This is a genomic window from Saccharopolyspora gloriosae, from assembly GCF_014203325.1.
GTDB lineage: Bacteria > Actinomycetota > Actinomycetes > Mycobacteriales > Pseudonocardiaceae > Saccharopolyspora_C > Saccharopolyspora_C gloriosae.
On the sequence record NZ_JACHIV010000001.1, the window covers coordinates 2,978,581 to 3,033,792 of the forward strand.

The 55,212-nt window shown below is 72.4% G+C and carries 58 protein-coding genes (2 of these 58 cut by a window edge); 23 read left to right on the forward strand and 35 right to left on the reverse strand.

The features are described from left to right. Window positions 1–156, forward strand: partial view of a YkvA family protein gene (locus BJ969_RS13175; protein WP_184479227.1) — the end only. It extends 321 nt beyond the left edge of the window; 156 of the gene's 477 nt are visible here — the last part of the coding sequence; its start codon lies off the left edge, out of view; its stop codon occupies window positions 154–156. Window positions 157–163: 7 nt separating this feature from the next. Here BJ969_RS13175 and BJ969_RS13180 read toward each other — a convergent pair whose 3' ends face one another. Together BJ969_RS13180 and BJ969_RS13185 are read right to left on the reverse strand one after the other, a co-directional pair. After that, complete coding sequence (locus tag BJ969_RS13180; protein ID WP_184479228.1) at window positions 164–598, reverse strand: DoxX family protein; 435 nt, start codon at window positions 596–598, stop codon at window positions 164–166. 164 nt (window positions 599–762) lie between these two features. After that, on the reverse strand, window positions 763–1,920 hold the full coding sequence (locus tag BJ969_RS13185) for an acyl-CoA dehydrogenase family protein (RefSeq protein WP_184479229.1): 1,158 nt from the start codon (window positions 1,918–1,920) through the stop codon (window positions 763–765). Between the two features lie 146 nt (window positions 1,921–2,066). Between BJ969_RS13185 and BJ969_RS13190 the strand changes: the two genes are divergently transcribed. Further along, entirely contained in the window at window positions 2,067–2,792 is a 726-nt protein-coding gene (locus tag BJ969_RS13190) for a TetR family transcriptional regulator (RefSeq protein ID WP_184479230.1), read from the forward strand. A gap of 154 nt (window positions 2,793–2,946) precedes the next feature. Here the strand turns inward: BJ969_RS13190 and BJ969_RS13195 are convergent, their stop codons facing one another. The 6 genes from BJ969_RS13195 to BJ969_RS13220 form a co-directional block, all read right to left on the reverse strand. Beyond that, window positions 2,947–3,108, reverse strand: a complete 162-nt coding sequence (locus tag BJ969_RS13195) for a hypothetical protein (RefSeq protein WP_184479231.1) — start codon at window positions 3,106–3,108, stop codon at window positions 2,947–2,949. Window positions 3,109–3,340: 232 nt separating this feature from the next. Further along, a complete protein-coding gene (locus BJ969_RS13200) occupies window positions 3,341–4,849 on the reverse strand; it encodes an FAD-dependent monooxygenase (RefSeq protein WP_184479232.1) in 1,509 nt (502 codons plus the stop codon). A 69-nt stretch (window positions 4,850–4,918) separates the two neighbouring features. Further along, on the reverse strand, window positions 4,919–5,533 hold the full coding sequence (locus BJ969_RS13205; RefSeq protein ID WP_184485214.1) for an acyl-CoA-like ligand-binding transcription factor: 615 nt from the start codon (window positions 5,531–5,533) through the stop codon (window positions 4,919–4,921). A 307-nt stretch (window positions 5,534–5,840) separates the two neighbouring features. Beyond that, entirely contained in the window at window positions 5,841–7,433 is a 1,593-nt protein-coding gene (locus tag BJ969_RS13210; protein ID WP_343071377.1) for an N-acyl-D-amino-acid deacylase family protein, read from the reverse strand. Between the two features lie 58 nt (window positions 7,434–7,491). Then, window positions 7,492–7,764, reverse strand: a complete 273-nt coding sequence (locus BJ969_RS13215) for a DUF5703 family protein (RefSeq protein ID WP_246456790.1) — start codon at window positions 7,762–7,764, stop codon at window positions 7,492–7,494. Then, on the reverse strand, window positions 7,761–8,729 hold the full coding sequence (locus BJ969_RS13220; protein ID WP_184479233.1) for a YncE family protein: 969 nt from the start codon (window positions 8,727–8,729) through the stop codon (window positions 7,761–7,763). The genes BJ969_RS13215 and BJ969_RS13220 overlap by 4 nt, the downstream gene beginning before the upstream one ends. A gap of 356 nt (window positions 8,730–9,085) precedes the next feature. On the opposite strand from BJ969_RS13220, the gene BJ969_RS13225 reads away from it, so the two are divergent. The 4 genes from BJ969_RS13225 to BJ969_RS13240 all read left to right on the forward strand — a co-directional run bounded on the left by BJ969_RS13225 (window position 9,086) and on the right by BJ969_RS13240 (window position 12,621). Further along, complete coding sequence (locus BJ969_RS13225; RefSeq protein WP_343071378.1) at window positions 9,086–9,931, forward strand: undecaprenyl-diphosphate phosphatase; 846 nt, start codon at window positions 9,086–9,088, stop codon at window positions 9,929–9,931. A gap of 122 nt (window positions 9,932–10,053) precedes the next feature. After that, window positions 10,054–10,752, forward strand: coding sequence for an MSMEG_4193 family putative phosphomutase (locus BJ969_RS13230; RefSeq protein WP_184479234.1), 699 nt, complete (start codon window positions 10,054–10,056; stop codon window positions 10,750–10,752). Beyond that, the gene (locus BJ969_RS13235; RefSeq protein ID WP_184479235.1) at window positions 10,749–11,192 is read left to right on the forward strand and encodes a DUF6314 family protein; all 444 of its coding nucleotides are present in this window, start codon (window positions 10,749–10,751) and stop codon (window positions 11,190–11,192) included. The genes BJ969_RS13230 and BJ969_RS13235 overlap by 4 nt, the downstream gene beginning before the upstream one ends. Before the next feature lie 238 nt (window positions 11,193–11,430). Beyond that, window positions 11,431–12,621: an RtcB family protein gene (locus tag BJ969_RS13240; protein WP_343071379.1), complete on the forward strand. Its 1,191-nt coding sequence runs from the start codon at window positions 11,431–11,433 to the stop codon at window positions 12,619–12,621. Between the two features lie 275 nt (window positions 12,622–12,896). Here BJ969_RS13240 and BJ969_RS13245 read toward each other — a convergent pair whose 3' ends face one another. From BJ969_RS13245 to BJ969_RS13260, 4 genes are all read right to left on the reverse strand, one after another. Continuing rightward, on the reverse strand, window positions 12,897–13,154 hold the full coding sequence (locus tag BJ969_RS13245; protein WP_184479236.1) for a helix-turn-helix domain-containing protein: 258 nt from the start codon (window positions 13,152–13,154) through the stop codon (window positions 12,897–12,899). Between the two features lie 39 nt (window positions 13,155–13,193). Further along, window positions 13,194–14,012, reverse strand: a complete 819-nt coding sequence (locus tag BJ969_RS13250; protein WP_184479237.1) for a CPBP family glutamic-type intramembrane protease — start codon at window positions 14,010–14,012, stop codon at window positions 13,194–13,196. Continuing rightward, entirely contained in the window at window positions 14,005–14,580 is a 576-nt protein-coding gene (locus BJ969_RS13255) for a TetR/AcrR family transcriptional regulator (protein WP_184479238.1), read from the reverse strand. Before BJ969_RS13255 ends, BJ969_RS13250 begins: the two co-directional genes overlap by 8 nt. An 80-nt stretch (window positions 14,581–14,660) precedes the next feature. Beyond that, window positions 14,661–15,509, reverse strand: coding sequence for an alpha/beta fold hydrolase (locus BJ969_RS13260; RefSeq protein WP_184479239.1), 849 nt, complete (start codon window positions 15,507–15,509; stop codon window positions 14,661–14,663). 226 nt (window positions 15,510–15,735) lie between these two features. Here BJ969_RS13260 and BJ969_RS13265 point away from each other — a divergent pair, with 226 nt between their 5' ends. Next, entirely contained in the window at window positions 15,736–16,914 is a 1,179-nt protein-coding gene (locus BJ969_RS13265; protein ID WP_184479240.1) for a macrolide family glycosyltransferase, read from the forward strand. A gap of 310 nt (window positions 16,915–17,224) precedes the next feature. Here BJ969_RS13265 and BJ969_RS13270 read toward each other — a convergent pair whose 3' ends face one another. The 8 genes from BJ969_RS13270 to BJ969_RS13305 all read right to left on the reverse strand — a co-directional run bounded on the left by BJ969_RS13270 (window position 17,225) and on the right by BJ969_RS13305 (window position 25,095). Next, window positions 17,225–17,800, reverse strand: coding sequence for a 1,2-dihydroxy-3-keto-5-methylthiopentene dioxygenase (locus BJ969_RS13270; RefSeq protein ID WP_184479241.1), 576 nt, complete (start codon window positions 17,798–17,800; stop codon window positions 17,225–17,227). 13 nt (window positions 17,801–17,813) lie between these two features. Continuing rightward, the gene (gene mtnB, locus BJ969_RS13275; RefSeq protein ID WP_184479242.1) at window positions 17,814–18,452 is read right to left on the reverse strand and encodes a methylthioribulose 1-phosphate dehydratase; all 639 of its coding nucleotides are present in this window, start codon (window positions 18,450–18,452) and stop codon (window positions 17,814–17,816) included. Next, window positions 18,449–19,168 carry an acireductone synthase gene (mtnC, locus tag BJ969_RS13280; protein ID WP_184479243.1) on the reverse strand — a complete coding sequence of 240 codons (720 nt, stop codon included), beginning with the start codon at window positions 19,166–19,168 and terminating at the stop codon, window positions 18,449–18,451. Before mtnC ends, mtnB begins: the two co-directional genes overlap by 4 nt. Continuing rightward, a complete protein-coding gene (locus tag BJ969_RS13285) occupies window positions 19,165–20,229 on the reverse strand; it encodes a s-methyl-5-thioribose-1-phosphate isomerase (RefSeq protein ID WP_184479244.1) in 1,065 nt (354 codons plus the stop codon). The genes mtnC and BJ969_RS13285 overlap by 4 nt, the downstream gene beginning before the upstream one ends. A 118-nt stretch (window positions 20,230–20,347) precedes the next feature. After that, window positions 20,348–21,136: a putative protein N(5)-glutamine methyltransferase gene (locus BJ969_RS13290; protein ID WP_343071380.1), complete on the reverse strand. Its 789-nt coding sequence runs from the start codon at window positions 21,134–21,136 to the stop codon at window positions 20,348–20,350. 183 nt (window positions 21,137–21,319) lie between these two features. Further along, window positions 21,320–21,790 (reverse strand): hypothetical protein, encoded by a 471-nt coding sequence (locus BJ969_RS13295; protein WP_343071381.1) that lies wholly within the window; start codon window positions 21,788–21,790, stop codon window positions 21,320–21,322. A 514-nt stretch (window positions 21,791–22,304) separates the two neighbouring features. After that, window positions 22,305–24,095 carry a glycosyl hydrolase family 28-related protein gene (locus BJ969_RS13300; protein WP_221315810.1) on the reverse strand — a complete coding sequence of 597 codons (1,791 nt, stop codon included), beginning with the start codon at window positions 24,093–24,095 and terminating at the stop codon, window positions 22,305–22,307. Between the two features lie 217 nt (window positions 24,096–24,312). Beyond that, a complete protein-coding gene (locus BJ969_RS13305; RefSeq protein WP_184479247.1) occupies window positions 24,313–25,095 on the reverse strand; it encodes an exonuclease domain-containing protein in 783 nt (260 codons plus the stop codon). 131 nt (window positions 25,096–25,226) lie between these two features. Here BJ969_RS13305 and BJ969_RS13310 point away from each other — a divergent pair, with 131 nt between their 5' ends. Next, window positions 25,227–26,660: a carboxylesterase family protein gene (locus BJ969_RS13310; protein WP_184479248.1), complete on the forward strand. Its 1,434-nt coding sequence runs from the start codon at window positions 25,227–25,229 to the stop codon at window positions 26,658–26,660. 46 nt (window positions 26,661–26,706) lie between these two features. Here the strand turns inward: BJ969_RS13310 and BJ969_RS13315 are convergent, their stop codons facing one another. Both BJ969_RS13315 and BJ969_RS13320 read right to left on the reverse strand, forming a co-directional pair. Further along, complete coding sequence (locus tag BJ969_RS13315) at window positions 26,707–27,441, reverse strand: SDR family oxidoreductase (RefSeq protein ID WP_184479249.1); 735 nt, start codon at window positions 27,439–27,441, stop codon at window positions 26,707–26,709. Beyond that, entirely contained in the window at window positions 27,438–27,701 is a 264-nt protein-coding gene (locus tag BJ969_RS13320; RefSeq protein ID WP_184479250.1) for an Atu4866 domain-containing protein, read from the reverse strand. The genes BJ969_RS13315 and BJ969_RS13320 overlap by 4 nt, the downstream gene beginning before the upstream one ends. 132 nt (window positions 27,702–27,833) lie before the next feature. Between BJ969_RS13320 and BJ969_RS13325 the strand changes: the two genes are divergently transcribed. Next, window positions 27,834–28,661, forward strand: a complete 828-nt coding sequence (locus BJ969_RS13325; protein WP_184479251.1) for a helix-turn-helix transcriptional regulator — start codon at window positions 27,834–27,836, stop codon at window positions 28,659–28,661. Between the two features lie 7 nt (window positions 28,662–28,668). Here the strand turns inward: BJ969_RS13325 and BJ969_RS13330 are convergent, their stop codons facing one another. Continuing rightward, on the reverse strand, window positions 28,669–28,992 hold the full coding sequence (locus BJ969_RS13330) for a GNAT family N-acetyltransferase (protein WP_184479252.1): 324 nt from the start codon (window positions 28,990–28,992) through the stop codon (window positions 28,669–28,671). Between the two features lie 134 nt (window positions 28,993–29,126). Between BJ969_RS13330 and BJ969_RS13335 the strand changes: the two genes are divergently transcribed. Further along, window positions 29,127–29,600, forward strand: coding sequence for a GNAT family N-acetyltransferase (locus BJ969_RS13335; RefSeq protein ID WP_221315811.1), 474 nt, complete (start codon window positions 29,127–29,129; stop codon window positions 29,598–29,600). Between the two features lie 135 nt (window positions 29,601–29,735). Continuing rightward, window positions 29,736–30,317: an isochorismatase family protein gene (locus tag BJ969_RS13340; protein WP_184479253.1), complete on the forward strand. Its 582-nt coding sequence runs from the start codon at window positions 29,736–29,738 to the stop codon at window positions 30,315–30,317. A gap of 17 nt (window positions 30,318–30,334) precedes the next feature. Here BJ969_RS13340 and BJ969_RS13345 read toward each other — a convergent pair whose 3' ends face one another. Further along, entirely contained in the window at window positions 30,335–31,015 is a 681-nt protein-coding gene (locus BJ969_RS13345) for a GntR family transcriptional regulator (protein WP_184479254.1), read from the reverse strand. A gap of 65 nt (window positions 31,016–31,080) precedes the next feature. Between BJ969_RS13345 and BJ969_RS13350 the strand changes: the two genes are divergently transcribed. The 3 genes from BJ969_RS13350 (at window position 31,081) to BJ969_RS13360 (ending at window position 32,909) form a co-directional block, all read left to right on the forward strand. Beyond that, entirely contained in the window at window positions 31,081–31,506 is a 426-nt protein-coding gene (locus BJ969_RS13350; RefSeq protein ID WP_184479255.1) for a VOC family protein, read from the forward strand. Further along, complete coding sequence (locus BJ969_RS13355) at window positions 31,503–32,255, forward strand: SDR family oxidoreductase (RefSeq protein WP_184479256.1); 753 nt, start codon at window positions 31,503–31,505, stop codon at window positions 32,253–32,255. Before BJ969_RS13350 ends, BJ969_RS13355 begins: the two co-directional genes overlap by 4 nt. Before the next feature lie 129 nt (window positions 32,256–32,384). Further along, complete coding sequence (locus BJ969_RS13360) at window positions 32,385–32,909, forward strand: DnaJ family domain-containing protein (RefSeq protein ID WP_184479257.1); 525 nt, start codon at window positions 32,385–32,387, stop codon at window positions 32,907–32,909. Between the two features lie 9 nt (window positions 32,910–32,918). Here the strand turns inward: BJ969_RS13360 and BJ969_RS13365 are convergent, their stop codons facing one another. The 4 genes from BJ969_RS13365 to BJ969_RS13380 all read right to left on the reverse strand — a co-directional run bounded on the left by BJ969_RS13365 (window position 32,919) and on the right by BJ969_RS13380 (window position 38,488). Further along, window positions 32,919–34,115, reverse strand: a complete 1,197-nt coding sequence (locus tag BJ969_RS13365) for an amidohydrolase family protein (RefSeq protein WP_184479258.1) — start codon at window positions 34,113–34,115, stop codon at window positions 32,919–32,921. Window positions 34,116–34,292: 177 nt separating this feature from the next. After that, a complete protein-coding gene (locus BJ969_RS13370) occupies window positions 34,293–35,267 on the reverse strand; it encodes a phosphotransferase (protein ID WP_184479259.1) in 975 nt (324 codons plus the stop codon). A gap of 70 nt (window positions 35,268–35,337) precedes the next feature. Beyond that, window positions 35,338–36,786, reverse strand: a complete 1,449-nt coding sequence (locus BJ969_RS13375) for an amidase (protein ID WP_184479260.1) — start codon at window positions 36,784–36,786, stop codon at window positions 35,338–35,340. Window positions 36,787–37,018: 232 nt separating this feature from the next. Then, entirely contained in the window at window positions 37,019–38,488 is a 1,470-nt protein-coding gene (locus tag BJ969_RS13380; RefSeq protein WP_184479261.1) for an aldehyde dehydrogenase family protein, read from the reverse strand. Between the two features lie 132 nt (window positions 38,489–38,620). Between BJ969_RS13380 and BJ969_RS13385 the strand changes: the two genes are divergently transcribed. Further along, a complete protein-coding gene (locus BJ969_RS13385; RefSeq protein ID WP_184479262.1) occupies window positions 38,621–39,502 on the forward strand; it encodes a helix-turn-helix transcriptional regulator in 882 nt (293 codons plus the stop codon). A gap of 4 nt (window positions 39,503–39,506) precedes the next feature. On the opposite strand, the gene BJ969_RS13390 is transcribed toward BJ969_RS13385, so the two are convergent. The 3 genes from BJ969_RS13390 to BJ969_RS13400 form a co-directional block, all read right to left on the reverse strand. Beyond that, entirely contained in the window at window positions 39,507–40,724 is a 1,218-nt protein-coding gene (locus tag BJ969_RS13390; RefSeq protein WP_184479263.1) for a coiled-coil domain-containing protein, read from the reverse strand. Window positions 40,725–41,170: 446 nt separating this feature from the next. Further along, window positions 41,171–42,427, reverse strand: coding sequence for an epoxide hydrolase family protein (locus tag BJ969_RS13395; protein ID WP_343071383.1), 1,257 nt, complete (start codon window positions 42,425–42,427; stop codon window positions 41,171–41,173). A gap of 39 nt (window positions 42,428–42,466) precedes the next feature. Beyond that, window positions 42,467–43,315: an NmrA family NAD(P)-binding protein gene (locus BJ969_RS13400; RefSeq protein WP_184479264.1), complete on the reverse strand. Its 849-nt coding sequence runs from the start codon at window positions 43,313–43,315 to the stop codon at window positions 42,467–42,469. A gap of 144 nt (window positions 43,316–43,459) precedes the next feature. Here BJ969_RS13400 and BJ969_RS13405 point away from each other — a divergent pair, with 144 nt between their 5' ends. Both BJ969_RS13405 and BJ969_RS13410 read left to right on the forward strand, forming a co-directional pair. Next, window positions 43,460–44,050: a TetR/AcrR family transcriptional regulator gene (locus tag BJ969_RS13405; RefSeq protein ID WP_184479265.1), complete on the forward strand. Its 591-nt coding sequence runs from the start codon at window positions 43,460–43,462 to the stop codon at window positions 44,048–44,050. 47 nt (window positions 44,051–44,097) lie between these two features. Beyond that, window positions 44,098–45,279, forward strand: a complete 1,182-nt coding sequence (locus tag BJ969_RS13410) for a tyrosine-type recombinase/integrase (protein ID WP_184479266.1) — start codon at window positions 44,098–44,100, stop codon at window positions 45,277–45,279. A 55-nt stretch (window positions 45,280–45,334) separates the two neighbouring features. On the opposite strand, the gene BJ969_RS13415 is transcribed toward BJ969_RS13410, so the two are convergent. After that, complete coding sequence (locus BJ969_RS13415; protein WP_184479267.1) at window positions 45,335–46,099, reverse strand: TSUP family transporter; 765 nt, start codon at window positions 46,097–46,099, stop codon at window positions 45,335–45,337. Window positions 46,100–46,526: 427 nt separating this feature from the next. On the opposite strand from BJ969_RS13415, the gene rox reads away from it, so the two are divergent. Continuing rightward, on the forward strand, window positions 46,527–47,951 hold the full coding sequence (gene rox / locus BJ969_RS13420; protein ID WP_184479268.1) for a rifampin monooxygenase: 1,425 nt from the start codon (window positions 46,527–46,529) through the stop codon (window positions 47,949–47,951). A 24-nt stretch (window positions 47,952–47,975) separates the two neighbouring features. Here rox and BJ969_RS13425 read toward each other — a convergent pair whose 3' ends face one another. Next, window positions 47,976–48,554 (reverse strand): pyridoxamine 5'-phosphate oxidase family protein, encoded by a 579-nt coding sequence (locus BJ969_RS13425; protein WP_184479269.1) that lies wholly within the window; start codon window positions 48,552–48,554, stop codon window positions 47,976–47,978. Window positions 48,555–48,880: 326 nt separating this feature from the next. Here BJ969_RS13425 and BJ969_RS13430 point away from each other — a divergent pair, with 326 nt between their 5' ends. Beyond that, window positions 48,881–49,924 carry a zinc-binding dehydrogenase gene (locus BJ969_RS13430; protein ID WP_184479270.1) on the forward strand — a complete coding sequence of 348 codons (1,044 nt, stop codon included), beginning with the start codon at window positions 48,881–48,883 and terminating at the stop codon, window positions 49,922–49,924. Between the two features lie 12 nt (window positions 49,925–49,936). Here the strand turns inward: BJ969_RS13430 and BJ969_RS13435 are convergent, their stop codons facing one another. Beyond that, the gene (locus BJ969_RS13435; RefSeq protein ID WP_184479271.1) at window positions 49,937–50,335 is read right to left on the reverse strand and encodes a VOC family protein; all 399 of its coding nucleotides are present in this window, start codon (window positions 50,333–50,335) and stop codon (window positions 49,937–49,939) included. Window positions 50,336–50,426: 91 nt separating this feature from the next. Here BJ969_RS13435 and BJ969_RS13440 point away from each other — a divergent pair, with 91 nt between their 5' ends. The 4 genes from BJ969_RS13440 to BJ969_RS13455 all read left to right on the forward strand — a co-directional run bounded on the left by BJ969_RS13440 (window position 50,427) and on the right by BJ969_RS13455 (window position 54,895). Next, entirely contained in the window at window positions 50,427–51,419 is a 993-nt protein-coding gene (locus BJ969_RS13440; RefSeq protein ID WP_184479272.1) for a helix-turn-helix transcriptional regulator, read from the forward strand. A 107-nt stretch (window positions 51,420–51,526) separates the two neighbouring features. Continuing rightward, entirely contained in the window at window positions 51,527–51,856 is a 330-nt protein-coding gene (locus BJ969_RS13445) for a hypothetical protein (RefSeq protein WP_184479273.1), read from the forward strand. Between the two features lie 88 nt (window positions 51,857–51,944). Continuing rightward, window positions 51,945–53,087, forward strand: coding sequence for an acyl-CoA dehydrogenase family protein (locus BJ969_RS13450; protein WP_246458101.1), 1,143 nt, complete (start codon window positions 51,945–51,947; stop codon window positions 53,085–53,087). 131 nt (window positions 53,088–53,218) lie between these two features. Continuing rightward, complete coding sequence (locus BJ969_RS13455) at window positions 53,219–54,895, forward strand: hypothetical protein (protein ID WP_184479275.1); 1,677 nt, start codon at window positions 53,219–53,221, stop codon at window positions 54,893–54,895. Between the two features lie 3 nt (window positions 54,896–54,898). On the opposite strand, the gene BJ969_RS13460 is transcribed toward BJ969_RS13455, so the two are convergent. After that, window positions 54,899–55,212, reverse strand: partial view of a UvrD-helicase domain-containing protein gene (locus tag BJ969_RS13460; RefSeq protein WP_184479276.1) — the end only. 2,770 nt of this gene lie beyond the right edge of the window; the window shows 314 of its 3,084 coding nt (coding positions 2,771–3,084); its start codon lies beyond the right edge, outside the window — the gene reads right to left on this strand; the stop codon is at window positions 54,899–54,901.

Below are 55,212 nucleotides of genomic sequence, written 5' to 3' on the forward strand. Positions count from 1 at the left end.
TTGATCTGGCCGCTCGACGTGATCCCGGACCTGTTGCCGCTGGTGGGGATCACCGATGACATCGGGGTCGGTGCCTGGCTGGTCACGAGCCTCTACGCGGAGGCGGGCAACCAGATCGCCCGGCAGCGCGCGATCGGTGCCGCGGAGCAGGACTGACTCCTGGTCAGCGTCGGTCGCCCGCCGGGCTCGGTTCGCGGCGGGCGAAGCGGCTGAGCAGCCCGTGGTCGATCGACCAGCGCCCGCCGTTGAACCCGAGGGCGAGCGCGGCGACTCCGATGACCAGCACGAGTTCGTAGCCGTTGGGGCTGAACAGCCCGTAGGGCAGGTGCACGAACCAGGCCGCGCCGGCCATGAGCAGTGCGATGAGCACTCCGACGATCGGCAGCAGCAGGCCGAGGATGAGCAGCGCGCCGCCGACGATCTCGACGAGCACGGTGAACCAGGCGGCGATCGCGGGCAGCGGGATGCCCAGCCGCCCGAAGGCGTCGCTGATCATCGGCATGCCGAGCCCGAGGAACTTCTGCAGGCCGTGGGCGATGAGCACGATGCCGATGGCGAGCCGGGCGATGAAGGCGAACAGGTCTCGCGCGATGTCCATGAGCTCTCCCGGATGTCGCGGCGCTGGTGCGGCGTCGGAGAGGTGTCTGGGGGTTCCAGTGTGCGGGCGGGTTCGGCGGCGGGCATTCCAGGTCGGGCCACGCCTGTGGCCCCCGGCAATGCCGGGGGCCACAGGTTCGGGAGTGCTCGGATCGTCTCGCGGGGTCAGCCCTTGAGCAGCGCGCGGGCCATCACCATGCGCTGGATCTGGTTGGTGCCCTCGTAGATCTGGGTGATCTTGGCGTCGCGCATCATCCGCTCGACCGGGAAGTCGCGGGTGTAGCCGGCGCCGCCGAACAGCTGCACGGCGTCGGTGGTGACCTCCATGGCCACGTCGGAGGCGAAGCACTTCGCGGCGGCGGAGATGAACCCGAGGTTGCCCTCACCGCGCTCGGCGCGTGCCGCGGAGATGTAGACCATGTGCCGGGCGGCCTCGATCTTCATCGCCATGTCGGCGAGCATGAACTGCACGCCCTGGAAGTCGCTGATGGACTTGCCGAACTGCTTGCGCTCCTTGACGTAGTCGATCGCCGCGTCCAGCGCGCCCTGGGCGATGCCGATGGCCTGGGCGCCGATGGTGGGGCGGGTGTGGTCGAGGGTGCGCAGCGCGGTCTTGAAGCCGGTGCCGGGCTCGCCGATGATGCGGTCGCCGGGGATGGTGCAGTCCTCGAAGTAGAGCTCCACGGTGGGCGAGCCCTTGATGCCGAGCTTCTTCTCCTTCGGGCCGACCACGAAGCCCGGGTCGTCCTTGTGCACGACGAACGCGCTGATGCCGTTGGCGCCCTTGTCGGGGTCGGTCACGGCCATGACGGTGTACCAGCTGGACACGCCGCCGTTGGTGATCCAGCACTTGCTGCCGTTGAGGACCCAGTTGTCGCCGTCGCGGTGGGCGCGGGTCTTCATGGAGCCCGCGTCGGAACCGGCTTCGCGCTCCGACAGCGCGTAGGAGGCGGTGGCGTTGCCCGCGGCGAGGTCGCCGAGGACCTTCTTCTTGAGGTCCTCGGAGCCGGACAGGATGATCGGCATGGTGCCGAGCTTGTTCACCGCGGGGATCAGCGAGGACGAGGCGCAGACGCGGGCGACTTCCTCGATGACGATGCAGGTGGCGATGGAGTCGGCGCCTTCGCCGCCGTAGACCTCGGGCACGTGCACGGCGGCGAAACCGGCCTTGACCAGGGCGTCGAGCGCTTCCTGGGGGTAGCGCTCCTGCTCGTCGACGTCGGCGGCGTGCGGCGCGATCTCCTTCTCGGCGAGTGCGCGCACCGCTTCGCGCAGGGCGTCGTGCTCGTCGGCCAGCCGGTAGGTCTCGAAGTTCGGGTTCACCGCTTGCCTCCCGTCTCCAGCGTGCCGCTGGGGTCGTGGTGATCGCCGGATCCGGGTGCGCGGGCTGCTGCCGCGCCGCATCCTCGTTCGCCGGAATCCTAACGGCACGCAGTGCCACCTACAATCAGGGTGGGTATATTTCGGCCATGCCCGAGCAGCCCCGACCGCGAGCCGGTCGCACTCCGCAGGGACGTCGCCGGATCCGCGGCACGGTGTCGCTGGCGGCGCTGGACCTGTTCGCGGCCAACGGGTTCGAGGCGACCACGGTGGACCAGATCGCCGAGGCGGCGGGCGTCGGCAGGCGCACCTTCTTCCGGTACTTCCGGTCCAAGGAGGACGCCGTGTTCGGTGATCACGAGGAGCGGCTCGCCGACGTCGCGGAGTTCCTGGAGGGCGCCACCGGTGCCGAGGAGCCGCTGCTGGTGGTGAGCCGGGCCGCCGAGGAGGTGCTGGACACCTACCTCGCCGAACCCGAGGTGTCGCTGCAGCGCTTCGCGCTGACCCGGCAGGTGTCGTCGTTGCGGGACAAGGAGATCGCCAGCACCGACGGCTACCAGCGGGCGTTCGCCCGCTACCTGCGGGGCCGCTACGCCCACGAGCAGGACGGGGCGCTGCGGGCGGCGGTGGCCGCGGCGGCGATCGTGGCCGCGCACAACCAGGTGCTGCGGGAATGGCTCAAGAGCGGCGCGGAGCTCGACGCGCGCACCCGGCTGCGCGGAGCTCTGGCGGTCGTGCGCACCGGCCTGGCCTCGGCCTGGGAGGGCGCCGGTGAGGACGTCGTCGTCGGTGTCGTGCGCACCGGGGCACCCGCCGCGGCGGTGCTCAAACAGCTGGAGGAAGCGCTCCGGGGTCTGCCCGAGGCCGGCCGGTAACGGCACTTGGTGTCAACGCTCGCCGCGCGCTTCGGCACACCGCTGGAATCGCTGGAGCGGAACCGCGTGACGCAGTGCTGAGGAGAACGGACCGCCGAGCGGTGCGGGCTCGGCGGTCGTGAACCGATGCGTGCGGCCGGTGCGGCGCCGACGTTCAGTCGTAGCCGCGGATCAGGTGGCTCTCGTCGGTTTCTTCGAGGTCGTAGGGCCACGGCTGCCGGTGCTGTGCTGGGATGGCGGCTTCCGGCATGAGGGTGTGCACGCTCCCACTGGGGGAGTCGAGGGCGTCGGCCCGGTCTCGCTCGGCGGGTTCCACTGTCTGCTCCTAGTCCTTCGGGTCTCGGGAGGGTACGGCCGATGGTCCTGGGGAGTGGTGTAGATCGCACTCCCGCCACGCCGTCGATACCTTCAGTGCACCGGAATGGACCTCGATGGCTCGGATGTCCGTGGACGAGGAGCTGGAGCGCCCGCAGCGCTGGCCGGGACCGTCCCGGTTCGTCGCCCGCCACGGCCGACGTCGCCTTCGCGGAGCCCGGAGAGGGCCCGTTCTAGGCGTCGGCCGGGACGCCGAACCACCGCTCGACGGCGATGCGCAGCTCCTCCTGGTCGGGGCGAGCCTCCGATGACGCCCACACGACGTAGGAGTCCGGGCGGAGCAGCAGCGCGCTGACGTCGGTGTCCGCCGTGGCGCGCACGACCTCGATGCCGTCGGCGCGCAGGTCGCCGCGCTCGGAGAGGTCGATCAGCAGAGGCGTCCCGCCGCGGACCAGCTCGGCCAGGCGGACCGCCCCGCCGGCGGTGCGAAGGGTCAGATCGGGAGCGGGCCAGCCGGCGAGCGGATGGGCGCCGTCACCGACCGGGTGGCGCACGTCCGCGCCGGCGACGAGGTCGGCGAGGACCCGCACGACGTCCGATCGGGTGAGCAGCTCGCCGAACAGCCGACGCAGGCCGGTGATGTCGTCGCCGGGGGAGAGCAGCGCGGCCTGGGCCTGGGAGTACGTGATGGCGCGGTCGGCGATCGGGCGCCGCTCGGCAGCGTAGGTGTCGAGGACGTCGGCGCCGCCCCTGATCGCGGCCGCGAGCTTCCAGCCCAGGTTGATCGCGTCCTGCAAGCCGAGGTTGAGGCCGGTGCCACCGGCGGCGAACACGTGCGCCGCGTCGCCGACGAGGAAGACCCGGCCGTCCCGGTACCGGTCGGCGACCCGGGTGCTGCCGCCGTTGATCCGCCGCAGCACGTGCGGACCCTCGCCGGGCGGCGGCTCGATCGGCACCTCGACGCCGAGCACCCGGGTGATGCTGTCCCGCATCTCGTCGAAGGTCAGGGGCTCGCCGGAGGCGGGCTGGTCCCACTCGACGGTGGCGACCAGTGGCGGGAGGCCGGGCAGCGGCGCGTAGGAGAAGCCGCCGCGTGCGGTGCGGACGGGCAGGAACGGCAGCACCGGCCCGTGACCGGGCACCTCCAGCGCGCCCGTGGTCGGGTCGAGCCGATCGTGCGGCACGACGGCGTGCGCGGTGCGGCTCGTCGTGCGGTCGTAGGTGACACCGGGGAAGCCGATGCCCGCGGCCTTGCGGACGGGGCTGTGCGCGCCGTCCGCGCCGACGACGTAGCGCGTGCGCAGCTCGTAGTCCCGCCCGGCGGGGCCGCGGACGGTGAGCGCGACGCCGTCGTCGTCCTGGGCGAGACCGGTGAGCTCGTGGCCGCGGCGGATCTCGGCACCGAGTGCCGCGGCGCGTTCCGCCAAGACCCGCACGAGCGTCGACTCCGGTACCGGGAGGTTGTAGAGGGGGCTGTCGTCGAGCAGCCCGAGATCGAGCGGCATCGCGGCGAACATGAAGTAGCCGCTGTTGGGCTGCGGCGGGCCGGGCCGGTCGCTGAGCCGCTCGAAAAGCCCGCGGCGGTCGACCATCCGCACGACCTGCCCGACGAGACCGTTGGACCGGGGTTCCTCACTGGGCTCGGTCGAGCGTTCGAGCACGATCGGGCGGACACCGCCGAGCGCGAGCTCGCACGCGAGCATCATGCCGTTGGGTCCGCCACCGACGATGACCACGTCCATGATCGTCACTCCCTCGTTCCGGGCATGCTGGAGAGCCCGTCGAGCGGGCTCTTGTCGGCGGGTCGGGCGCTATCGGGGTTCGGGCAGCCCGGTTCGGATCTGGGCGAAGACCTCGCGCAGCAGGGACACCAGCGACCGGGTCGGGTCACGCGTCCAGTGCGCCATCGCCGTGGCGAGGCCGGTGCCGGTCACCGCGGCGACGACCTGCGGGTACAGGTCGGTGGTGTCGGCGCCGGTGCGGTCGGCGATGGCGGCGACCAGTTCGTCCTGCGATGTGAGCTGCGCGCGCTGCACCTCGTGCCGGATCGCGGGCTCGGCCAGCAGCCTCTGGAGCGCCGAGGTGTACCGCTGCTCGGCCGGGGAGGCGGTTCTGCCTTCCGGCGGCTCGAACTGCGCGAGGACCGCGTGGGTGACCGCGTCCCAGAGCGGTTCGTCAGCCGGGCGTTCCCGCAGCACCTCGACGATGCGGTGCCCGCGCTCGACGTGCGCTGCGACGACGGCTTCGGCCTTGCTCGTGAAGTAGTTGCGGAAGGTGCGCGCGGAGACGTTCGCCGCGGCGGCGATGTCGTCCACCGAAACGTCGTCGAACCCGCGCTCCAGGGCGAGCCGGATGGTGGCCTGGCTCAACGCGAGGCGGGTCTCGCGCTTCTTGCGCTCGCGCAGCCCGCCGTCCTCCATCACCATGACGCTCACGCTAGCCGAACTTTCCATAATTGCAAAGTTTCCATCGTGGAAAGTTTGGTGATGCACTGCGCTTCATCACTGCAGCGCGAGCGGCGACGGGTCCGCACCTGCGGGGCCATCGCAGGTGAGCTCTCCGTCCGCGCATCCCCGCCCTGAACAGCATCGCCGCAGACGGGCGATCCCTGGCGCCGCTGAGTTCCGACAGCGGCGATGCAACATGCTCATGCAATACTCGCAACAAGATCAGTGTCAGATGAAATCAACGCTCCAAGCGCAACACCTCACAACACAAGGCCAGGACGACGAGTCAGTGGCTCGGGGTGAGCCGTCGGCCGTTCCTGCCGCCCAGGTAGCGGCCGCGGTCGACCACGAGACGACCGCCCAGCCACACCCGCCGGATTCCGGCCGGCGGGTGGACGGGGTCGCGGTAGCCGCCGACGTCGCGCACGGTCGCGGAGTCGAAGGCGACGAGGTCGGCAACCTGACCGGGAGCGACGAGACCCCGGTTCGGGATGCGGAACGCCCGCGCGGGCAACGAGGTCATCTTGCGCACGGCCTCCGGCAGCGAGAGCAGGCCGAGGTCGCGGCAGTAGCGCCCGAGCACGCGCGGGAAGGTCCCGTGCAACCGCGGGTGCGGCTTGCCGCCGTTGCCGGGCGGCAGGCCGTCCGATCCGATCATGGTGTGCTCGTCGGCCAGCGCCTGGCGCAGATCGGTGTCCTGCATCGAGAAGTGGATCATCGCCACCCGGAGCCGTTCCCGCACGAGCAGGTCGGCGAGCACGTCGACCGGCCCGGTCGCCCGCTCGGCCGCGAGTTCGGCGAGCGTGCGGCCTTCGTCCTGGTGACCGGCGGTGGTGGCGACGAGGATGTCGTCCCAGTCGTCGCGCCCGCCGAGTTCCGCGCGCAGCTCGGCCCGCCCCGCCTTGCCGGACAGCCGGGCGATGAGGGTGTCGGGATCGGTGCCGAGGAAGTCGGCGGGCAGCAGTGCGGTGAGCATCGTCGAGGAGGCGGTGTAGGGGTAGACGTCCTGCAGGACTTCGGCTCCGGTGTGCCGGGCGCGGGCGATCCGGGTCAGCGCGGCCGCCATCGCACCCCAGTTGTCGCGCCCGGCGGCCTTGAGGTGGGACAGCTGGGTGCGCCCCGCGACCTGGCCGATGCGCAGCGCTTCGTCGATGGAGTCCTGCAGGTGGGCGCCTTCGTCGCGCAGGTGGGTGGCGTAGAGCCCGTCGCCGCCGAGGACTTCGGCCACGGCGGCGAGTTCGCGGGTGCTCGCGAACATCGCCGGCGGGTAGCCGAGTCCGCTGGAGAGGCCGAAGGCGCCCGCCGACATGCCTTCCTCCAGTGCGGCGCGCATGGCGTGCAGCGCCGTGTCGTCGGCAGGGCGGTCGGAGGTGCCGGTGGCGGCGATGCGCAGGCTGCCGTGCCCCACCAGGGGGCAGTGGTTGGTGACGTACCCGGCGGCGTCGGTGCGGGCGAACAGGTCCTGGAAGTTCGACCAGGTGAACTCGGTCGGCGGGAACAGGCGGCGCAGGAAGTCGCCGAGGGTGCCGGCGTGTGCGGTGCTGCGCGGGGCGAGGCTGAACCCGCAGTTGCCGACGACCTCGGTGGTGACGCCTTGCAGGATCTTGGTGGTGTCGTCCTCGGTGAGCAGCGGTGCGTTGTCGGCGTGGGAGTGGGCGTCGATGAAGCCGGGCGCGAGGGTGAGCCCGGTGAGGTCCTCGACGGCGCCGTGCGCGGGGAGGATGCCGGGCGGTTCGACGGCGGTGATGGTGCTGCCGGTGATCAGGACGTCGGCTTCGCGCGGGGCGGTGCCGGTGCCGTCGACGAGTCGCGCTCCGGTCAGGAGAACGGGGGGCAGGAGGACGGGGGTCAGGAGCGCGGGCGGCTCGGGTGCGGTCACGCGGGTCTCCTGGGGCGTCGGGTCGTCCCAGTGTGCCGGTGACCACCGGGGCCGGTCGTCAGGTGAGCAGTTCGGGGATGCCGGGGGTGCTGCGCCTGCGGCGCAGCCAGACCTTGCGGGTGCCGTCGGCGTAGAGCAGCACTCGCGACAGCTCCCAGCCGGAGAACTCGGCGTGGATGCTCAGCTGGGTGGCGGCGCTGGGCCGCGTGATGCCGGGAGGCAGCCGCAGCGGGCGGTATTCCCACTTGTCGTCGGTCCAGCCGACGTCCCGCACCCCGCCGGTGGCGGGGGCGGGCAGGGAAGAGGTTTCGGGGTCCTGTTCATCGCTCATGGCGTCACCACCTGTAGTCCTGCCCCGGTGGCCGAGGCGACGTAGACGCGCCCGGTGTCGGGGTCGACGGTCACGGAGTCGGGTTGCTCGACGGTGGGCATGCGGTGCACTTCGCGGGGCTCGCCGCCTGCGATGTCGTAGCCGACGAGTTCGTTGGTCGCGGTGAGGGTGATCCAGGCGAGGTCGCGGGCGGGGTCGTAGGCGAGGCCGTAGGGGGCGCCGGGGACGGGGTAGCGCTGTTTCATGATCAGCGGCTTGGTGTCGAACGCGAGGAGTTCCTCGCCGCGGGTGTCGACGGCCAGGACGCGGCCGTAGCGGTCGGCGGTGGTGCGGGTGGCGCCGGTGCCCGCGCGCAGGGCGGGTTGCTTGTCGCCGGTGGTGATGTCGATGGGCGTCAGCGAGGTGGTGAGGGTGTCGAGGACGTGGACTTCGCCGTTGAGGGTGAGCAGTTCGGCGGGGCGTTGGAAGCCGGTCGCTCGGGCGCCGCCGGGCAGGGCGATGGTGTTGTCCGCGCGCAGGGCGACGGCGAGTCCGCCGGGCACGGGGGTGGCGTCGAGGGGGCCGCCGGGGTAGCGGAGTTGTTCGGCGGTGGCGGTGGCCGGGTCGATGCGCGCGACGAGGTCGGCGTCGGGTTGGGGCGCGAGCAGGTGGCCGTCTGGCGTGGCGCGCAGCGTGGCGGGGGTGCCGGGCAGCTCGAGGGTGCGGGGCGGGCGGTTGAGGTCGCGGGTGTCGTAGAGGGACACGGTGCGCTCGTGCACGGTGGCGAGGATGCCCGGCAGGTAGGTGGTGAGGGTGGTGGGCGGTGCGGGCCGGACGTTGCCCGCGGGCGTGGTGGCCGCGCGGGGCGCGTGGGCGGGTTCGGCGGCCGTGAGGGTGTCGGTGACTTGCAGCGGGTCGTCGGCGCCGACGCTGCCGCAGCCGGTGAGCACGGTGGCGGTGATGCAGGCGGCGACCAGTCGGCGCAAGGGGTCCTCCATGTGCGTGCGCCCGTGGTTCGGGCGGTGGCCGCTCCAGGATTCCTGATTTGGTGTGGTGGTCGTCCGCCCACCCCCGGTGTGCGGGGGTAAACGTCCAGCATGGCATCGGCGGGTGGGGGTGGGCCAGGGGTTCGGGGGTGGCGTGGCGTTCACGGCGGGTTCGCCGAGTGTTCGTGTCGGCCGGTGGGGCGGGTGCGCAGTGGTGGGGGCGTGGTCGTCGCTGGTGGGTGGTGGGGCCGGGGTGGTCACGGGAGGGTGCGGGCGGTGTTGCAAGATTTGCGATCGAGGGGGAGGCGTTCGCCCCGGGTGCGTGGCCGGTGCGCGCCTTGTTCATCTCTCGAAATGTGCTGGAGTGGGTTCAGTTGTCGTGGTTGCAGGCCATGGTGCTCGCCGTGGTCCAGGGTCTGACCGAGTTCCTGCCGATTTCGTCGTCAGGGCATTTGCGGATCGTCTCGGAGTTGTTCTTCGGTGTGGACGCGGGTGCGTCGTTCACCGCGGTGACGCAGATCGGGACGGAACTGGCCGTGGTGATCTTCTTCGCGAAGGACATCGTGCGGTTGGTCGGAACGTGGTTCCGGGGTCTGGTGAATGCCGAGGTGCGGCGGACGCAGGACTACCGGTTGGCGTGGTTCGTGATCGTGGGCAGCATTCCGATCGCGGTTCTGGGGTTGTTGTTCCAGGACATGATCCGGGGCGCGTTGCGGAGCCTGTGGGTGACCGGGGCGATGCTGATCGTGTTCGGCGTGCTGCTGGGACTCGCTGAGCGGTTCGGCAGGCAGGTGCGGGCGCAGGACGAGCTCACGATGCGCGATGGCGTGCTGATGGGCTTGGCGCAGTCGTTGGCGTTGATTCCGGGCGTGTCCCGTTCCGGGGGTACGATCACCGCGGGCCTGTCGCTGGGGTTGACGCGGCCGACGGCGGTGCGGTTCTCGTTCCTGCTGGCGATTCCGGCGGTGTTCGCGGCGGGGCTCTCGGAGATCCCGCACGTGTTCGAGGGCGGTCCGGGTCTGCAGCCTTCGGGGGTGCAGATGATCGTGGCGACGGTCGTCGCGGGTGTGGTCGGTTTCGCCTGCATCGCGTGGTTGTTGCGGTTCGTGGAGCGCCACAGCGTGTACTTGTTCGTCTGGTACCGGATCGGGCTCGGTCTGCTGGTGTTCGCGTTGTTGGGCTTCGGTGTGATGCAGCCCTGATCTGCGGTTCGCCCGCGCGGCGGCCCGGTGCCCGGTGGCGCCGGGCCGCTGTGCTTTTCGGGGTGTGCGATCGGACCCCGCCGCGAGACCCGGGTGGTGCGTTGTCGTTACCCTCGGCGGTCGTGGCGACTCTCATCTTGCTCAGGCACGCACGGTCGGCGGCGAACGGTTCGGGGGTCCTCGCCGGGCGCAGCCCCGGGGTGGGGCTGGATGCGACGGGCACGTCGCAGGTGGCCGGCCTGGGGGCGCGGTTGGGTGAGGTTCCGGTGTCGTCGGTGGTGGTCTCGCCGTTGCAGCGGTGTGCGGAGACGGTGCGGGAGTTCGCGGCGTCGCGCGGGCTGGAACCGGTGGTGGACGAGCGGTTGTCCGAGGTGGACTACGGGCAGTGGACGGGGCGGAAGGTCTCGGAGCTGACGGGGGAGTCGTTGTGGTCGGTGGTGCAGCAGCACCCGTCGGCGGCGGTGTTCCCCGGCGGTGAGGGTTTGGCCCAGGTGCAGGCGCGCGCGGTGGCCGCGATCCGGGAGCACGACGCGCGGGTCTCGGCGGAGTTCGGCCCGAACGCGGTGTGGCTGGCCTGCTCGCACGGCGATGTGATCAAGTCCGTGTTGGCGGATGCGCTGGGTCTGCACCTGGATGGTTTTCAGCGGATCGTGGTGGATCCGTGCTCGTTGAGCGTCGTGCGGTACACGGAGACGCGGCCGTTCGTGGTGAAGGTGAACGACACAGGTGCGGACGTGTCGGCGTTGCTGCCCCCGAAGGAGGCGTCCTCCTCGGACGCGGTGGTGGGTGGTTCGACGGGATCGTCGGGCGCGGCGTCGTGACCGGCGGCTTCGCGGTCGAGGACGTGGCGGCGTTCTTCACCGGCACGTGGGGCGTGGCGCGCGGGATCGTCGATGACGCGGGTGACCGGCTGGGTGGCTTCGAGGGCGAGGCGGTGTTCGCGGCCGAGCCCGACGGGTCGTTGGTGTACCGGGAGCGCGGTGAGCTGGTGCTGGGGGCGCATCGGGGTTCCGCGCAGCGCACCTTGCGCTACCGGGTGACGGGTCCCGGTCGGGCGTCGGTGTTCTTCGACTACGGGGACTTCTTCCACGATCTGGATCTGCGGTCGGGCCGGTGGCAGGTGGAGCACCCGTGCCGGGCCGACCTGTACCGGGGCGAGTTCGTGGTGTCGGGCCCGGACGCGTGGTGGCAGCAGTGGCGGGTGGCGGGTCCGGCGAAGGCGCACACGTTGACGACGGATTTCGTGCGCGTCGCCGGGTAGCGGTGCGGAAATTCGTTTGCGGGCGGGTTCCGCGGACCGTCATGATCGGTGCGGTCGGAGTCGAGGGAGGTGGTCCGGTGCGGCGGTCGTCGCGTTCGTGGTCCGGGTCGCCCGCGCGAGGGGGCGTGTTCTGACGCTGCCGCAGGTGCGGTGGTGAGGTCCGGGTCGGGTGGCTCGGGCCTTTTTCGTTGTCTTGTCCCGGGAGGCGTGGCCTCCCGGTGGTTCTGGGGAGGTAGTGGTGGCCGGTGTGGTCGGCGGTGCTTCGGTGCCGATCCGGATGTGGGCGGATCCGGCGCGGGTGGAGACCGCGGCGATGGAGCAGCTGCGCAACATCGCGAACCTGCCGTGGGTGCACGGCCTGGCGGTGATGCCGGACGTGCACTTGGGCAAGGGCGCGACGGTGGGCAGCGTGATCGCGATGCGTGATGCGGTGTCGCCGGCGGCGGTGGGGGTCGACATCGGGTGCGGGATGAGCGCGGTGCGCACGTCGTTGCGGGCCGCGGACCTGCCGGATGACCTGGGGCGGTTGCGGCGGCGGATCGAGTCGGCGGTGCCGGTGGGGTTCTCGATGCACGACGAGCCGGTGGACGTGTCGCCGGTGGGCGGTGAGTCCGGGTGGGACGGGTTCTGGGGCCGGTTCGGCGAGCTGCACGAAGGGGTGCGCGACCGCCGGAGCAGGGCGTTGCGGCAGTTGGGCAGCCTCGGCGGTGGCAACCACTTCATCGAGGTGTGCTTGGAGCAGGGCGGCGCGGACGCGGGGCGGGTGTGGTTGATGCTGCACTCGGGGTCGCGCAACATCGGCAAGGAGCTGGCGCAGCGCCACATCGAGGTCGCGCGGTCGTTGCCGCACAACGCGGATCTGCCTGATCGGGACCTGGCCGTGTTCGTGGCGGGCACACCGCAGATGGAGTCCTACCGGCGGGACCTGTTCTGGGCGCAGGAGTACGCGCGGCGGAATCGGGCGGTGATGGTGTCGCTGGTGCAGCGGGCGCTGGCGGCCACGGTGCCCGGCACCCGGTTCGACGAGCCGATCTCCTGCCACCACAACTACGTCGCGCAGGAGTCCTACGACGGGGTGGAGCTGCTGGTGACGCGCAAGGGAGCGATCCGTGCCGGCAGCGGGGACCTGGGAATCATCCCGGGCAGCATGGGCACGGGTTCGTTCATCGTGCGGGGATTGGGGAACCCGGAGTCGTTCGCCTCGGCGTCACACGGTGCCGGCCGGGCGATGTCGCGCACGAGGGCGCGCCGGGAGTTCACGGCGGCGGACCTGGTGGCGCAGACCGAGGGCGTGGAGTGCCGCAAGGACGCGGGCGTGGTGGACGAGATTCCGGCCGCGTACAAGGACATCAACGAGGTCATGCGGGCGCAGACGGACCTCGTGGAGGTCGTCGCGCACCTCAAGCAGGTGGTGTGCGTGAAGGGCTAGCGGGGTGGTGTGCACCTGGCTTCGGTGTCGGCCTGCGCACGGGTCCGCTCAGCGGAACCTCAGGTGTCTTCTCGCTGCGGGATCTTTTTCCCGAGTGGCTCTCCGCCACGAGGGAAAAGCCGTCCTCGCGAGAAGACACCTGAGAACCCGCCGGTGGTCGGCCTGCTCAAGCCGGTCACTGCTCAGCGGCTTCGCCGCTGACAAGGAAAGGACGAGGAACGCCGCTCACGCGGAGGGGCAAGATCAAGGGCAGATCGGCCGATCGCTCCGGGGCTTCAGGCGGTGCGGGCTGCGGGGGTGGTTTCGGTGTGCAGCACGTCGAGGGAGAGGCCGACTTCGGCGGCGACGGCGGCGACGGTGAAGAACGCGGGGGTGGGGATGCGTCCGGTTTCGATCTTGCGGAGGGTTTCGGCGGAGATTCCGGCGCCGGTGGCGACGTCGATGATGCTGCGGTCGCCGCGTGCGGAGCGCAGGAGTCGGCCGAGGTTCTCACCGCGGGTTCGTTCGTCCGGGCTCAGCGGTACGCGCACCATGCCCGGGATCATACGTCCGGTACAACTATCCCGGTATAGTTATCGCATCCAGCGTGTCCGGCCGAACCGGCCGGTGCCCTGGTGCGACAGCGCCGGGGTGCCTCGGCGCCACCCCGGCAGCGCCGTCGCGGCGGCGGCCACGACAAAGCCGGTCGACATCGTCGCCGCGACGATCGGCGAGCCGTACTCCGGCAGCACCGTGCTGGCGAGGTTGAGCGCCGCGTGCCCGAGCACGGCGGTGGGCACGCTGGCTGAGGCGGCGTCGTAGGTCCAGCACAGCAGCACGCGCAGCGCGATGGTGCCGACACCCCAGGCGGCGATCCAGGTCGCGCCCCTACCCGCCTGGATCAGCGGGATGACGTGCCAGCCCGCCCAGAACGCGCCGAGCAGCAGTGCGACCCGGAGACCGCCGCCCCGGCGCGAACGGGCGTAGGCATGTCCCGTCCAGCCCAGTTCCTCGCAGATCGCGGCGATGAGGAACAGCGCCACCAGCACGGGCAGCGCTCGCCACGGCACGGCGAGGTCGGCGAGGCGGCCACCGGCCGAGGTGTGCGCGGCGAGCATGACCAGCGGGATCAGCAGGACGGCGAAGGCGTACCAGCCGAGATCGGCCCGGCGCGGACGCAACCGGGCCAGCAGCCGGCGCGCACCGCCGGGGTGTTCTCGTCGGGCGAGCAGCAGCGCGGCCAGGGCGGGGGTCACGAACATCGACGCGCTGGCCGGAAGCCCGAGGGGCAGGTCGCCGGGACTTCCGATGACGGCTCCCAGCGCCCAGTGCGGCAGTGACAGGAGCAGCACCAGACCGTAGAACGCGTTCGGTCCGCGGCGCTCCCGGCCGGTCCGGTCGTGCTCAGCCATCGGCCGGGGCGTGGTCGGTGAAGTGAGCGCACACCATTTCGACGAGCGCGGTGACGTCGGCGTCGACCATGGGGGCTCCGGTCATGCCCATCCGGTGCAGCAGCGTGCCGACGACGACGTCGATGAGGAACAGGACCCGGTGCTCCGGCTCTCCCAGCGCGTCCTGCAGCGCCAGCCGGTAGGGGTCCTGCAGGCGGGTGGCGAGGACTTCGCGCAGGGCGGGATCGCTGACGCCGTCGGTGAACACGCCCGCGAATGCCGCGCCCACCCCCGGTTCGTTGATCTTGGCTGCGATCCAGTGCACGGCGGCGGAGATGTCGCCGCGCCGGTCGTCGCCGGTCAGCGGCGCCGGGCCGAAGGCGTCGACGAGGCAGTCGACGATCAGTGCGCCCTTGGTCGGCCAGCGGCGGTAGATCGTGGTCTTCGCGATGCCCGCCGCCTGAGCGATGCGTTCGACGGTGGCGCGGGCGTAGCCGAGTTCGTGGACCGTGCGCAGGGTCGCGGTGCGCACGACGGGCTCGACCCCGTCGCGGGGACGGCCGGGCGGTTTCGCGGCGGTTCGCGGCATGGCCGCACCGTAGCGAGTTTCGATACTTCAGGTTGCGAAACCAGGCGTACCGGAACCCGTTCGGAGCATGGGCGACGCCGCTACCGCGCTCCGATGCGTTCGGCGGCGGGGGTGGTGAGGAACTCCAGCAGGTCGGTGTGGAACTCGTCGCGGTGCGCGCCCACCAGGCCGTGCGGCGCGCCCGAGTGCACTTTGAGCGTCGCGTCCGGGACCAGGTGCGCCGAGTGCATCGCGGCGGCACCGATCGGCACGATCTGATCGTCGTCGCCGTGCACGATCAACGTCGGCACGTCGATGCGGCGCAGGTCCTCGGTGAAGTCGGTCTCGGAGAACGCCGCCACGCAGTCCAACGCGGCCTTGAGCCCGGCCTGCATGCTCATCAGCCAGAACGCGTCGCGCAGCCCGTCGGAGACCGCCGCCCCTGCCCGGTTCGCGCCGTAGAACGGCGCGGAGAGGTCCCGGTAGAACTGGGAGCGGTCGGTGGCCACCCCGGCGCGAATCTCGTCGAACACCTCGATCGGCTGCCCGTCCGGGTTCGCGGAGGTGCGCAGCATCAGCGGGGGCACCGCGCTCAGCAGCACCGCCTTGGCGACCCGTCCCGTGCCGTGCCTGCCGAGGTAGCGGGTCACCTCGCCGCCACCGGTGGAATGCCCCACCAGGATCGCGTCGCGCAGGTCCAGGGCGTCGAGCAGCGCGGCGAGGTCCTCGGCGTAGGTGTTCATGTCGTTGCCGCCCCAGGTCTGGGCGGAACGGCCGTGCCCCCGGCGGTCGTGGGCGATGCCGCGGAACCCGTGCGAGGCGACGAGCATCAGCTGCTCGTCCCACACGTCGGCGTGCAACGGCCAGCCGTGGCTGAACACCACCGGCGTGCCCGCGCCCCAGTCCTTGTAGAAGATCTCGGTGCCATCGTGGGTGATCAACGTCGGCATCGGTGCGTCCTTCCCGTCGCGGTGTCACCCCCAGGTTCCCGGGCGGGACCGGGCTCGGCCGGAGGCTTTCGCCCCCACCTGCCCCGCGGGTGATTACCGTGCGCGCCGTGGTGGGAGCACACGGTGTGAGGATCACCGCACGGGCCCGCTCCACCACGGTCCGGCGGGCGCGGGCAGACTCGACCGGTAGGGGCCGAGAAGGCCAGTGCCGATCGCAAGGGGAACCGTGAACAAGCACATCGCCGTGGTCACCGCGCCGGGCCACGGCCACATCAATCCGACGCTGCCGCTGGTCGAAGAGCTGACGCGGCGCGGGCACCGGGTCAGCTACGCCACCGGCGAACGCATGCTCGGCACCGTCGAGCAGGCCGGTGCCCGCGGCGTCGAGCTGCCCATGTCGATGCCGACGGTCACCCCCGGCATGGAGATGACCGTCGAGACGATGGCCGGGATGCTCGAATACCTGCACGGCGAATGCCGCGCCGCGCTGCCGGTGCTGTTGGAGCACTTCGAGCAGGACCGGCCCGACGTGGTGTGCTTCGACATGCTCACCCCCGCCGGGCGGATGCTCGCCGACAAGCTCGGCGTTCCCCTCGTGTCGCTGATGCCCAGCTTCGCCTCGAACGAGGACATGTCCCTGCAGCAGCGGATGATGCCCGCGGGCTTCGACCCGCAGGACCCCGTGCTGGTGAAGGCCGCGGCCCTGTTCGAGGAGATCGCCGAGGACTTCGCGCTGCCCGGCGACCAGTTCCCGATGCGCCCGGTCGCGGGCGCGACCAGCGTCGTGTTCCTGCCGAAGGCCTTCCAGATCGGCGCGGAGACCTTCGACGACCGGTTCCACTTCATCGGCCCCTGCCTGGGCAGCCGCGCCGAGCAGGACTACACCCCCGCCGACGAGCGGGCGCCGCTGCTGTTCATCTCCCTGGGCACCGCGTTCAACAACCGCCCCGACCTCTACCGCACGTTCCTCGACGCGTTCGGCGACGGCGCATGGCAGGTGGCGATGGCCATCGGCGGCAGCGTCGATGTCGCCGACCTCGGCGAGATCCCCGCGAACTTCGACGTGCGGGCAGGTTTCCCGCAGCCCGGCGTGCTGCGGCGCGCCTCGGCGTTCGTCACCCACAACGGCATGGGCTCCACCACGGAGGCCCTGGCCTACGGGGTGCCGATGGTCGGGGTGCCGCAGATGCTCGAACAGGCCGTCAACGCCGACCACGTCGCAGCGCTCGGTCTCGGCCGCCGCCTGCCCGACGACGAGCTCACCGCGGACGGGGTGCGCGCCGCCGTCGACGCGGTCGCCGCCGACGAGCGGATCCGCGCGAACCTCGCCGCGATGCGCGCCGAAGTGGACGCCTCCGGAGGCGCGGCCGCTGGGGCCGACGCGATCGAAGGCGCCTGCCGCTGACTGCTTGTCTTTGATCTCGGCTTGCGTGGAACCTCAGCGGTTTCCTCGCTGCGGGATCTTTTTTCCAAGTGGCTCCGCCACGAGGAAAAAAGCCGTCCTCGCGAGGAACCCGCTGAGAACCCGCCGGTGGTCGGCTTGCTCAAGCCGGTCACTGCTCAGCGGCTTCGCCGCTGACAAGACAACGACAGCAAACGCCGCTCATCCGAGAAGCCAAGATCACGGGCAGGCAGTGAGCACGCGCCACCAGCCCCCGGACACGGCGACGCCCCGCACCGTCGGTCGGTGCAGGGCGTGCGGTGCCGGTCGCGGATCAGCCGCGGGAGGCGATCAGCTCGTCGAAACCGGGGAAGCGCTCCGCGGTGTCGGTGTTGAGGAACTCGCCGATCCAGCCGTCGTCGTCGTGGAAGAAGCGGATCGACACGAAGTCGGGGCTGGTGCCCATGTCGAACCAGTGCGTGGTGTTCGCGGGCACGCTCAGCAGGTCGCCCGCCTCGCACAGCACCGCGTAAACCTTGCCGTCGAGGTGCAGGTAGAACACCCCGGCGCCGCGGGCGAAGAACCGGTCCTCGTCGTCGTCGTGGGTGTGCTCGGACAGGAACTTCTCCCGCGCGGCCTTCGCCTTCGCCGGCCACTCCGGGTCGTCGGACGGGCTCATCGCGATCGCGTCGACCTTGATGTAGCCCTCGCTGTCGATGACCCGGTCCACCTCCGCCCGGTAGGCGTCGAGGACCTGGTCGGAGGTCGGCTCCGCGGGCAGGTCCCGCAGTTCCCAGCGTTCGAAGCGCACCCCGAACTCCTTGAGGACGTCGCCGATCTCGGCGGGGTCCTCGGTGCGCACCGTGGCGGTGGCGGGATCGGTGTCGTCCCACACGGTCAGCAGCGTCATGTGCCTCTCCTGTTCAGATGTGTCCGGCCTGGTTCGCGGCGAGGGTGAACGACACCAGCCACTCCAGGCACTCGGCGCGGTGCCGGGCCTGTTCGAGGTCGTCGCCCCACACGTACACGCCGTGGCGGGCGACGATCAACGCCGGTGTCGCCGGGTCGAAGCCGTCCTCGAAGCGGTCGCCCAGCCACGTCATGTCCTGCGAGTTGGCCACGACCGGCACCGTCACCACGTCGTCGTGGGCGCCGCGGCCGAGGCCCTTGAGCATTTCCAGGTCGCGCAGCACCACCCCGCCGGGCCAGCGCTCGGCGGCCAGCACCGGGGCCAGCACGTGCACGTGCACCACCGCGCCCGCCCCGGCCACGCGGGCGATGCGGGCGTGCAACCCGGCCTCCGCGGAGGGCCGCTGATCCGGCCGCGGCTGGTCGGGGACGGCGGCGCCGTCGGCGTCGACGACCACCACGTCCTCGGCCCGCAGCAGGCCCTTGTCGCGTCCGCTGGCGGTCACCGCCAGCCGCAGCGGGTCCGACCGCAGCGCCACCGACAGGTTGCCGGAGGTGCCGCGCATCCAGCCCAGCCCCGCGAACCGCGCCGACTCCGCGGCCAGCGCCGCCCCGGCCCGCTCCAGCTCGGCCCCGGTGATCGTCTCGCTCATGCGGGGACCTCGATGCTGATGTCGTCGAAGGTCTTCACCGTGCGGTGCGCGCCGAAATCGGCGTCGGCGAACGGTTCACCGGGCCGCGCCAGGCCCACGGTGCGCCAGCCCGCTTCGGCGGCGGCGTCGAGTTCGGCGGGCACGTCGGAGGCGAACAGCACCTCGTCCGGCGCGGTGGCGAGGACCTCGGTCATCGCCCGGTAGGAGTCCGCTTCCCGCTTCGGGCCCGCGTTGACCGTGTCGAAGTGGTGGGTGAACAGGTGGCGCAGGTCCCCGTCGGCGGTGTGCGAGAACGAGGCGATCTGCGCGGCCACCGAACCCGAGGAGAACACCGCCAGGCCCGCGCCCTGCTCGCGGAACTGCAGCAGCGCGCCCACGACGTCGGCGAACAGGTCGGTGCGCAGTTCCCGGTCGGCGTAGCCCTGCTGCCAGATCAAGCCCTGCAAGGTCTTCAGCGGGGTGGCCTTGCGGTCGGCGTCCATCCACCCGTGCAGGACCGCGACGATCGCGGCCGTGTCCGCTTCGGCGTCCAGCCCGGCTTCCGCGCGCACCGCTTCGACGGCCGCGGCGACCTGCGGGTCGTCGGGGTGCGCGTCGATCCATGGGCCCAGGCGCGGCCGGGCGTAGTCGTAGAGGACGCGGTGGACCTGGCTGGTCGGGGTCACCGTCCCCTCGATGTCGATCACGACCCAGCGGGCCGGTGTCGGTGCGGTCACGAGCTCTCCTCCCACTGCTGGGCCGTGGCGTAGCCGGCCAGGTCGTCCGGGGCGAACGGGCCGCGGTCGGTGACCACGGTGGTCACGAACCGCGGCGGTGTCACGTCGAACGCCGGGTAGTGCCCGCGCACCCGCTCGCTCGCGGTGCGCCGCCCCAGCGTGTGCAGCACGTCGTCGCCGTCGCGGTACTCGATGGGCACGTCGGCCGCGGTCGGCGCCTTCGGGTCGGGGCCGTGGCACAGCGCGTGGAACGGCACCCCGAACGCGTGCGCTGCCACCGCCAGCTGCAACGTGCCCACCTTGTTGATCACGTGCCCGTCGAGGGTGACCCGGTCGCTGGCGGTGAGAAGGGCATCGACCTCGCCGCCGCTGAACAGCGAGGCGCCCATGCCGTCGGTGACCAGCGTGGTGGGCACCCCCATCTCGGCGAGGGTCTCCGCGGTCAACCGGGCGCCCTGCAGGTAGGGGCGGGTCTCGGTGCAGAAGAACGACAGCCGCTTGCCCGCGCGCAACGCGGCCGCGACCGTCTCGGTCAGGTACAGGTCGCCCCAGCAGTGGGTCAGGACGCGGCCCTCGTCGGGCAGCAGCGCCGCGGCGGCCACGCCCATCGACCTGCTGCGGCCCCGGTAGTCGGCGTCCCCGGCGCGCGCCCCGGCCAGCGCGGCGGCGGCCAGCTGCTCGGGGGAGTCCTCGCCGCGTTCCCGCGCGGCTTCGACCGCGTCGAGCACCCAGGACACCGCGATCCGCTGGTGGTCGTTGGTGGGGCGGGTGGCGATGAGCCGTTCGGCGGCCTCGGCCAGCCGCGCGCGCACCTGCCGGGGTTCGTCGGCGGCGGCCTGGCGCGCGGCCAGCGCCATCCCCCACAGCGCCGCGAAGTACGGGCCGCAGGACTGGGTGACCATGTCCTCGATGGCGCGGGCGACCTCGTCGACCGTGCGCGCGTGCACCCAGGTCCGCTCGAACGGGAACACCCTGCGGTCCAGCAGGTGCACCCCGTCGTCGCAGAGCCGCACGCTGTCGGCCAGCACCGGCGAACCGGCGGGTTCGGTGATCAACACCATCAGTGTCCTTTGTGGATTTTCAGGGACGGGCGACGGACCAGGATACTGAGCCGATCCCGCTGCGGCGCAACGCCTTCCAGATTCCGGGACTCGGACATGCGCATGTGTTCCCGCGGCGTCACCCGGCGGTGCCGATCACCACGGTCGCCGCCACGTCCGGGTCGGTGACGGTCCGCGCGTCCAAGCCCTGCTCGGCGAGCGCGGCGGCCGTGCTCGGCGCCTGCTCGGTGCTCGTCTCGATCAACACCACGCCCCCGGCCGCCAGCAGGCCCGGCGCGGCCGCCGCGACGCGGCGGTGCACCGCCAGCCCGTCGGCGCCACCGTCGAGCGCCACCCGCGGCTCGTGGTCGCGGGCCTCCGGCGGCATCATCGCGATCCGCTCCGTCGGCACGTACGGGGCGTTGACGGCCAGGACGTCCACCCGGCCGCGCACCGACTCCGGCAACGCCGCATCGAGATCGCCCTCGTACACCCGATCAGGGGGCAGGTTCCGCCGCGCGCACCGCACCGCCGCCGCGTCGACGTCGGCCGCGTGCACCACCGCGCCCGGAACGTCCGCGGCCACCGCCGCGCCCACCGCGCCGCTGCCGCAGCACAGATCGACCACGACCGGCGCAGGACCCGCCGCGTGCGCCGCGATCACCGCGCGCCGCGCCAAGAACTCGGTGCGCCGCCGCGGCACGAACACCCCCGGTTCCACCGCGATGCGCAGACCCCGGAACTCCGCCCAGCCCAGCACCTGCTCCAACGGCAGCCCAGAGGCCCGGCGCGCCACCGACTCCGCCAGTTCCCCGGCCGTGGCGGCGGCCTCCAGCAGCAGCCGCGCCTCGTCCTCGGCGAACACGCACCCGGCGGCCCGCAACCGGGCCACGACCTGATCGAACGAGGCGACCTGCGACAACGGCACCGAACCCTTCCCGTCTCCACCCGCGGACACCGCACGCGGGCGGGCCCGACCTGGGCGGCGACACCGTACCGGACGCGGCCCGCCACACCCGCCGTCGGAGGGCACCCGAAAGGGGCCGGACATGCGACGACGCGGCGGCCGAGCTCGTGATACGAACTCGGCCGCCGCGTCGTGGCAGAAGCGTCAGCGGCGCTTCTTCGGCGGATCCTTGCGCAGCAGATCCGGACCGATGATGCGGCGCACCACGCGGCGGGCGAGGCTGCGCCGCCGCACCGGCTGCTGCGCGGGCCGCGCCTGCGGCGCCGCCGGAGCGGGAGCCGCGTCCGGGATCGGCACCACCGGCTCGGCCGGTGCAGCGGGCTGGGCCACCGGCGTCAAGTCGGCGGCCGTTCCTTGCGGGGATCTCCGCGCCGCCGGTTCGGGGGTCGCGGCACGCGCGGTGGGCGGGTCCGGGTTGAGCCGCTTGGCGAACTCCGGCCGCTCATCCCGGATCGCCGGGATGTAGGGCTGGGTCACCTCGACTCGATCCGGCCGCGGCACCGCCGGCTCCGAACGCGGCAGGAAGTCCTCCGGCCGGGCCGTGGGGCCTTGCGGGGTAGCGGGCGGTGCCGGTGCCGCATCGAGGGGCAATTCTCCGACGAAGCGAGTGGTCACGGGCCCGGCGTCAGGCCGCGAACGGTCCTGCTGCTCGGGCGAGACCGCCGGCTGGAACCAGGGGCGAACTAGATCGTCTTGAACAGTCATCCGTATCGACTCTGCGGGGAGCAAACGGCCAGTACCACCAGTGGGTGACCCACCAGCGGATCAGACCCTACCGGTAACGGACCGGTAAAGCACCACCCGAGTGGGCGCGAAATGTGGGTGAGTCACCGCGCACCGTCACCGCCAGTGCGCGGCATCGCGCTCAACTGCGACGATCAACCCGACCGCTAGGGCCGAAGGCGGGATGCGTTCCCCGCCACACCCCGCCGCTCGTCGCCGACCGTGAGCACGAACACGGGCCGCCGGGGGCGGTTCCGGCGCATCCGTGCTCACGGTCAGTGTCGGTGCGCGCCCACATCCCCGGTCCGCAGCCCGCCCGCGCAACGCACAGCAACCGCTCCCGTCGTCGCGGACCCGCCGGGAGCGAGGTCGCCGAGCGACCACCGGTGTCGAACCGGAGCGGGACCTAGCGGGGAGGCGGCCACGTGCCGCACGGCCAGGTGCCGTCCCAGCCGCTGTTGCCGGCGCCGAGGCGAACGTCGAACGCGCCCGCCTCCGGGCAGTTGTACACACCGGCCGCGCCCACCGACTCCGCGACGACGTCGCGCAACTCCGCCGAACCCGCCGTCTCGGCCTGCACGACCACGGTTCCCACTCCGCGCAGCTGCGCGCCGTCCACGGTGACGCCGCGGACCTCGTGGCCCTGTCCGCCGCCGGAGACGAACTCGAACACCCCGTACGGGCTGTCGACGGCCGTGGTGGCGGTGATCCGCACGTCGGCGTCGATCGGCGAGTCGAACGCGTCCACCCGCAACGCCCCCATCGGGTGCTGCCAGTTCGGGTTCATCGCACCCGTGCGCACCAGCTCGTTGCCCTCGACGGTGATCGTGCCCCGCAGCGGGAAGAACGGTTCCCCGAACGCCTGGTTCGAGATCGCGATCCCGCTGCCCAGCGCGTTGGTGTCGGCCACCAGGTTCTCGCGCACCACGAGGTCGGTGCCGCCGTAGAGCGCGATGCCGTTGGCCAGGTTCGGCGCCACCACCGTGTTCCCGGTGAACTCGCTGCCGCTGTTGGGCGCGTTGAGCGACCACATCGCCAGCGCGTCGTCACCGGTGTTGCGCAGGAAGTTGCCGCGCACCCGCACCCGGTTCGCCGACCCGTTGAGGTTGAGCCCGTCGGCGGTGGTGTCCAGGATCCGGTTGCCCTCGACCAGCAGGTCGTCGTTGACGCCGGTCAGCCACAACCCGACCTTCAAGTGCTGCAACCACAACCCGCTGACCTCCGACCCGGCGCCGAGGCTGCCGGTGACGAAGTTGTCCGGCGCGTCGTCGACGCGGTCGGTGACCTCGCCGATCACCGCGAAGTCCCGCAGCCGGACGCCGCCGACCGCCTCGGTCTGGTCGATCAGGTGCGAGCTCAGCAGCACCGACCGCCACGGCCCGGCACCGGTGATCGCGACCTGGTCCACCGGCAGCGGCGAGTCGACGCGGAACCGGCCCTCCGGCACCCACACCTCGCCGCCCGCGGCCTTGGCCTGCTCGATGGCGGCGGTGAACGCCTGCGCCGAATCCGCGGCACCCGTGGGATCGGCGCCGGCGTCGAGCACCGACACCGCGCCCTCCGGTGCCGGCGGGGCGGGCGCGACCTGCTCGAAGTCGGCGACGTCGACGGTGTACGACGACACCGACTCCGGTTCCAGCCGCACCACGTCCCCGGCGTGCACGTCCCGGCCCAGCAGCAGCCTCGCGTGGTCGAACAGGTGGTGGGTCTCGGAGCCGACGATGCCGGGGGTGTCGAGGTAGGAGTACTCGCTGGTGACCTCCAGCGCGTGCTCCAGCCGCTGCCCGTTGACCGACACCGCCACCGAACCGCTCGTCCCGTCGGGCACGTTGCCCGACACCGTGACCGCGTTCGCGTCCGCGCCGACGGTGAACTCCACGTATTGACCGGGCCCGTGCAAGGTCACCGCGCGCCGCCCCGACGCCTCCGAGGCGAGGCTGCCCTGGGTGAGGTCGGGGCCGATCGCGGTGCCGTTGGTGGCGGCGTCCTCGGCCTCCATCGACACGAACGGCGTCTGCGCGCCCGCGCGCGGCGCCGCCGCGGCCGGGGTGGTCGGCGCCGGTCGCGGCGCGGCGGACGGTTTCGCGGGAACGGTGAACGCGACGGTGCCGGCGACGACGATCGTCGCCGCGGCCACCGCGGTGCAGCGGCACCACAACGGATCGCGAGCGGGGGAGGGCAAGTCGGGGCTTCGCACAGCACTTCCTTCACGTCGGAGCGGGCGGGGCCGGGCGGCGAAATGCCGCTCACCAGCCTGAAAGCGCTCACACGGTAGGGCCGGGCCGGCCCCGCGCCACCCCGATGGCAAGATCACGACAGGCCGGGCTGCTCCACGCGCAGCAGTACCCCCCGCACGGCCCGCCGCCGTCCGCCGCAGGTGCCGCCGACCCGCCCGCACCCACTTGGCGGCACGGTCACGCCGGCGCGTGGTGCACGACGTCGGCGCCCATCGCAACCGGCCAGTGCTCGGCGCGCGACCGCACCTCCGCCGCCCGCGACCGCAGCCCGTCGGCCTCGGCGTCGTCGGCGGCGCGCCCGGCCTGGCGTTCCAGGAATCCGGCGAAGTCGTGCTGCTGATCGCGGTGCCAGCCCGTCTGGTCCTCGTGCAGCAGCGCCAGCGGACGGGTGCCGACCTCGGCCGGGTAGGTCTTGGCCAACCGCCACGCCAGCCGCGCGCACGCCAGCGCGTCGGCGGCCGAGTCGTGCGCGGCGTCGAGGCGCACCCGGTAGTGCTCGCACAACGCGCCCAAGGTGCGCTTGCCCTTGCGGTAGCGGTCCAGGCGCTTGTCCAGGCACCGCGGATCCACCACCGGCCCGGTCAGCGCCAGTTCGCGGCCGTGGTGGCGCCGCAGCTCGCTGGTCAGCAGCGACAGGTCGAACGGCGCGTTGAACACGCACAGCGGGGCCGACGCGTTCCACGCCGAGGTGAGCGCCTCGGTGATCTCGGCGGTCACCTCCGCGGCGTCGCGGCCGTGCTCGCGGGCGTGCTCGGTGCTGATCCCGTGGACCTCGGCGGCCTCGGCGGGGATCTCCACTCCGGGATCGGCCAGCCACGTGCGCACCTGCGGCGCCGCACCCGGCTGGATCGAGATCAAGGTGCCGGTGACGATGCGGTCGGTCTCGGTGTCGGTGCCGGTGGTTTCCAGGTCGAAGGCCAGCAGCGGCCCATCGGCCCAGGACGACGCGGAGTTGCTCATGATCGAACCGTATCGAGATCCACCGACGCGTCCACCCGCCGCGCCAGGCGGCGCCCGATCGGTGCGGTTCCCGGGCCGCTCGTGGCTAGAGTCGATCGTGCACCCGGCGCACCGCGAAGGAGATACGCATCGTGACCGACCCGCTCGCCACCACCACGTCCGGACGGGTCCGCGGTCGTCACCGCGGCGGGATCGCGCGGTTCGACGCCGTGCCCTACGCGGCCGCGCCCGTCGGGGACCTGCGCTTCGCCGCACCGCGCCCGGCACCTGCCTGGGACGGGGTGCGCGACGCCACGAATCCGGGGCCGATCGCGCCGCAAGCGGTCGGTGCCGACCTGCCCGACCTCGACACCGCAGTACTGCGCGGACCGGACTGGGACGGCGGGCAGGACTACCTGACCGTCGACGTCAGCACCCCCGACCCCGGCGGTGGAGGGCTGCCGGTGCTGGTGTTCGTGCACGGCGGCGCGTTCGTCAGCGGCACCGGGTCGGCGCCCCTCTACGACGGCACCTCCTTCGCGCGTTCCGGGGCGGTGCTGGTGACCGTCAACTACCGGCTCGGCGCGGAAGGGTTCGCGCCCATCGGGGTGACCAACGCGGGCCTGCGCGACCAGCTCGCCGCGCTGCGCTGGGTGCGGGACAACGCCGCCGCGTTCGGCGGCGACCCCGGCAACGTCACCGTCTTCGGCCAGTCCTCCGGGGCGATGAGCATCGCCGACCTGCTCGGGTCCCCGCTGTCGGCGGGCCTGGTGGACCGGGCGATCGTGCAGAGCGGGCACACCGGCATGACCCGCGTCCCCGCGGCGGGCCGGCGCCTGACCGACGCGCTCGCGACCGCGCTGTCGATCCCCGCCACCGTCGACGCGTTCCGCGGCGTCGCCCCCGAGCGGCTGCTGGCCGCCCAGACGGCGCTGTCGGCACCCGGCCAAGGCCCCGACCTGCGCGATGAGCACGGCCACGACCCGAGCTTCGGGCTCAGCGCCTTCCTGCCCGTGCACGGCGACGACGTGCTGCCGGTCCCGCCCGGCGAGGCGATCGCCGCGGGCGGTGCGAGCGGGGTGGACCTGCTGGTGAGCACCTGCCGCGACGAGATGTCGCTGTACCTGGCCCCGACGGGCGCCGTCGACGCCCTCACCGACGAGCAGGCCGTGGCCACGCTCGCCGCGTCCCACCCGGACCCGGCCGAGGCCCTCAAGCCTTACGGGCTGGGGGAGCGGCCCGCGGGCACGGTCCTCACCGAAGCGCTCACCGACCTGGTGTTCCGGCTGCCCGCGCGGGAATTCGCGGCGAGCCACCGCGATGCGGGTGGGCGCACCCACGTCGCGGAGTTCACGTGGCGCTCGCTCCGGTTCGACGGCCGCCTCGGCGCGTGCCACGGACTGGAACTGCCGTTCGTGTTCCACAACCTCGACGTCGCCACCGGCCCGCGCGGCCTGCTCGGCGAGGCGCCGGACGTGGAGCTCGCCGACGTGCTGCACCGGGCGTGGGTGTCGTTCGCGGCCACCGGCGATCCCGGCTGGCCGGATCACCACGACGACCACGTGTTCCTCGCCGGACCCGCCTGAGCGCGCTCGCCCCTGGTGCCGGAGGCCGGCACCAGGGGCGGAGCCGCTACTGGGCGCTGGCCGCGGGGCGCACCACGATCTCGTTGACGTCGACCTCCGCGGGCCGGGTCACGGCGAACGCGATGGCGTCGGCGATCGCCTCCGCCGGGATCGCCACCGCCCGGTAGGCCTTCATGTCCTCGCGGGCGCGCGGATCGGAGAGGGACTCGGCGAGCTCGGATTCGGTGACGCCGGGGGAGACGACGGTGACCCTGACGTCACCCGACGATTCCTGGCGCAGCCCCTCGGACACCGCGCGCACGGCGAACTTCGTGGCGCTGTAGACCGCGGAGGTCGGCACCACCTCGTAGGCGCCGACCGAGGCGACGTTGACGAACTGCCCGCCGCCCTGGGTGCGCATGATCGGCAGCGCGGCGGCGATGCCGTGCAGCACGCCGCGCAGGTTGACGTCGATCATCCGATCCCATTCGTCGATGCGGAGCTCGTGCAACGGCGACAGCGGCATCACCCCCGCGTTGTTGACCACCACGTCCACCCGGCCGTAGCTGTCCCGTGCCGCGGCTGCGAACGCCCGCACGTCGGCGGCGTCGGTGACGTCGAGCCGCCGGAACGCCGCCGTGCCACCGGAGGCGGTGATCTGCGCGGTCAGCGCTTCGAGCCGGTCGGTGCGCCGGGCCCCGAGGAACACGTGGTGCCCGTCGGCGGCGAGGCGCCGCGCGGTGGCCTCGCCGATGCCGCTGCTCGCGCCGGTGACCGCGACGACCTTCGGTGCCCCCGTCATGCCCGCTCCTCCCGGTGCAGCACGAGGTGCTCGTGGTGGAGCACGCCGTCGCGGAGGTCGCCGGTGGCGGTGAACCCGGTGTCGTCGACGTAGTCGAGGTGGTTCCCGGTCACGGTGTAGCGGCCGGTGTAGGCGCTGCGCCGCGCCCCGCGCGCCTCGTCGTAACGCCCGTCGGCGCGCAATTCCTGCCGGATGTGGCCGTCGGCGGTGACCCAGGTGCCCACCACGTCGGCGTTCGGCTGATCTGCCGTTGTGCTCATCGTTTCGTCCTCGATCGCTGTGACTGCGTCGAGTTCGAGCTTCGGCGACCGGCGCCGCACCCGGCAGGACTCGCTGTGACGGGGTGCGCCGCACCCACCCTGCGCTGGCGGCGCCGACCTAGGCTGAGGGACATGAGCAGTGGTGAGCTGGGCGCTTTCCTGCGGGCCCGCCGCGCACAGCGGTCCCCTGATGACGCGGGCGTGCTGCACGCCGGGCGGCGCAAGGTCACCGGCCTGCGCCGCGAAGAGGTCGCGGTGCTCGCCGGGGTCAACGCCGACTACTACGCGCGGCTGGAGCAGGGCCGCGAAACCCACCCGTCGGCCCAGGTCTGCGACGCGCTGTGCCGCGCGCTGGACCTCGACGCCGACGCCCGCGACCACCTGCACCGGCTCGCCGGAACCGCCCCGGCGGGCACTCCCGACCCGGCACCGACGACCGTGAGCCCGCAGCTGCGGCAACTCATGGACGCCTCCCCGCACACCCCGGCGCTCGTGCTGGACCGGACGCTGGACGTGCTGGCCACCAACGCGCTCGCCGATGCCCTGTTCTCCCCGTTCGAGCGCGTCGACAACCTCGCGCGGATGACCTTCCTCGATCCCGCCGGGCGCCGCTTCTACGCGCGGTGGGACTGGACCGCGCAAGTCGTCGTGGCCAACCTGCGGATCGCGGAGGGCTACGCGGACCCGGCGCTACCGGACCTGGTCGCCGAGCTCAGCGCCGCCAGCGAACGGTTCCGCGCCCTGTGGGGGTCGCATTCGGTGCGCGGCAAAACCGGGGACCCCAAGCACCTGCACCACCCCGACGTCGGCCCGCTCACGCTGACCTACCAGGCGTTCGACGTGCGCAGCGCCCCCGGCCAGCAGCTGATCCTCTACCACGCGGAACCCGGCACCCCCAGCGCGCAGGCGTTGGCGCTGCTCACCAGCCTCCACGCGCCGACCCGCGAGCCGCACCGGTGAGCTCGGGTCAGGAGGACCTCGGCGGGACGAGCCGGTCGCCGTCGTCGACGAGGTCCTGGTACTGCGGGTGCTTGCCGATGTAGGCGGCGGTGTACTCGCACAGCGGCGTGACCAGCGCCCCCTCGGCGCGCACCGCGTCGAGCGCCCCGGCGGTGAGCCGCCCCGCCCAGCCCTGGCCCTGGTGGGCGTCGTCGACCTCGGTGTGGGTGATCACCACCCGCCCCGGGCTCCGCCGGTACTCGGCGAATCCGGCGAGCACGCCGTCGACGGTGATCTCGAAGCGGCTGCGGTCGGGCCGGTCGGTGACCCGCGCTGCGGACTGATCGCTCATCCCGCCCTTCTACCAGCACCCGCCCCGCACCGGAAGATCTCCGCCTCCGGTGAACGGCGAGGCCCGGAGTTCTCGCCGGGAGCGAGGCGCGCCGCAACGATCTGGGTAGGGGCGCCCGGCGCTACGACCCGCCCGTGCCCGGAGCAGCGGAGTGGCTCCTCGCCACGTCGATCATGACGGCGCGGCTCCGGCTCGAACTGCTGCGGGTGGAGCACGCGCGCGAAGCCGCGCCGGTCTTCGACGACGTGCGGCCGCACGAGTGGATCGGGGGCACGCCGTGCACGCCCGCCGAGCTGGCGGCCCGGTACCGGCGGCAAGCGGTCGGCTCGTCCTCGGACGGCACGCGGGGCTGGTTGAACCGGATGCTGCGGCGACGATCGGACGGGCGGCTGCTCGGCACCGTCCAGGCCACCCTGTCCCGGCCGCCCCGAGGGATCACCGCGGAGCTCGCCCGGGTCGTCGGACATGATCACCAGGGTGACGGCTACGGGCGTGAGGGCGCGCGAGCGATGGTGGAGTGGCTGGGCGCGCACGGCGTCGTCGAGCTCACCGCGCACGTTCATCCGCGAAACGAAGCGTCGAACGCCATCCGCGGGCGGTGGGGTTGAACGCGACGAATACGGTCTCCGATGGCGAAGTCCGCTGGCGGTCGGCCGGCGCCTCGCCGATGATCCACCGGCCGACCGCGGCGGGTGCTCGAGGTTCGGGCCGGTGCACGACGATCACATCCCTGGAGGAACCCCATGCCCGTCAGCACGATCGATCCGCGCGCGGCGCTGGTGCTCGTCGACCTGCAGAGCGGCATCACCGGCGCGCCCGGCACGCCCCGCTCCACCGATGAGGTCGTGACCCGCTCGGCGGAACTGGCCGAGGCGTTCCGCGGCCACGGCCTCCTGGTCGTGCTCGTGCGGGTCAGCTTCGCCGCCGACGGTGCCGACGCCGCACCGGGCCGCACCGACGCCCCCGGACGCTCCGGGACGCCGCCCGAAGGGTGGGACGTGATCGTCGACGAACTCGCCGGGCACCCCGAGGACGTCGTCGTGACCAAGCGCAACTGGGGCGCGTTCCACGGCACCGACCTCGACGTGCAGCTGCGGCGGCGCGGCATCACCCAGGTCGTGCTCGGCGGCATCGCCACCAGCCTCGGCGTGGAATCCACCGCCCGCGCCGCCCACGAGCACGGCTACCACGTCACCCTCGCCACCGACGCCATGACCGACCTCGACGCCGACGCGCACCGCAACAGCATCGAGCGGATCTTCCCGCGCCTCGGCGAGAGCGGCACCACCGCGCAGATCCTGGACGTGCTCGCCGACACCCGCTGACGCGCCGGGGGAGGGGATCACCGCTGCGCGAGGGCGGCGATGAGGCTGCGGCCCGCGTCGCGCACGTGGTCCTCGGCGGCCTGCTCCAACGAGTCGTGCCCGGCGCGCAGCAACCGCACCAGCTCGCGGTGCTCGGCGACGACGATCTCGCGGTACTGCTCGTCGCCGAGCCGCACGCGGGTGAGCTGGAACAGGTAGATCTGCGACCGGATCGCCTGCCACGCCGCCAGCAACCGCTGATTGCCCGCCAAGCGGTAGATCCGGTCGTGGAAGTCGATGTCCAGCGCCAGCAGGCGTCCCACCTCGGCGCCCGCGGTGAGTTCGGCGGCGATGACGTCGACCTGGGCGTCGAGTTCGGCGCAGTCGTCGGCGGTGGCGCGGCCCGAGGCCGAGCGCACCGCGAGCCGTTCCAGCGCGGCCCGCAACGCGTAGACCTCCTCGGCGTCGGCCGCGGTGACCTCGATGACCTTGGTGCCGCGGTGCCAGCCGCTGCGCACCAGCCCTTCCCGGGCCAGCACCGCGAGCCCTTCGCGCACCGCGCCCCGGCTGATGTCCAGCGATGACGCCAGCTCCACCTCGCGCAGCGGGTCGCCCGGCGCGACCACTCCGGCGAAGATCGCCTCCCGGACGCGGTCGGCGGCCTCGTCGGCCAGGCCGCGGCGCTGCGCGGTGCGGATCGAACCCAACGACGATTCCATGTTCGAATGTTGACATCAGGACATGGTCGGGTCAAGGTGGCGGTAGTCCAGCGAACGGAGTCGCCATGACCTCGACCCGCCCCGCCTTCCACCTCGCCATCCCGGTCGACGACCTCGACCGCGCCCGCGCCTTCTACGGCGACGTCCTCGGCCTCGACCGAGGACGCAGCGCGGACGCGTGGGTGGATTGGAACTTCCACGGGCACCAGCTCGTCACCCACGTCGTCGACGGCCACCGCGGCGCCACCGGGCACAACCCCGTCGACGGCCACGACGTACCGGTCCCGCACTTCGGGCTGCTGCTGGCCACCGAGGACTTCCACGTGCTCGCCGACCGGCTGCGCGCCGCGGGCACCGAGTTCGTCATCGAGCCCTACCTGCGCTTCGCCGGGCAACCGGGCGAGCAGTGGACGATGTTCCTGCTCGACCCCGCGGGCAACGCGCTGGAGTTCAAGGCGTTCCGCGACGAAGCGCAGGTGTTCGCCCGGTGAGCCGCGGCGTCCTGGTCACCGGGGCCTCCCGCGGCATCGGCCGCGCCATCGCCACCGCGTTCGCCACCGCAGGCGACCGCGTCGCCGTGCACTGCTCCTCCCGCCCCGACGACGCCGCCCGCACCGTGCGGGAGCTGCCCGGGACCGGGCACGTGCTGCTGCGCGCCGACATCGCCGACCCCGGCCAGGTCCAACGGCTCGTCGCCGACGCCGTCACCGGGCTCGGCGCGCTCGACGTCCTGGTCAACAACGCGGCCGTGATGACCCCGCACCCGCCGGCCACCACCTCCTACGCCGACTGGCAGGACGCGTGGCGCTCCACCGTCGAGGTGAACCTGCTGGGCGCGGCGAACCTGAGCCACCAGGTCGCCGCGCACCTCATCGGGCGGGGCGCCGAAGGCCGCATCGTCAACGTCGGCTCGCGCGGCGCCTTCCGCGGCGAACCCGACCACCCGGCCTACGCCGCGAGCAAGGCCGCCCTGCACGCGCTCGGCCAATCCCTGGCGGTCGCATTGGGCCCGCACGGTATCGGCGTCGCTTCCGTCGCACCGGGGTTCGTCGACACCGAGCGCGTCACCGACCGGCTCGCCGGGCGGCAAGGCGAGGACATCCGCGCCCAGAGCCCGTTCCGCCGCGTCGCCGCACCCGAGGAGGTCGCCTCCGCCGTGGTCTACCTCGCGTCCCCGGAGGCGACCTGGTCCTCCGGCGCCGTGCTCGACGTCAACGGAGCGTCCTACCTGCGCACCTGATTCACCACGGCCGTGGTGCCTCGCGGCGCCGTGGCGCGGGCCGCGCGCCCGGTATCCTCGGCCGTGGCCGCCGAACCCGGCCGGGGCGGCGAGCGCGACGGAATCCCGCAGCGTCGGCAGGAGCCAGCCATGACCGAACGCAAACCGCTCGGCATGACCTTCGAGTCGTGGATCGACCGCCAGATCCGGGTGGCGCAGGAACGCGGCGACTTCAACGACCTCGAAGGCACCGGGAAACCGCTGCCCGGCGCCGGGCAACCGCACGACGAGCTGTGGTGGGTCAAGGGCTACGTCGAACGCGAAGGCCTCTCCCGCGAAGCGCTGCTACCGACTCCGCTGCAACTGCGCAAGGAGATCGAGCGGCTGCCGGAGACCGCGCGCGAACTACCCACCGAACAGGCCGTCCGCGACGTCGCCGACGACCTCAACCGCCGCATCGTCGCCTGGCTGCGCACCCCGTCCGGGCCGCAAGTGCCCATCGCGACCGTGCGCGTCGACGACCTCGTCGCCCGCTGGCGCGACGACCGCGCCACCACCGGCCGAACGCCCACCCCGCCCGTCCAGAACCGGCCCGTCGAGCGCGACGGGCGGTGGCGGCGGTTCACCCGCTACCTGCGCGGCACCACCCGCTTCCCGGCTCGCACCCGCCCCTGAGCGCCCTGGTCAGTCGACGACGGCTCCTCGCGCCAGCACCAGGCACACGTCGGCGAGCGCGCCGAGATCGGCACGCGGATCGCCGTGCACGACCAGCACATCGGCGTCCCGGCCCGCCGCCAGCCGCCCCGTGACCTCGCCGAGGCCGAGCGCGGCGGCACTGGAGACCGTCGCCATCTCCAGGATGCGCCCCGGCGCGAACCCGAGGTGCGCGTAGAGCTCCAGAGCCCCGGCCAGGTCGTCGAACGGGCTGCCGGGAAGTCCCGCGTCGGTGCCGGTGATGAGGTCGACGCCCCGCTCGGCCATCCACGGGAGCCGCCCGTAGACCTGCTCGGCCACCTCAGGCGGCAACTTCTCGATGATCGTGCGCCAGTTCCGCGACGACGCCGCGCACGCGCGCACACCCCGGGCGGCCATCTCGGCGGCGGTCGCGGGATCACGCCGCACGCTGCGCTGACCCGTCATCCAGGAGCAGTGCTCGATGGTGCGCGCACCCGCGGCCACGGCGTCCCGGATCGCCTCGGTGCCGTGGGCGTGCGCGGCGACCGGCAACCCCAGCCGCTCCGCCTCCGCCACCAGGACCCGCAGCTGATCGCGGTCGAACTGGGAGGTCCAGCTCGGCGGGGAGTGCGGCGTGATCTGCCCGCCGGAGGCCATCACCTTGATCATGTCGACGCCGAGTTCCGCGTTGCGCCGCACCTGATCGCGGATGCCGCGGTCGGAGCCGGCGGCCGCGCCGAGGAACCAGCAGTGCCCACCGGGAACCGTCAGCGGCGGCCCGGTCGCCACGATGCGCGGGCCGCGCGCGGCACCGGCGGTGATGTCGTCGCGCACCCGCGCGGCCAGCCCACCGCGATCACCGCAGTCCCGCAGCGTCGTCACGCCCGAGCGCAATGCCGCCAGCGCGCGCCGCCCCATCGCGTGGCGCAACGACTCGTCCGACGCCGTGCGCACGGTTTCCACCAGCGCCGCCGCATCGGCCGAGGTCTCGTCGAACGCGAGGTGCACGTGCGCGTTGACCAGCCCCGGTAGCACGGTCGCGCCGTCGAAGTGCTGCCGTCCCGTCCCTTCCGGGGCCAGCGCCAGCACTTCCCGGCACGGCCCGACCGCCACGACACGGGTGCCGTCGACGAGCACCGCACCGTCCTCGACGCACTCGCCTTCGGGGCCGGGCAACACCCGGTCCGCCGTGATCAGTCGCAGCACGCTCCGCCTCCCAGCACCGTCGCGGCCGATCCGCGAAGCACCCCGGCACCGGCAAGATCCACCGGGCGCGCGCGAAGAGGAACATCGCGGTGACGCAATTCGATCGGCCGCTGATCACCGGACCTTACCGATCACGGGTGGCTCGCCCGGCCGGATTCGTTCACACCGGGGAACCGCTCAACCGCGGGGTGAACCGGTCAGCAGCTCGTCGAGGCCACCGGCGAAGGGCGTCGCGCGCCAGTGCTCGACGGCCGGACCCACCGCGTCCGCGAGCATCGGCAACTGCGGCGCGAGCGCCAGGCACGACACGGCCCGCAGCATGCCCACCGCGTTGACGAACCGCAGCACCCGCTCGTCCAGCCCGCGCAACCCACGTCGCCGCGCCTCCTTCTCGTAGACGGCTTCGCCCTCCGGGCCGAACGACGCCAGATCCCACTCGACCGGGCCGAGCGTGGCCAGCTCGAAATCGGAGAACAGCTCACCGCCCGACGTGGGCACGATGTTGACCGCCGGAGCGTCCCCGTGGATCACCTGCAACTCCACGCCGGGGAACACCGCCTCGAACTCCGGCCGCGAGCCGACCACCGGCCCCAGGACCTCCCACTCGCGGCGAGCGCGGTCGAGATCCACCGCCGTGATCAACTCCGGGTAGGCGGCGAGGTCGGCCAGCGCGTCGGTGACCATCCTCGGATCCGCCGCCGACAGGAACGGCAGCTCACCCGGATAGTCGCGCAACGCCGCGTGCAGCTCGGCGGTCGAGCCGCACCGGCGCGCGTAATCGGGCTCGGCGTCGTGATCGACCTCGACGAACTCCCAGAACGTCATCGAGAACCCGTCGCGCAGCACCGGTTCCCGCGCCACCAGCGGACTCGGCGGGATCACCGGGACGCCCTGCTCGGCCAGCCACGCCGCCACGTCCAGCTCGACCCGCTGCTGCGCGGACTGCTGCTCGGCGTCCACGTGGCGCGGCAGCACGGTGGGGACCCGCACGACCACCGGGGACGGCGCGAGGTGCACGACCACGGAGAACACGTCGTGCAGCACCGTCGCCGCACTCACGTCCCATCCCAGGTCGCGCCCCGCTGCCACTGCGGCGGCGCGAGCCCGTGCCGTGCGCTCGGCGAGCTGATCGGAGGTCATCAAAGCGGACATGCCGGTGATGGTGGCACCCGCGGCTGCCGCACCGCGACGCATTTTCACCTCGATCGTCGGCGGGTGAGCCCTACGGCGCCTGGAAACCGCCGATCACCTGCTCCAGCAGATCGGCCAGCCGCAGCGGGGTGCGATCCTCGAACATCGGACCGATCAGCTGCACGCCCACCGGCAGCCCCTCGGGAGACCGGCCCGCCGGCACGGCCGTGGCGGGCAGTCCGGGCATCGTGGCCACCCCCGCCCAGACGAGCTGGTCGAAGTACGGGTGCTCGACGCCGTCGACGTCGATGCGGCGCGCCAGCGGATCCGGGGCGTGGTCGTGCGGGAACGCGGGAGTCGGCGTGATCGGGCACACCACGGCGTCGAACTCGCAGAACAGCCGCCGCCAGCCGAGGCGGTGCAGCTCGCGGCGGTCGTTGACCTGGAGCCAGTCGCGGTGGCTCAGCACCATCCCGCGCAGCCGAGCCGCCTCCAGGCTCTGATCGTCCGCGCTGAGCCCGGCGGCACGGGACCGCAGCCGCTCGTAGTCGTCGACGGGGAAGTGCGCGACGGACCCCGAGAACTGCAGCTGCGTGTAGAGGATCGCGGCTTCGGCCGGATCGGGAAGCAGCTCGCTGCGCCGTTCGACGCGGCAGCCACCGTCGGCCAGCGCGTCGGCCACCCGCTCCACGCCCGCTCGCACCGCCGCCCCGGTCGGCATGAACGGGTGCTCGTCGAGGACGAGGACCCGGAAGTCGCCGAGCTGCTCGTGGCGCGCGGGCGGCAGCCGCACGTGGTGCGCCTTGCCGAGCGTCAGCGGGTCCGGCCCGGCCATGACGTCGAGCAGCAGTTCCAGGTCGCGGGCGGTGCGCGCCATCGGGCCGACGACGGCCAGGTCGAGGTCGACCGGCAAGGGCGGCGCCGTCGGCGCGACCATGCCGCGGGTCGCCGCCAGCCCGACGGTCGGCTTGTGCGCGTAGACGCCGCAGAAGTGCGCGGGGGTGCGCAACGAACCGGCGAGGTCGGAACCGAGGGACAGCGCGCCGAATCCCGACGCCAAGGCCGCCGCCGATCCGCCGGAGGACCCACCCGGGGTGCGGGCGTGGTCCCACGGATTGCGAGTGGTGCCGTAGATCTCGTTGAAGGTCTGGATGTCCTGCAGTCCCAGGGGCACGTTGGTCTTGCCGAGCACCACCGCTCCGGCGGCCTTGATCCGCGACACCTGCACCGCGTCCTCGGCCGGCACGTGGTCCCGGTGTGGCGGCATTCCCCAGGTCGTGGGCATTCCGGCGACGTCGTAGGACTCCTTGACCGTCATCGGAACACCGAGCAGCGGCCGGTCCTCGCCGCGGGCACGCGCCCGGTCGGCCCGGTGCGCGGCGGCGCGCGCCCCGTCGAAGTCCGGCACGCAGATCGCGTTGATCACCTCGTCGTCCCGCTCGATGCGGGAGATGGCCTCCTCGGTCAGCTCCGCCGAGCTCACTTCACCGGCGCGCAACGCGGCCAGGACCGCTTCGGCCGACTGCTGGTTCCACTCCATGGATCCGAAGCTAGCGGCCTTGCGCGAAGGGCACGAAATCCCGCGTTGCACAAGGAAAAACGCAGGTCGGGAGGCAGGCGTGCCACCAGGGCGGGCAGGTGTTCGGCTGAGCCTCGCCTCGTGCAGATGACGGTGTCCGGCCAGGAGGATTCGCGCTGGCGCGGCGTCTCCCCGCGCTACCCGGTGCCCCCAGCGGAGACGCCGCTGAAGGCACCGACCCGCCCAACTCCGCTCAGAGTTCGAGCATGACGGTCTTGGTCTCGGTGTAGGCCAGCAGCGCGTCCGGACCGTGTTCGCGGCCGATCCCGGACTCCTTGAAACCGCCGAACGGGGCCGTGCCGGGCGCCATCGCACCCCAGGTGTTCACCCAGACCGTGCCCGCGCGCAGCTCGGCGCTGACCCGGTGCGCGAGCGACACGTCCCGCGTCCACACCGACGCGGCCAGCCCGTAGCGGGTGTCGTCGGCCAGCCGCACGGCCTGCGCGGTGTCGGTGAAGCTGAGCAGCGCCGCGACCGGGCCGAAGATCTCCTCCTGCGCGACGCGCATATCGGTGCGCACGTCCTCCAGCAGCGTCGGCGCGACGAACAGACCCGGCCGCGGCAGGCGGTGCCCGCCGGTGCTGATGGTGGCGCCCTCGGCGCGGGCCAGGTCGACGTAGCCGGTGACCCGCTCCCAGTGCGCGCGGAAGGCCAGCGGCCCCAGCGTCGTGGCCGGGTCGAACGGGTCGCCCGGCACGAACCGCTCCATCGCCGCGCGCAGCAGCTCACCGAACCGTGCGCGCACGTCCCGGTGCACGAGGATGCGGGTACCGGCCACGCACCCCTGGCCGGTACCCATGCAGAACGCGGCTGCGGCCGCGGTGGCGGCGGCGTCCAGATCGGCGTCCGGGAACACGATGAACGGGGACTTCCCGCCCAGTTCCAGGCCGACCCGCTTGAGCGTGTCGGCCGAGGTGCGCAGGACCTGCTTGCCCACCGGGCCGGAACCGGTGAACGAGACCTTGTCCACGCCCGGGTGGCCGATCAGCGCCTGCCCGGTGCTCGCGCCGAGCCCGGTGATCACGTTGACCACTCCGGCGGGCACGTCGACGTCGGTGAGCAGCTGCGCCAGCCGCAGCGCCGAGAGCGAACCGTGCTCGGAGGGCTTGAGCACCACGGTGTTGCCCGCTGCCAGCGCCGGAGCCAGCTTCCACGACGTCTGCAACGCCGGGCCGTTCCAGGCGATGATCGCCGCGACCACCCCGATCGGCTGGCGCAACGTGTAGTGCAGCCTGCCGGGACCGGCCGGGGTGGTGTGCCCGGTCAGCTTCGTCGGCCAGCCCGCGTAGTGCCGGTAGACCTCCACCGCGTGCTCGACCATGCCGCGCGAGAGCGCCAGCGGCGCACCCATGTCCAGGGAATCCAGCACCGCGAGCTCCTCGCGGTGGGCCTCGACCACGTCGGCGATGCGCGACAGCACCGCCGCCCGGTGCTGCGGGGACACCGCCGACCAGGTCTCGAACGCCCGGCGGCCCGACCGCACCGCCTCGTCGACTTCGTCGGGGCCCGCGACGCCGAGCCGGGTGAGGACCTGCTCGGTGGCCGGGTCCACGGTCGGGAACGTCTCCGGTGAACGGGGCCGCTGCCGACGCCCGTCGATGAGGAAACCGAGCGGGTCCTCGTCGAGCAGCGCGGGACGAGGGCGGGTGGCGGACGTGGACATGGGAACCTCCAGGACGGTGCCGATCTCTGGTCGGTTCGAGCTTCACCGCGACCGGCCGGGCCCGGGGCGTTGCGCGAGTCCCTGGGAATCGCAGTCCCACCCTGCCCGGCGCGGCTGCGGCAGGATGGGGACATGGCCGGCACACGGGCACATCAGCTCGCCGAGTTCCTGCGGACCCGCCGCGGCCGGGTGCGCCCGGCGGACCTCGGCTTGGAACCCGGCAGCGGACGCAAGGTCACCGGCCTGCGCCGCGAGGAACTGGCGATGCTGGCCGGGGTCAGCACGGATTACTACCAGCGCATCGAGCAGGGCAGGGACGTCCGGCCGTCCGATCACGTGCTCGACGCGCTCGCCCGCGCCCTGGACCTGACCGAGGACGAGACCCGGCACCTGCACATGCTCGGCCGAGCGGTGCGGCGCCCCGCCGCGACGCGACGCCGCACGCGCGAACACGTCCCGGACACGACCCGCCGATTGCTGCACACCATGACCGGACCGGCGCTCGTGCTGAGCAGCCACCTCGACGTGCTGGCGTGGAACGCGCTGGCAGGCAGCCTCTTCGGCGGTTTGGACGCGGTGCCCGCCGCTGAACGCAACGTGCTGCGCGCGATCTTCCTCAACCCCGACGCCCCGCAGGTGTGCCCCGACTGGGAGGCCAGCGCGATCGAGTACATCGGGATGCTGCGCGCCGCCGCGGCCACCGACCCCGACCACCCGCGCCTGCAGGAACTGGTCGGTGAGCTGAGCGTGCGCGGCCCGCGGTTCCCGAAGTTGTGGGCCCGCCACGACGTGCGGGAGAAGACCCGCGGCCGCAAGGTCTTCCACCACCCCCAGGCCGGGGCCATGACCCTCGACTGGGACGCCTACCCGCTGCCCGGCCGTCCCGGCCCCACGCTGATCGCCTACACCGCGGTCCCCGGTTCCGCCGACGACGAGCGGCTCCGCGCGCTGGCCAGCCTGCTCAGCACCGAACCCGCACCGGCCTCGGCCCGCCAGGTGGGCACGCGGCTCTGAGCGGTCACCGCTCCTCGCCAGGCGGAGCCGCCGGGGTCTCCTGCGCACGCCCGGTTTCCGGTGTGGGCGGCTGCGGGGCGTAGCGCTCCAGCACGGAGCGGGCGCGGTCGGCCACGTCCTCGGCGTCGGGCACGAGGACATCGGCCAGTTCGCCGTGCAGCCGCCCGAACCGCTCGTGGGCCGCGGCAGCGGTGGCGCGCTGGTCTGCGAGGTCGTGGGTGAGCACTCGGATCTGCTCGTGCAGCGGGGCTAGAGCGTCGGCGTAGGAGCGGGTCGCCTCGGTGAGCCGGTCGGTGAGTTCCCCGACGCGTCCCTCGGCCGCCGAACGGTCCGCCTGCATCCGCTGGGTGAACTCGTCGGCCTGCGCGCGCAGCCGCTGCTGGTGGTGCTCGTCGAGTTCCCGGCGCAACTCCTGCTGGGCCTGCTCGTGCTCCCGGCGCAGCACGTCGACGCGGTCGAGCGCCGTGGCGCGCTCGCCGGCGAGGGTGTTGTGCAGTTCGGTGATGTGCTGCTGGGCGGTGGTGGCCTGCTCCAGCGCGGCCTGCCGGTCCGCCCCGGCGCGGGTGGTCTCGTCGCGCGCGGCGTCGCGATCCGCGATCGCTTGATCGCGTTCCTGGTCGGCGTGCGTCGCGCGCTCCACGGCCTCGTCCCGTTCGGCGGTGGCCGCTTCGGCCCGCGCGTCGGCCTGCTGCGCGGCCGACAACGCTTCGTCGCGCTCGGCGACGGCCGCGCGAGCGGTGTCCTGCGCGTCGGTGCGCGCGGTCTCGGCTTCCTGGCGTGCGTCGAGCGCTCGGGCCAGCTCGGCGGTGGCGAGCTGTTCGAGACCGGCGATCTCGTCGTGCACCGGCGCGAGCGCACCCTTGAGGTCGGCCAGCCGGTCCCGGAGGCCACCGAGGTCGACCTTGGTCATCGGCTGGTCCGGGCCGTAGACCTGCATCCAGATCTCGCGCTGCTCGTCGAGCATCGCGCACGTGATCGTCTTCGCGCCCCAGTTGCCGTAGCGGTCGGAGTCGGCGGGGCAGTAGGGCGTGGGCCGCCCGCCCTTGGACGGCACCGGGGGCAGCGGTTCTCCGCAGTAGGCGCAGCGGGCGTCGAGCCCTTCGGCCATCGCGCGCAGCGTCCGCTCCCGCCGCTGCGCCCGCGTTCCCCGCCGCACCGGCGCTTCCGGGCGGTCCTCCTCGCCCTCGCCGGTTCCCTCCGCCACGTCCGGCGACTGCTCCATCTTTGCGCGCCCCTCTCATCCGATTCACCTGCGGAAAGCATCAAAACCATGATCTTCAGTTGCGAATCATAACACCAGGTTAGAGTTTTAAAACCTAAACCCAACTCCTGGGGATTCTGATCGACACCATATGGATAACCAGGATTATGGATATAGTGGGATCTTAGGGTCGAGCCGTCGAGTCGAGGGCTTGCAATAGTGCAAAACGGACAGCCGCCCGGCTGATCCGGAGAGCGGAAGGGCAGCGGGGGCTATCGGGGTGCGCAAGTGAATCGCCCCGGCGTGGCACCCGGCCGCGACATGGCGATCAAGTCAGAGGCAGCGGGTAGCCGCAGGGGTACGGGCGCCGAGAGCGCCATCGGGCGAACTTGGGCACGTCAGCGAAACGATCATGCCCACCGGACACTTAAGTCACGGTGACGAAAAGAATCAGGCTGCGAGACCGCTCAAGGCCTGCGGCTGCGGAAGGTGCGGCGCAGGTCTTCCACCCAGGCCTTGGGGTTCTCCCAGGGGATGAAGTGACCGCCGCGCTCGTGGGCGGTGACGTTGACGTGGTTGAACCAGGCGGCCTGCGGGCTGTTCTCGAACGCCCGGACCCGCTCGGCCGCGGTGCGGATGCCGGGCGGGTTCTCGTAGGTGACGAAGGTGAGGCCGACCGGTGCCTGCACGACCGGGCTGCGGTCGTGCGCGGGAGCCCAGGGGTGGCGGTTGGCGTTGGCGTAGTAGCGCATCGAGGTGGCGATGGAGTTGTTCACCCAGTAGATCGTGGCGTGGGTGAGCAGGTCGTCCTTGCTGAACACGGACTCGACGTCGCCGCCGTTGTCGCTCCAGGAGTTCCAGCGCTCCAGCAGCCATGCGAGCAATCCGGCGGGGGAGTCGCTGAGTCCGTGGGCGAGGGTGGCGCCGTCGAGCATGTGCACGGCCAGGTGCGACGCCGAGCGGCGGTCCAGTTCGACGAGGCGGGCGCGGACGTCGGCGGGCTGCTCGTCGGACAGCGGCCGGTTGCGGGCGAAGTCCCACGCCCGGGGGCCGGTGAAGAAGTCCAGCGGCAGCCCGGAACCGATGTGGATGCCGTAGAGCTCGTCGGCGTACTTGTGTCCGAGCTGGCTGGAGATGATCCCGCCGATGTCGCAGCCCCCGGCGGCGTAGCGCTCGTAGCCCAGGGTCTCGGTCATCAGCACGTGCCAGAGGTCGGCGACCTTCCAGAAGTTGACGTCCGGGAAACCGGTCAGCGGGCCGGGGAAACCAAACCCGGGAAGCGAGGGCACGATGACGTCGAAGGCATCGGCGGGATCACCGCCGGACGCGGCCGGGTCGGCGAGCGGGTCGATCACCTTCGACCAGTGCCAGAACGTCCACGGCCAGCCGTGAGTGAGGATCAGCGGGATCGGGGCGGGTCCGCGCCCGGGTTTGCGCATGAAGTGCACGGGCACGCCCGAGACGGTCGCCTCGTAGTGCTCGTAGGCGTTGATCGCGGCTTCGGCGGTGCGCCAGTCGTAGCCGTCGCGCCAGTACTCCACCAGGTCCCGCAGGTAGCCGGCCGGGACGCCGTAGGACCAGTCCGCGTTGCCCTCGTCCAGCGGTGACCGGGTCGCGCCGAGGCGGGCGCGCAGGTCGTCGAGGACGTCGTCGGGAACGTGGATCGCGGTGGCATGCGGCGTCATGGCGTGGTCCTCAGCGGAGTAGGACGAGTTGATCTCCACATCTTCTCCTGCGGCACGGCCGACCGCCCTGAGTTCCCGTCAGATCGTGATGTGCTCGGCGAGTTGTTCGGCGGCGGTCCGTGGCGCGCGACCGAGCAACTCGCCGAGCACTGGAGCGCTTCCCGCGAAATGACCTTCGCGGGCGGCTTGGAACAGGGCGAGCTGCATCCGGGCTGCGAACTCCGGAGTGCCGTCGGCGATCTGCTCCGCGGTCCACCGCTCGTCGTCGACGACGACGCGTTCGACGGTGCGCCCGGTGAGTTCGGAGGCGATCCCGGCGAAGTCGTCGAGGGTGACGGCCGGGGCCGACAGCGCGACCGGGCCGTCGAACGTGCGCTCGCCCGCCAGGATGGCCGCCGCGGCCTCGCCCAGGTCTCCGCGATCGGTCCACGGGAGGGGGCCGTCGGCCGGTTGGGCGATCACGCCGGTCTGCCGCCAGGGGCCGAGCAGCGCCCCGAAGTCGCCGAAGAAGCCGCAGCGCAGCGCGGTCCAGGCGACTCCGGACTCGGCGAGGCTCGCTTCGGTGGCGGCGTGGACGGCGGCAGGCAGGTAAGGGCTGCCGACTGCCCCTCGCTGGCTGGTGTAGAGGATCCGCCGGGCACCGGCGGCGACCGCGGCGTCGATCGCGGTGCGGTGCTGGCCGACCACGTCGGCCGCCAGGTCGCTGGAGCTGACCAGGAGCACCTGCTCGGCGCCGGCGAAGGAGTCGCGCAGCGCGACCGGGTCGTCGTAGGAGCCCTGTCGCACGCGCACGCCGCGGTCGGCGAAGTGCCGCGCCTTGGTGACGTCGCGCGCGCTGACGCCGATCTGGTCGGCCGGGACCCGCCGCAGGAGGTGTTCGACGGTCGCTCCGTTGAGGGTGCCGGTGGCGCCGGTGACGACGATCATGCTCGTGACCTCTTCTCGCGTGTCCGGACCCGCCACGGCGGAGCTCAAGTTGACCAGCCAGGTCAGGTTTGTGCCGCCGGTGACGATAGGTAAACTGACCCAGCGGGTCAAATTGCCGATCGCGGAGAGGAGAGGCGCAGGTACATGGCAGGCGAAGCACCCACGCCGCCTCGGCTTCGCGCCGATGCCCGGCGCAACTCCGAGCAGATCCGCCGCGCCGCGATCGACGCCTTCCGCGGCCGGGGGCTGACCGTGCGGCTCGAAGAGGTCGCCGAAGCCGCGGGCGTGAGCAAGGCGACGATCTTCAACCGGTTCGGCGGCCGGATCGGCCTCGTCGAAGCCGTCATCGAAGAGGTCGTCGCCGACGAGCTGCACGCGATCATCGACCGCACCCGCGGCATCGACGACGTCGCGCAGCGGATCGAGCACTACTTCACCGCGCTGCGCGACCTGCAGTACCGCCAGCCCGCCGCCAACGACGTCATGCTGCAGGTCTTCCCGCACTCGCAGCACCTCATGGGGATCTGCCGGGCGGCAGGCGAGATCAACGACGAGCTGATCGCGGCGGGCCGGGACTCCGGCGCGCTGCGGCCGGAGTTCACGGCCGACGACCTGCAGGCGCTGTTCCACGACAACGCGCTCGCCCTCAAGCACGGGCCCCTGCCGCGCCGCCCCGACTACGACCGCCGCACCCGGTACCTGCTCGACGGCATCCGCGGGCGGCCCGGCCGATGACGGGGTGCGCGGCGACGGGGAGCGGTTCAGACGAGGAGCGGGAGTTCATGACCGAGGTGGCGGTGCTCGAGGAGGCCGGCAAGTCCGGCCGGGAGCGCTTCGCGGAGTTCCTGCGGATCTACGCGTCGCTGAACACCCGCGTCGCCTACGCCACCGATCTCGGCATCCCGCTGGACTGGGTCCCCGGCTACCGGGCGCCGGAACCGGGACGTCGCCGGGGCCGGGCGCGGCGCACCGAACCGACCGGGCTGGAATGGCTCAACTGGTGCGTGCGCAACGACTTCGCCTCGTTCGCCGACGTGCGCGTCGAGCACGTCGAGCGGTGGCTGGAGGAGCTCGCGCGCGCCGGGTACCGGGACGCGACGCGGGCCCGGATGCTCTCGGCGGTCTCGGCGTTCTACCAGAAGTACCTGCTGCGCGAAGGTCTCGCCGCGCACAACCCGGCGGCGCTGGTCGATCGCTCCGCCCAGCACCTCAACCGGGCGGGCGGGACGCCGTCGCAGACGGCGATGTGGTCGTTCGAGGCGTGCCGGGCGCTGCTGCTGGCCGCGCACCTGCTGGCCGGGGAGAGCCGCAACGGGCTGCGCGACCGCGCCATGGTCGAGGTGCTGATCGGTACCGGGGTGCGCGCGGAGGAACTGGTCGGGGTGAACCTCGACGACTACCACCGGCCCACACCGGGTGGTTCCGCCGCGTTGCGGGTGCACGGCAAGGGCGCCAAGGACCGCCGGGTCGCGCTGGCCGCGCCCGTCGCCGACGCCGTCGAGGCGTACCTGGCGGTGCGCGGCGAGACGGCGGTTCCGGCGTTGCCGGGCCAGGTCGGCCACCGCGCGCCCCGGCCGCTGCTGATCACCGGGACCGGGCGGCGGGTGCACGTTTCCCACGTGCAGGCGGTGCTGCGGCGGCTGTGCGCGACGTTCGCGCCCGCACCAGACGCGCCCGCGCCGCGTTCCCGGTGGCTGCGGGAGCTGCTGGCGGGGGAGCAGGCCGCGCTCATCGCCGCTCACCTGGGTCCGCTGCGCGACTCGATCCACCCGCATTCGGCGCGGCACTCCTACGCCACGCACGCGATCACCCGCGGCGCCGAACCGCGCCAGGTGCAGCACGACCTCGGCCACGCCGCGCTGTCGACGACCGAGGGCTACCTGCACGACGCGGACGGCCTGGAGCAGTCGGCGGCCCACGAGCTGTCCCCCGCGCTGCACCGCGGTTGGCTGCCCGCCCGGTGACCTCCAGCGGCGATCGTTCGGGGCCGCGCTGAGGCGTTTCCGGCTCGGCGCCCGGTCAGCCGTGCAGCGCCAAGTAGGGCGCCAGCGCGAACAGGGTGATGATCAGCGCGAACTTGAGGCTGCGGGTGGGCAGGGCGTGGGCGATCTTCCAGCCCAGCAGCACACCGGCCAGTTCGGGGATGCCGACGAGCGCGGCCAGCGGCCAGTCGATGGCGCCGTGCGCGAGGTAGCCCAGCGTGCCGACGCCGGCGATGACGACCGACTGCGCTTGGGCGGCGGCGAGAGCTTCGAGCACCGGCACGCGCAGCGCCACCAGCAGCGGCACGGTGAGCATCGGCCCGCCGATGCCGACGATGCCGGAGACGACGGCCACCGCCAGCCCGAGCACCACCACGCGCGCCCCCGGTGGGTGCGCCCGCGTCTCCTCCGGCTCGCCGCGTTCGCGGTACCACACCAGGCAGGCCACCAGGGTCACGAGCACGGCGAGCACGATGCCGAAGGCGCGCTGCGACACGAGGGTGTTGAGCAGCACCCCGATCGGCGTGCCGAGCACGGCGGTGGCGGCCAGGATCAGCGCGGTGCGGCGGGTTTCGGGTTCGCGCAGCTGACCGGACCGGGTGTAGGCGATCGTGCCGAGGGCGCCGGTCGCGACGTGGGTGACGATGGCCGTGCCCGCGACTTGCGCGGGTGAGAGGTCGGTCAGCGCGAACAGGCCGATCGTGGGCAGCACGCCGCCCGGTCCTACGGCGGTGATGCCGATTCCTCCGATGAGCCCGAACAGTCCCAGCAGGACCAGCACGGGAACGCCGAGGCCCGTCACGGCGCTGTCGCGGTTCGGTCGATGGCGCCGACGCGGGTCAACGGCACGGCTGTCTCCTCCCTCGGCCGGGGCGGTCCGGCACTGCTCGGGCAACGCGGGCCCAAGCTACCGGGTCGTGATCACATCGGAGTAGCGCCGCCCGGTGCGGCCGGATCGAACGACCTGAGCGTGATCGCGGCGGGAGCAGAACCATGATCGAATTCGGTCACGGTGACGAATTGATCTGCCCTTCGCGGCCCCGCGCCACCGGAGGGATCACGGCGGCGGGCATGAGAAAAGGCAAGGAGCTCGTCGTCTCCCTGCCACTCTCAACGTATAGCGCACCCGGGGGCTTGCGGCAAGACCCCCGTCGTGCCGCACACTCTCCCGCTGAAGCCGTCACCTGCGGAAATCGGGTGCGTGGCACGAGCAAGTCGATGGGGGACGCATGCACGACGTGATCGTGGTGGGCGGCGGGCCCACCGGTCTGATGCTGGCCGGTGAGTTGCGGCTGCACGGCGTGGACGTGGCCGTGCTGGAGCGGGAAGCGGCGCCGGTCGAGCAGGTCCGGGCGCTGGGCCTGCACGTGCGCAGCATCGAGGTGCTGGATCAGCGCGGTCTGCTGGAGCGGTTCCTGGACGTCGGCGACAAGGTGGTGGCGGGCGGTTTCTTCGCGGGGATCAGCGAGAGGTGGCCGCAGCACCTCGACACCGCGCACTCCTACGTACTGGCCATCCCGCAGCGCAGCACCGAACGCCTGCTGACCGAGCACGCCACCGGCCTCGGCGCGCGGATCCGGCGCGGCGCCGAACTGGTCGCGCTGGAGCAGGACGAGCACGGCGTCAGCGCCGAACTGGCCGACGGCACCAGGCTGCGGTCGCGGTTCCTGGTGGGGTGCGACGGCGGGCGCAGCACGGTGCGCGGACTGCTGGGCGTCGGCTTCCCCGGCGAGCCCGCCAGGAACGAGACGCTGCTGGGCGAGGTGGAGGTGACCGCGTCGCCGGAGGAGATGGCGGCGGTGATCGCCGAGGTCCGCAAGACGCACCTGCGATTCGGCACCATGCCGCTCGGGGACGGCAGGTACCGGTTCATCGTGCCCGCCGAGGGAGTGTCCGAGGACCGCGCGCTGCCGCCGACGCTCGACGAGCTCAAGCGGCGGACGCGGGCGTTCGCCGGGACCGACTTCGGCGCGCACTCCCCGCGTTCGCTGTCGCGCTTCGGCGACGCGACCCGGTTGGCGGAGCGCTACCGGTCGGGCCGCGTGTTCCTGGCGGGCGACGCGGCGCACGTGCACCCGCCGACCGGTGGGCAGGGCTTGAACCTCGGGGTGCAGGACGCGTTCAACCTCGGCTGGAAGCTGGCCGCCGAGGTCGCGGGCTGGGCACCGGAGGGCCTGCTCGACACCTACCACGCGGAGCGGCATCCGGTGGCGGCGTCGGTGCTGGACAACACCCGCGCGCAGATGGAGCTGCTGTCGGCCGAGCCGGGTGCGCGCGCCGTGCGGGGGCTGTTGGCGGAACTGATGACGTTCGAGGAGGTCAACCGGTACCTGATCGAGAAGATCACCGCGATCGGTGTCCGCTACGACTTCGGCGACGGCCACGAACTGCTCGGGCGGCGGCTGCGGGACGTCGAGCTCAAGCGGGGGCGACTGTACGAGCTGATGCGCGCCGGGCGCGGAGTGCTGCTCGACCAGACCGGGCGGCTCAGCGCGCGGGGCTGGGCCGATCGGGTCGATCACGTCGTCGACGTCAGCGAGGAGCTCGACGTGCCCGCGGTGCTGCTGCGCCCCGACGGGCACGTGGCGTGGACCGGTGCCGATCAAGGTTCGCTGCGCGGTGAGCTCGCGCGGTGGTTCGGCGACGCCGCCTGAGCGAAGGCCGCGGCGCGCCGCGGTTCAGCCGCGGGGCGGCAACGGCAGCGGCAGGCCCGGCAGGTCGTCGATGCTGGTCGCGATGTGCTCCTTCTTCTCGCAGTAGGCCGCGAACTCCTCGTCGCTCTTGCGGGCGAAGTGGCGGGCGTGCAGGTCGCGTTCCTCGCGGTAGTCCATGAACGGCACGGCGAATCCGCAGGAGTCGCTGATGCGCTCGGCGGCCACGACGATGATCGCCCGCAGCGCAGGCGCGTCGGCGTCGCCGAACCGCTCGATCAGCTCGGTGAACCGGGGGTCGTCGCGGAACACGGGGGTGCCGCGCCCGTGCACGCGCAGCACCTTCGGCGGTCCGGTGAACGCGCACCACATGAGCGTGATGCGGGAGTTCTCCCGCAGGTGCGCGATGGTCTCGGCGTGGCTGCCGCCGAAGTCGAGGTAGGCCACGGTGTGCTCGTCGAGGACCAGCAGCGTGCCCGAACGGCCCTTCGGGGAGAGGTTGACGTGGCCGTCGCCGGACAGCGGCGCGGTGGCCACGAAGAACACCGGCTGCTCGGCGATGAACGTCCGCAATCGCTGGTCGAGGCTCGCGTAGGTGGTTCCCATCCACCGATTATCACCGGCGGAACAAGAGAATTCCTCACGTTCGCGGGGAGTTCTCGGCTCGCTGCGCCGCGGTCGGTGCGAGCTTCGCGCTGCTGCTGGTAGCGCGGTTCGTGACGACACCGGCGGCCGGGGCGTTCCGGGCGGTCGTGAACGTGGCCGCTGCCCGCGCCGCGCCGACCCTCGTTCCCGCGGTCGCCCTCGCCGTCCGGCACCACCGGGCGGCGGCCCCCGCCTCCTAGGACAGTGAGGCCCGAGGCGGCCCACCTGCACCGGGCGTTCGACATCCGCGCCCGGGGGCATCCGAATCAACCCGTGGAGAACTTCTGATGCGCGCAACGCTCATGTACGGCGCCGGCGACGTCCGGGTCGAGAACGTCCCGGACTCCGTGCTCAAGCACCCGACCGACGCGCTGGTGCGCGTCACCGCTTCCTGCATCTGCGGCAGCGACCTGCACCCGTACCACTCGATGCAGGCGGCCGACGGTCCCGTGCGGATGGGACACGAGCTGATCGGCGTCGTGGCGGACGTCGGCTCGGAGGTCACCACGCTGTCCCGGGGCGACCTGGTCGTGGCGCCGTTCGCGATCTCCGACAACACCTGCGAGTTCTGCCGCGAGAACCTGCACACGTCCTGCTCGCACCCGGAGGCGAACTTCTGGGACGGCATGCCCGAGGAGGGCGGCCAGTCCGAAGCGGTGCGCGTGCCGCTGGCCGACGGCACCTTGGTGAAGCTGCCCGTCGCGCCCGATTCGGCGCTCGTGCCGTCGCTGCTGACCCTCGCCGACGTGTACGGCACCGGCTACCACGCCGCGAAGATGGGCGGCGTGACCCGGGGCAGCCGGGTGACCGTGATCGGTGACGGCGCCGTGGGCCTGCTGTCGGTCCTCTCGGCGCAGCGCCTCGGCGCCGAGCAGATCGTGCTCATGGGCCGCCACCGCGACCGCACCGACCTGGGCCGCGAGTTCGGCGCCACCGACGTCGTCGCCGAACGCGGCGACGAGGGCGTCGAGCGGGTCCGCGAGCTCACCGGCGGGCACGGCTCGCACGTGGTGCTCGAAGCCGTCGGGCACATGCCCGCCTACCAGCAGGCCCTCGGCGTCGTGCGCCCCGGCGGCGTGATCAGCCGCGTCGGCGTCCCGCAGTACGAGGAAGCGCCCGTCGGGTTCGCCAGCCTGTTCGGCCGCAACATCCGGTTGGCCGGTGGCCCCGCTCCGGTGCGCGCCTACGTCGAGGAGCTGATGCCCGCCATCCTCGACGGCACGATCGAACCGGGGAAGGTCTTCGACGCCACCACCGGCCTCGACGGCGTCCCCGACGGGTACCGGGACATGGACCGCCGCACGAGCCTCAAGGTCCTCGTCGAGCCGTGATCCGGCCGGGCCTCAGCGGGCGAACTTCGCGATGGCCGCCGGGGTGACGGGCGTGAAGAAGTTGACGAGGTTGCCGTCGGGGTCGCGCAGCAGCAGCGAGCGGTTGCCCCACGGCATCGTGGTGGGTTCGGTGACGAACTCGTCCACGACGCCGGTCAGGTTCCGGTGCACCTCGTCGACGTCGTCGACGCGGAACTCGACGATGACGCTGCGGTTGCTCGCGGGGTCGGCCGAGCCGGGGCCGAACAGCGCGACGGTGCGGGTGCTCGCGATCGCGAGGGTGGCCGAGGTGGTCCGGAGCTCGGCGAAGTCATCACCGGCCCGGTCCGCGCGCACGGCGGTGGCGCGCTCGTAGAAGTCGACGAGCCGGTTGACGTCGGCGGTGATGATGCGGATCGAGACGAAGTCCACGGGGTGCTCCCTGTCGGATCGGTGCTGGTGAGCGCACGCTACGACCGATACCGGGCAGAACCCGCCCGGTATTCGCGGGAGAATTGCCGGCATGCCCCGCCCCACCGCCCGCGTGCTGGCCCTGCTGGAACTCCTGCAGTCGGGAGGGACCCGCACGGTGGGCGAACTCGCCGACCGGCTCGGCGTGGACGAGCGCACGGTGCGGCGCTACGTCGAGCACCTGCTCGACCTCGACGTGCCCGTCGAGTCGGTGCGCGGTCGATACGGCGGATATCGGCTGGCCGCCGGTTACCGGATGCCGCCGTTGATGCTCGGCGATGACGAGGCGCTCGCGGTGCTGCTCGGCCTGGTCGCGGGACGCCGCGCCGGGTTGACGACGGCCGCGGGCGCGGCGAGCGAGACGGCGGCGGCGAAGATCCGGCGGGTGCTGCCGGAACGGCTCGGCCGCAGGCTCGACGCCGTGCTCGGGTCCCTGTCGTTCACCGCGGCGGCCGGTGCGCGGGCCGTCCCGGAGACCGGGGTGCTGCTGCCGATCGCCGACGCCGTCACCCACCACCGGCCGGTCGCGATCCGCTACACCGCCGCCGACGGCCGCCGCAGCGAACGCACCCTGCATCCCCACGGGCTGGTCGCCCACTCCGGCCGGTGGTACGTGTCCGGGACCGACCCCGAGATCGGCGAGCAGCGGACTTTCCGGCTGGATCGGATCGCCGACGCGCGGACCCTGCCGGGCTCGTTCGAGCGGCCCGCGGAGGTCGACCCCGCGCAGCGGGTCTTGGCGGGCATCGCCACCGCCCCCTACCGGTACGAGGTGGTGCTGCGGGTCCAGGGGACCGCCGAGCAGGTGCGCGCGCGGCTACCCGCCGGCCTCGCGGTCGTGGCGGAGGAGTCGGCGGGCTGGTGCCGCGTGGAGCTGCGGGCGCAGCGGCTCGACTGGGTGCCCGGGGTGCTCGCGGCGCTGGACCTGCCGTTCGCCGTCGAACGGCCGGACGAGCTGCGCGAGCTCGTCGTGGCGTTCGCCGACCGGCTCGCGCGCTCGGCCCGGCGACGCCCGCGCAGCGCGGACGCGGAGCTCGACGACTAGCGGCGCACCACCCGCGGGTCCGCCCGGGGGCCGGGTCGGTGGGAACCCCGATGGTCCCGGCGGTGCGGATGCCTAGCGTGGGGCGCACCGAGATCGTGAGGAGACCGATGGTGGCGGGCGTGTACGAGGTCCAGGTGCGGGGCTGCGCGTCGACGCGGGAGGCGTTGACGTGGCAGGAGCCGGTCGCACTGCTGCTGTGCCCCGAACCGGAGCACCAGGGGCCGTGCGAGGTGCCGTGGACGTTCACCGTCCGCGACGTGGGCGCCGCCGTGTGCCTGGTCGTCGCGATCATCGCGTCGGCCGAGGTCGCCGAGCGGATCGGCGACCGGGTCCGCGCGTTGACCGGGCGGGAGGTGGTGCTGCGGCGGGGTGATCCGGCGGAGTTCGAGGTGCTCGTCGAGCAGTACCGCGTCGAACGCGGGGAGCTGCCGGGTTGAAGTGGACCGTCCGGTCCGCGGCGGTGACGCGGATCGTGCTTTCCCGGATCCCGGGAATAGATGTCGATCTTGGAATGTTCGCGTGCTCATGACAACGGACATCATCGGCGGCTCGGTCGCCTCGCTGCTCGACGCAGCCCGCACCGCGGCCGAGCGAGCAGCGGCCGAAGCCCCGGCCACCGAGCGGGACCGGCGGATCACGGCGGCGAGTGCGGCCGCCGCCCGGGCCGCCGGCGCGTTCGCGCTGGGCGTGCGCCGATCCGACGGCGGCCTCGAAGCCGGTCTCACCACGCGGGTCAGGTTCCTGGCAGAGCTCGGACGGGGCTGCCCGTCGACGGCGTGGGTGGCGGCCACGACCTACGAAGCGAAGAGCCTGCTGCAGATCGGCACCACCGACGAGGCGTACGCGGACGCGTTCCGCGACGTCGACGCCGTGGTGTGCTCATCGGCCCGCACCGGCACCGCCGTCCGCGAGCCCGGCGGGCTGCGCGTCTCCGGCCGGTGGCCGTACGCGTCGGGCTGCGAACTGGCCGAATGGGCGATGCTGTCGGTGCAGCTCCCGGCGGAGGGAGATCGCCCGGCGCGGCCCGGCGCGGTGTTCGCCCGCACCCGCGATCTGACCGTCGAGCGGGACTGGAACATGGCGGGGCTGGGCGGCACCGGCAGCCACACGCTGGTCGGCGAGGACGTGTGGATCCCCGATTCGCACCTGCTGGATCTGGCCCGGATCGGGGCGTCGCTGTCGAACCTGGCGATCGCGGTCGGGCTGTTCGCCCCGCTGTGGGGCGCCGCGCGCGGCGCGCTGGACGTGGTGACCGAGGTCGTCGCCAAGCGCACCTCGCCGAACCCGGGTCATGCGACGATGGCCGATTCGCCCGGTGCCCGCAGGAACCTCGCCGTCGCCGCGCACGGCATCGACACCGCGCACCGGCGGATGCTCGGCATCGCCGAAGCCCTCGAAGCCGCCCCGCCCGGCGAGGCCCTCCCCGCCGAGGAGCGGGCCCGGTTGCGGCTGGATCTGATCACCGCGGTGCGCGAGTGCCGCAGCGCGCTGGAGGATCTGCTGGACCTGCACGGTTCCAGCGGGCTGGACGCCGCGAACCCGTTGCAGCGGTACTGGCGGGACTTCGCGGTCGGGTCGCGGCACGTGCAGTTCACCTCGCACGTCGTCGAGGACGACTTCGGCATCCTGCTGCTCGGCTTGGATGCGGCGCCGTCCGGACTGCTCTGAGGTCGCGCGTCCCAGCAGGCTGAGTCGGGTGGGTAGGTGTGCTGCCCTCGACGCTGCCCTCCCGGACCTCCACTTCGCCCGTCACTCCCGATACACCGGTAGTGACGGTTCTTCGAGGAGGGGTTGGTCTCATGCACGCACGACACCGAACGACCGGCCCCTCAGAGCGGACCGATCGCACCGCGAAGGCGCCGGCGGCGGATGCCGGTCCCACCGTCCAGCAGATGCTCGCCTGGCACGGGCGGGTCGGCAACGCCGCCGTGGCCTCGTGGGTGGAGCAGCGCCGCCGCGGCGACCTGCCGTCGGCAGGATCCTCGCGAAGTCCGGAAGACCGCTGCGTGCAGCGCTACGTCAAGGTGAACACCAACGTCCATAGCGATGACCCCGCTCGTCGTCTCGGGAACCTGCCGTTGAAGACCGCAGCGGACTTGATGGCCGAGGTTCGCACGGCTGTTCAAGAGTCCGGGGACTCGACGTTGCAAGAAGAGTTCGCCAAGAACGAAGCCGCGATCGCTGACCAGGCGGACAAGTGGGTGAAGGACTCCGCGATAGGCGGTGGCGCAGACGAGAACCACAAGTTCGGCAGGAAGAACCAGTGGCGGACCTACCGCGACTACGAGGAGGCGGGGCGAGCGCTGGTCGGCTGGGTCCTGCAGAAACCGGGGCGCCGCGAGGAGAAGCGCTACGCCCGCGCCATTGTCACTGATCCCCAAGTCTCCGCCGACGTCGACAGCGTGCTGCGCAGGGTCGAGGGTTGGATCGCCTCTGCCGCGAAGGACGAGGAGCGACCGCGGGATCTCGACAAAATCCTCGATCAGCTCACCACCGGGTTGGGAGAGGGACAAGGTGGGGAGAAGCAACACTTCGGTCCCTATCAGCGACACTTCGATGCGAAGGAACCCCGCCATCACACGCGCTTCCGCGGCGACTTCCGCTCCGTGCTGCGGAACCCCGAGCGGTTCTCAGTTCGGGACAAGATGGTGTGCCTGCACGACATCTACGAGTACTTCAGGGAGACACCCGAGGGCCGTGGCGAACCGGACACCGAGGGCCGCGGCCTGCTGGCCGAACCCACGGGAGACCGCATAGCGAGCACCACGAGCATGCACTCCGACGGCACCCCGGCGAGCCGAGGCGAGGACAAGGGGACATTCGCGGGCACGGTGCGCGCCGAGAAAGCCCCTTCGACGCTCATGGCTCGCGAGCACCGCATTCCGGTCGTGGCCGGGCAGTCCTACACCACCGCCCGGTTGCTGAGTTTGAGCGAGCTGGCTGGAGCCACGAAGCAGGAGCGGAACTCCGTTGCGCTCGGCATCTTCGCGTTCTGGCGCATCGATTACGACCACACCGTGCGACTGGCCGCGCACACGCTGCACGAGGTTCTCGACATCGCCATGAATTTCGGGGTGGACTACAACTTGAAGGCACCCCAGCGAGGGTCGTTGAGGTATCCGGCGATCTTGGCGCAGCGGGTGCGCTACACCACCGCCAAACTCGCCGCGCAAGTGGATCCGCTCGAGAACGCGATCGCCGCGATGAAGAACGATCGCGCGTCACGGTTCGCCCGGTCGCTGGGCGGCTCCGGTCGCACGGCCGCGCAGTTGAGGGACATTCTCATGTCTTTCCGAGCAGAGCTCGCGAAATGCGAGAAGACCGAGCATGCCGCTGCCGCACCGGCCTACGCCACCGCCTTGGGCAGTGCTCTCGAGCTTTACACGACGTTGTGCAGTGAGGTGAAGGCGAAGCGGATCACCGACACCGTCACCCGCGACGACAGGGAAGCGGTGGAGGCCCGGCGAACAGCATGATCCTCACAGCAGGCTGAGCTGGGTTGCGCGGGCCTTGCGCGGGGCGGGGGTGTCGGGGCGGGTGACGGCGTCGCCGAGGCCGGTCAGGAACGGCGACGGACTGCGGTCGCGGACCTGGCCGTGGCGGGTGCGGCGGGTGGCGTGGGTGAGCCACAGGTGGTCTTGGGCGCGGGTGACGCCGACGAAGAACAGCCGCCGCTCCTCCGCGATCTCCTCGGCGGTGGCCTCGGATCCGGGCCAGGTCAACGGGAGCAGGCCGTCTTCGCAGCCGACGAGGAACACCACGGGGAATTCGAGGCCCTTCGACGCGTGCAGCG

Bases quoted from the DNA above. Each gene is read 5' to 3' on its own strand.
- BJ969_RS13370 (WP_184479259.1), bottom strand. From the start codon at position 35,267: ATGTCCGCTTTGATGACCTCCGATCAGCTCGCCGAGCGCACGGCACGG.
- BJ969_RS13270 (WP_184479241.1), bottom strand. From the start codon at position 17,800: ATGACGCTGCTGACCGTGTGGGACGACACCGATCCCGCCACCGCCACG.
- BJ969_RS13250 (WP_184479237.1), bottom strand. From the start codon at position 14,012: ATGGCTGAGCACGACCGGACCGGCCGGGAGCGCCGCGGACCGAACGCG.
- BJ969_RS13405 (WP_184479265.1), top strand. From the start codon at position 43,460: ATGGCAGGCGAAGCACCCACGCCGCCTCGGCTTCGCGCCGATGCCCGG.
- rox (WP_184479268.1), top strand. From the start codon at position 46,527: ATGCACGACGTGATCGTGGTGGGCGGCGGGCCCACCGGTCTGATGCTG.
- BJ969_RS13190 (WP_184479230.1), top strand. From the start codon at position 2,067: ATGCCCGAGCAGCCCCGACCGCGAGCCGGTCGCACTCCGCAGGGACGT.
- BJ969_RS13450 (WP_246458101.1), top strand. From the start codon at position 51,945: ATGACAACGGACATCATCGGCGGCTCGGTCGCCTCGCTGCTCGACGCA.
- BJ969_RS13385 (WP_184479262.1), top strand. From the start codon at position 38,621: ATGGCCGGCACACGGGCACATCAGCTCGCCGAGTTCCTGCGGACCCGC.
- BJ969_RS13390 (WP_184479263.1), bottom strand. From the start codon at position 40,724: ATGGAGCAGTCGCCGGACGTGGCGGAGGGAACCGGCGAGGGCGAGGAG.
- BJ969_RS13325 (WP_184479251.1), top strand. From the start codon at position 27,834: ATGAGCAGTGGTGAGCTGGGCGCTTTCCTGCGGGCCCGCCGCGCACAG.
- BJ969_RS13375 (WP_184479260.1), bottom strand. From the start codon at position 36,786: ATGGAGTGGAACCAGCAGTCGGCCGAAGCGGTCCTGGCCGCGTTGCGC.
- BJ969_RS13430 (WP_184479270.1), top strand. From the start codon at position 48,881: ATGCGCGCAACGCTCATGTACGGCGCCGGCGACGTCCGGGTCGAGAAC.
- BJ969_RS13445 (WP_184479273.1), top strand. From the start codon at position 51,527: ATGGTGGCGGGCGTGTACGAGGTCCAGGTGCGGGGCTGCGCGTCGACG.
- BJ969_RS13255 (WP_184479238.1), bottom strand. From the start codon at position 14,580: ATGCCGCGAACCGCCGCGAAACCGCCCGGCCGTCCCCGCGACGGGGTC.
- BJ969_RS13340 (WP_184479253.1), top strand. From the start codon at position 29,736: ATGCCCGTCAGCACGATCGATCCGCGCGCGGCGCTGGTGCTCGTCGAC.
- BJ969_RS13205 (WP_184485214.1), bottom strand. From the start codon at position 5,533: ATGGTGATGGAGGACGGCGGGCTGCGCGAGCGCAAGAAGCGCGAGACC.
- BJ969_RS13200 (WP_184479232.1), bottom strand. From the start codon at position 4,849: ATGGACGTGGTCATCGTCGGTGGCGGACCCAACGGCATGATGCTCGCG.
- BJ969_RS13245 (WP_184479236.1), bottom strand. From the start codon at position 13,154: ATGGTGCGCGTACCGCTGAGCCCGGACGAACGAACCCGCGGTGAGAAC.
- BJ969_RS13360 (WP_184479257.1), top strand. From the start codon at position 32,385: ATGACCGAACGCAAACCGCTCGGCATGACCTTCGAGTCGTGGATCGAC.
- BJ969_RS13180 (WP_184479228.1), bottom strand. From the start codon at position 598: ATGGACATCGCGCGAGACCTGTTCGCCTTCATCGCCCGGCTCGCCATC.
- BJ969_RS13425 (WP_184479269.1), bottom strand. From the start codon at position 48,554: ATGGGAACCACCTACGCGAGCCTCGACCAGCGATTGCGGACGTTCATC.
- BJ969_RS13345 (WP_184479254.1), bottom strand. From the start codon at position 31,015: ATGGAATCGTCGTTGGGTTCGATCCGCACCGCGCAGCGCCGCGGCCTG.
- BJ969_RS13285 (WP_184479244.1), bottom strand. From the start codon at position 20,229: ATGGTGTTGATCACCGAACCCGCCGGTTCGCCGGTGCTGGCCGACAGC.
- BJ969_RS13260 (WP_184479239.1), bottom strand. From the start codon at position 15,509: ATGCCGACGTTGATCACCCACGATGGCACCGAGATCTTCTACAAGGAC.
- BJ969_RS13350 (WP_184479255.1), top strand. From the start codon at position 31,081: ATGACCTCGACCCGCCCCGCCTTCCACCTCGCCATCCCGGTCGACGAC.
- BJ969_RS13320 (WP_184479250.1), bottom strand. From the start codon at position 27,701: ATGAGCACAACGGCAGATCAGCCGAACGCCGACGTGGTGGGCACCTGG.
- BJ969_RS13330 (WP_184479252.1), bottom strand. From the start codon at position 28,992: ATGAGCGATCAGTCCGCAGCGCGGGTCACCGACCGGCCCGACCGCAGC.
- BJ969_RS13440 (WP_184479272.1), top strand. From the start codon at position 50,427: ATGCCCCGCCCCACCGCCCGCGTGCTGGCCCTGCTGGAACTCCTGCAG.
- BJ969_RS13400 (WP_184479264.1), bottom strand. From the start codon at position 43,315: ATGATCGTCGTCACCGGCGCCACCGGCACCCTCAACGGAGCGACCGTC.
- BJ969_RS13455 (WP_184479275.1), top strand. From the start codon at position 53,219: ATGCACGCACGACACCGAACGACCGGCCCCTCAGAGCGGACCGATCGC.
- BJ969_RS13410 (WP_184479266.1), top strand. From the start codon at position 44,098: ATGACCGAGGTGGCGGTGCTCGAGGAGGCCGGCAAGTCCGGCCGGGAG.
- BJ969_RS13315 (WP_184479249.1), bottom strand. From the start codon at position 27,441: ATGACGGGGGCACCGAAGGTCGTCGCGGTCACCGGCGCGAGCAGCGGC.
- BJ969_RS13380 (WP_184479261.1), bottom strand. From the start codon at position 38,488: ATGTCCACGTCCGCCACCCGCCCTCGTCCCGCGCTGCTCGACGAGGAC.
- BJ969_RS13305 (WP_184479247.1), bottom strand. From the start codon at position 25,095: ATGAGCAACTCCGCGTCGTCCTGGGCCGATGGGCCGCTGCTGGCCTTC.
- BJ969_RS13215 (WP_246456790.1), bottom strand. From the start codon at position 7,764: ATGAGCGATGAACAGGACCCCGAAACCTCTTCCCTGCCCGCCCCCGCC.
- mtnB (WP_184479242.1), bottom strand. From the start codon at position 18,452: ATGAGCGAGACGATCACCGGGGCCGAGCTGGAGCGGGCCGGGGCGGCG.